This window comes from Streptomyces mangrovi (genome assembly GCF_900114215.1).
Lineage (GTDB): Bacteria > Actinomycetota > Actinomycetes > Streptomycetales > Streptomycetaceae > Streptomyces > Streptomyces barkulensis.
Genome location: NZ_FOSG01000015.1, coordinates 1 through 57671, shown reverse-complemented (window position 1 = coordinate 57671; position 57671 = coordinate 1). Strand labels below are relative to the sequence as shown.

Here is a 57671-nt window from a genome sequence, read left to right as displayed (position 1 = left end):
GCGACGCCATGGTCTCCCGGCGCGGCCACGACTCGGTCGAGGACACCGAACAGAGCCTGGGCGGCGAGGACTTCTCCTGGTACCTGGAGCACGTCCCCGGCGCGATGGCCCGCCTCGGAGTGCGCCCGCCGGGCGACCGCTCGCCGCGCGACCTGCACCAGGGCGACTTCGACGTCGACGAGAGCGCCATCGAGGCGGGCGTCGAGCTGTTCACGGCCGCCGCCCTGCTGGACGCCGAGCGCGAATAGGGCGCGAGCGCCCGGGCGCCGCCGCCCCGCGGCCACCGCCCGGCGCCGGTGCGCCGGGGGCGCGTGACCAGTCTCACGCCGCGGCCCGGCCGCCGGCCGGCGAGGCGTTCCCGCTCTCCGGCCCTCGCGCTCCCGGGCTCGCCGCGTCCGCCGTCCGGCCTCCGCGGCAGGTGGGAAAGCGCAGGTGGGAGACGGCGGGGGCGGAAGGGCGCGGGCCCGGCGCCACCGCCTGCGACCCCGTCCGGCGTCCGGCGCCCGCGGTGCCCGGCGCCCCGCGGGACGCCTCCGCGTCACCCTCCACAAGGGTGCGGGCACCACCCGTTAACACCGAACTGATAACGGCTCCGCAAGAGCCCTTTTCCTGGCATCTACGCGCGTTACGATGCGGCGGAAGCCAGCGCCAACGGAGGCGCTTCGAGCGAAGGGAAGTCCTCTTGCGCCGGGTAAGCAAGCTCGCTGCCGCGGTCGGCACCGCCGCGGCCCTCGCCCTCAGCGCCACCGCGTGTGGCAGCACATCCACCGAGTCCGGCTCCTCGGACTCCTCCGACTCCGCCAAGAAGGGCAAGGGCATAGCCCTCGCCTACGACGTCGGAGGCCGTGGCGACCAGTCGTTCAACGACGCCGCCTACGCCGGCTTCGAGAAGGCGAAGAAGGAGTTCGGCATCGGCGGCGAGGACGTCGAGCCCTCCGACGGCGAGTCGGACGCCGACAAGGTCCAGCGCCTCACCGACCTGGCCCGCCAGGGCTACAACCCCGTGATCGGTGTGGGCTTCGCCTACGCCAAGCCGATCGAGGAGGTCGCCGAGAAGTTCCCGAAGACCACCTTCGGCCTGATCGACGACAACACCGTCCAGGCGGACAACGTCGCCAACCTCGTCTTCAGCGAGGAGGAGGGCTCCTACCTGGCGGGTGTGGCCGCGGCCAAGGCCACCGAGTCCAAGGTCGTCGGCTTCGTCGGCGGCGTCGAGGTCCCGCTGATCAAGAAGTTCGAGGCGGGCTTCGTCCAGGGCGTGAAGGACACCGACAAGTCCATCGAGGTCAAGACCCAGTACCTGACCCAGCCGCCGAACATGGACGGCTTCTCCAAGCCGGACCTCGGCAAGGAGGCCGCCCGCGGCCAGCTCGACGCCAAGGCCGACGTGATCTACCACGCCGCCGGCCTCGCGGGCCAGGGCGTCATCGAGGCGGTCGCCGCCAAGGACAAGTGGGTCATCGGCGTCGACTCCGACCAGTACGAGCAGAAGACGCTGGCCAAGTACAAGGACAACATCCTGACCTCCATGACCAAGGATGTCTCCGGCGCGGTCTACAACCTGGTCGAGTCCGTCCAGAACGGCGAGCCGATGAGCGGTGAGAGCCGCTTCGACCTGGAGTCCGGCGGCGTCGGCCTGTCCGACTCCAACCCGGCCTTCACCGAGATGACCGAACTCCAGGAGGCCGTGAAGAAGGCCAGGGAGGGCATCATCGGCGGCGAGATCAAGGTCAGCACCGAGTCCTGACCCCTCCCGCCCGACCGATCCGTCCCGGCGCCGGAGCGGAGAGCGGGGCCGGACGTCCGCGCGGCCCGCACGCAAGGCCCCCGGCACGGGCCCGGCCGGAAGAGGACCGCACCGCTCGCGGCGGCGGACCCCTTCCGGCCGGGCCCACCGCACGGAAAACGCTCTACGCGCGTAGTCAACCGTCGAGGCGGTAGCGTCGCCCTCACCCGCACGGCCCGGCGGCCCACCTCCCGGCCACTTCCCCGGTCATCGGCCTCCACCGTGCTCCCTACGAGCCACTCCTTAGCCCGAGGAGAGTGCACCATCAACGCGTCCAGCAGTCCTCCCGCCGTCGAACTGACCGGGATCACCAAGCGCTTCCCCGGTGTCGTCGCCAACCACGACATCCACATGTCCGTCCGCAAGGGGACCGTGCACGCCATCGTCGGCGAGAACGGCGCGGGCAAGTCGACCCTGATGAAGATCCTCTACGGCATGCAGAAGCCGGACGAGGGCACCATCGCCGTCGACGGCCAGGAGGTCGCCTTCTCCGACCCCGGCGACGCCATCGCCCGCGGCATCGGCATGGTCCACCAGCACTTCATGCTGGCCGACAACCTCACCGTCGCGGAGAACACCGTCCTGGGCAGCGAGAAGCTGTACGGGATCGGTGCGAAGGCCCGTGCCCGGATCAGGGAGATCTCCGAGGCCTACGGCCTGGGCATCCGCCCCGACGCCATGGTGGAGGACCTCGGGGTCGCCGACCGGCAGCGCGTGGAGATCCTCAAGGTCCTCTACCGCGGCGCCCGCATCCTCATCCTCGACGAGCCGACCGCCGTGCTCGTGCCGCAGGAGGTGGACGCGCTCTTCGCCAACCTCCGCGAGCTGAAGGCGGAGGGGCTGACCGTCATCTTCATCTCGCACAAGCTGGGCGAGGTGCTCTCGGTCGCCGACGACATCACCGTCATCCGGCGCGGCACCACCGTCGCCTCCGTCACCCCCGGCGACGTCACCGTCAAGCAGCTCGCCGAGCTGATGGTCGGCGCCGAGCTGCCCTCCCCGGAGACCCGCGAGTCCACCGTCACCGACACTCCCATGCTGAGGGTGAACGACCTCACCCTCACCGGCTACGACCCGGTCGACGGCGCCCGCACCATCCTGGACGGCGTCTCCCTCACCATCCACAAGGGCGAGGTGCTGGGCCTGGCCGGTGTGGAGGGCAACGGCCAGACCGAGCTGATCGAGGCGCTGGTCGGCATGCGCCAGGCCGACGGCGGGACCATCGTCCTCGGCGAGCAGGACGTCACCGGCTGGCCCACCCGACGCCGCCGCGAGGGCGGCGTCGGCTACATCCCCGAGGACCGCCACCGCCACGGGCTGCTGCTGGAATCCCCCCTGTGGGAGAACCGCATACTCGGGCACGTCACCGAACCCCCCAACAGCAAGGGGCCCTGGCTGGACATCAAGGCCGCCCGCGCCGACACCGAGCGGATCGTCGCCGAGTACGACGTGCGCACCCCCGGCATCGACGTCACCGCGGCCTCCCTGTCCGGCGGCAACCAGCAGAAGCTGATCGTGGGCCGCGAGATGAGCCACGAACCCCGGCTCCTGATCGCCGCCCACCCCACGCGCGGCGTGGACGTCGGAGCCCAGGCGCAGATCTGGGACCAGATCCGCACCGCGCGCCGCGCCGGCCTGGCCGTCCTGCTGATCTCCGCCGACCTCGACGAGCTGATCGGCCTGTCCGACACCCTGCGCGTGATGTACCGCGGCCGACTGGTCGCCGAAGCCGACCCCGCCACGATCACCCCTGAGGCCCTGGGCTCCGCCATGACCGGCGCGGCCTCCGGCCGTCTCGACGACGGGGCGGCGCCCGAAACCGCCGCGGCCGCCGACGGGACCGCCGCCACGGGCCGGGACGGGGGAGAGGACCGATGAAGAAGTTCGACAAGGACCGGATGGTCCTGGCCGTCGGCGGGCCGGTGCTGGCCATCGTCGTCGCCGTGCTGCTGACCTCGGTGGTGCTGGTCGCCTCCGGTCTGAACCCCGTCCAGCCGTACGTGCTGATGGCCGAGTACGCGGTGCACGCCGACATCCAGGTGCTCATCGTCAACCAGGCCGCCACGTACTACCTGGCGGCGCTCGCGGTGGCCGTCGGCTTCCGCATGAACCTGTTCAACATCGGGGTCGACGGGCAGTACCGGCTCGCCGCGATGGCCGCCGCCGTCGTCGGCGCCTCGGTCGCCCTGCCCGGCCCCCTGCACATCGTGCTGATCATGGTCGTCGCGATGCTGGTGGGCGGCTTCTGGGCCGGCATCGCCGGCCTTTTGAAGACCACCCGCGGGGTGAGCGAGGTCGTCTCGACGATCATGCTCAACTCCATCGCCACCAGCATCATCGCCTACCTCGTCCTGCCCGCCCAGTTCGGCGAGCAGCGCGGCAACAACCTCACCACCGGGCAGATCCCGGAATCGGGCTGGTTCCCCGGCATCGACCTGGGCGCGGCCGGCGAGATCTACGGCTTCACCGCCGTCGCCGCCCTGTGCGGCCTGCTGTACTGGCTGGTTTTGAACCGCACCCGATTCGGCTTCGACCTGCGCGCCACCGGCGCCAGCCCCAGCGCCGCCTCCGCCAGCGGCGTCGACGCCAGGCGCATGGTGCTCACCAGCATGCTGATCTCCGGCGCGGTCGCCGGTCTGGCCGGCATGCCCGTCCTGCTCGGCGACGCCCACACCTACAGCCTGGACTTCCCCGCGGGCGTGGGCTTCACCGGCATCACCATCGCCCTGCTCGGCCGCAACCACCCCCTCGGCATAGCCTTCGGAGCGCTGCTCATCGCCTTCCTCGACAAGGCGTCGCCGACGCTCGACTACAACGGCTACGAGAAGGAGATCGCCACGATCATGCAGGGCCTGATCGTGATGGCGGTCGTCATCAGCTACGAGTCCGTGCGCCGTTACGGCCTGCGCCGCCAGCAGCAGAAGGTCGGCGAGGAACTCGCCGCCGAGGCCGCCGCCGCGGGCGAGGGCGACGGCACCGGTCCGAAGAACCGCAAGGAGGTGTCGGCATGAGCACCGTCCTCGACAGGCGGCCGGCCGCACAGCAGCCGAAGAAGTCCGCCCGCCGCCGGCTGACCCTGGCCGAGTGGATGCTCGTGATCGCGGGCCTGCTGGTGCTCGTCTCCGCCGTGCGGCTGATCACCGGGGCCCACGGCATCACCTCCGTCGGACAGACCTCCGCCGCCCTGCGGCTGGCCGTCCCCATCGGACTGGCCGGACTGGGCGGCCTGTGGGCCGAGCGGGCCGGTGTGATCAACATCGGTCTGGAGGGCATGCTGATCCTGGGCACCTGGTTCGGCGCCTGGGCCGGCGTCCAGTGGGGCCCGTGGGCGGGCGTGGTCATGGGCATCGTCGGCGGCGCGCTGGGCGGTCTGCTGCACGCGATCGCCACCGTCACCTTCGGCGTCAACCACATCGTCTCCGGTGTGGCCATCAACATCCTCGCCGTCGGCGCCACCCGCTACCTGTCCAGCTTCACCTTCGCCGAGATGGAGAGCGGCACCAGCAAGCAGTCCCCGCCCATCGAGTCGATAGGACAGATCACCGTCCCCGGGCTGTCCGACGCGATGGCGACGCTCAACGCCAAGCACTGGTTCGTCGTCTCCGACGTCGCCGGGCTCGTGGGCGGACTGGTCACCAACCTCTCCCTGCTGACGATCGTGGCCGTCGCCATGATCCCGCTCAGCCGGTGGGTGCTGTGGAACACCGGCTTCGGCCTGCGGCTGCGCTCCTGCGGCGAGAACCCGATCGCGGCCGAGAGCCTGGGCGTCAACGTCTACAAGTACAAGTACATCGCCGTGATGATCTCCGGCGGCTTCGCCGGCATGGGCGGCGCGTTCCTCGCCGAGGTCGCCTCCAACATCTACCTGGAGGGCCAGACCGGCGGACGCGGCTACATCGGCCTCGCAGCGATGATCTTCGGCAACTGGATGCCGGGCGGACTCGCCCTGGGCGCCGGCCTGTTCGGCTACACCGACAGCCTCAACCTGCGCGGCGGCGGCCAGAACGTCCACGCCCTGCTCCTGCTGCTGGCGATCCTGCTGGTCCTGGCCACCGCCTGGGCGATCTACCGGAAGAAGTACCTGACCGGCGCGGTCGCGGCGGTCTGCGGCCTGGTGCTGTTCGTCTGGTACTCCTCGGTGGACCAGGTGCCCAGCCAGTTCGTCAGCGCCGCCCCGTACGTCGCCACGCTGCTGGTGCTGGCCATGTCCGCGCAGCGGCTGCGGATGCCCAAGGCCAACGGGCACGCCTACCGGAAGGGCGAGGGCAAGTAGTGAGCGACTCCCCCGCGACCGGCGCCGGCCGGGCCGACTGGCCGGCGCTGCGGGAGCGGGCCCGGGAGCTGATGTCCCGGGCCTACGTCCCGTACTCCAAATACCCGGTCGGCGCCGCCGCGCTGGTGGACGACGGCCGGATCGTCGGCGGCTGCAACGTGGAGAACGCCTCCTACGGAATCGGGCTGTGCGCCGAGTGCGGCCTGGTCTCGGAGCTGGCCGCCACCGGCGGCGGCCGACTGGTGGCCTTCACCTGCTGCGACGGCCGCGGCGAGATCCTCATGCCGTGCGGCCGCTGCCGCCAGCTGCTGTGGGAGCACGGCGGCCCGAACCTGGCGGTCGACACCGCCTCCGGCGTCCGGCCGCTGTCCGACCTCCTGCCGGACGCCTTCGGCCCCGAGCACCTCGCCGGCGCGGACGGCCCCACCGGCTCCACCGGCCCCTGACCCGCGCCCGGCGCACCCGACCCCCAAGGAGCGACACCCCCCGATGGACGCCATCTCCGTCATCCGCACCAAGCGCGACCGGGGCCGCCTCGGCGACGCCCAGATCGACTGGGTCATCGACGCCTACACCCGCGGCGAGGTCGCCGACGAGCAGATGTCGGCCCTGGCCATGGCGATCCTGCTCAACGGCATGGAGCGCGAGGAGATCGCCCGCTGGACCGCCGCGATGATCCACAGCGGCGAGCGGATGGACTTCTCCACCCTGCCCCGCCCCACCGCCGACAAGCACTCCACCGGCGGCGTCGGCGACAAGATCACCCTGCCGCTCGCCCCGCTGGTCGCCGCCTGCGGCGCCGCCGTCCCCCAGCTCTCCGGCCGCGGCCTGGGCCACACCGGCGGAACGCTGGACAAGCTGGAGTCCGTTCCCGGCTGGCGGGCGCTGCTGAGCAACGACGAGATGATGGACGTCCTGCGCTCGGTCGGCGCGGTGATCTGCGCGGCCGGCGACGGACTGGCCCCGGCCGACAAGAAGCTCTATGCCCTGCGCGACGTCACCGGCACCGTCGAGGCGATCCCCCTGATCGCCTCCTCGATCATGTCCAAGAAGATCGCCGAGGGCACCGGCTCGCTCATCCTGGACGTCAAGGTCGGCTCCGGCGCGTTCATGAAGAACCTGGGCGACGCCCGCGAACTGGCCTCCACCATGGTCGGGCTCGGCACCGACCACGGGGTGCGCACCGTCGCCCTGCTCACCGACATGTCCACCCCGCTCGGCCTGACCGCGGGCAACGCCCTGGAGGTCCGCGAGTCGGTCGAGGTCCTGGCCGGCGGCGGCCCGGCCGACGTCGTCGAGCTGACCCTGGCGCTGGCCCGCGAGATGCTCACCGCCGCCGGACTGCCGGACGCCGACCCCGCCAGGGCGCTCGCCGACGGCTCGGCCATGGACCACTGGCGCCGCATGATCGCCGCCCAGGGCGGCGACCCGGACGCGCCCCTGCCCACCGCCCGCGAACGGCACACCGTGACCGCCCCCGCCTCCGGCGCCCTCACCAAGCTGGACGCGTACGCCGTCGGCGTCGCCGCCTGGCGCCTGGGCGCGGGCCGCGCCCGCAAGGAGGACCCGGTGCAGGCCGGGGCCGGCGTGGAACTGCACGCCAAGCCCGGCGACCGGGTCACCGCCGGCGCCCCGCTGCTGACCCTCCACACCGACACCCCCGAGCGCTTCGACTACGCCCTCGAAGCGCTCACCGGCGACGCGATCGGGATCGCCGGGGACGCCGAGGGCGCCGCCTTCGCCCCGACCCCCCTGATCCTCGACCGCATCGCCTGACACCCGCCCGTCCCCGCCACCCGCCCCACCGCACACCGTGCCGGGGGCGGGTGGCATCCTTCTGCGGGTGGAAAACCGCTCCCGCGCCCGGGTCCGGCGGCGGCTGCGGTCGCTGGCCGCCCTGGAACTGCTCAACGTCCCGCTCCAGGCCTTCCTCTGGTTCGGAATGCTCTTCCTGCCGGTGACGGCCGCGAACACCGTGGGCTTCGGACTGTTCGTCCTCCTCCTTCTGGAAGGCGCCGGATACTGGCTGGCCAAGCTCCGCCAGATCGAGGCTCCGGGAGCACCGCTTCCCGCCGCCGGGGTCTTCGCCGCGGCCCGCACGGCCAACGCCGTACTGCTGGCGGCCGGAGTGCTGTTCACCGCCCGGGCGGTGGCGGACGACCCCGGAAGCGGCACCTGGCCGGGGCTGGGATTCGCGCTGTTCGCGGTCCTGGAGCACGTGAACTACTTCCATCTCCAGCTCATGTACGACACCGCAGCGGATCTGCGCATGCTGCGCCGGCACGGCCCGCGCCGCTCCCACCTCTCACGCGACCTGGCCGCAGCCCGGGACCGCCGCTCGCGGAAACCGTCCCCGGCGAGCCCGGAACCGTAGGCCCGACGCCGGTGGCGCGACGTGGTCACGAATGCGGACCGGGACCGCCCGCGTCCGCCGAGGGCACCTGTCCTCACGGAGGCGCCCGTACCCCCGGGACGTGGGGTACGGGCGCTTTCCGTCCGTCCGGCCGGGGCTCAGGCACCCAGGTCGTAGAGGACGAACTCCTCCCAGGAACCGCCGATCTCGGCGGAACGGGCGCGCAGGGCGTACTGGAGCGAGCCGGTGTAGCCGTTCTCCATGGCGACGAACAGGCCGTTCAGCGTGGACTGGAGCGCCCAGCGGTCCAGCTCCGCGTTGTAGTACACGACGAACCGCTCCCAGCCGCCCACACCGGTGGAGCGGGCGCGCAGCAGGTTCTGGGAGCTGCCGGTGAAGTTCTTCTCCACCGCCACATACAGGTCGTTGGCCAGCGACCTCAGGGCGTAGGTCTCGGTGGTCTCGTCCCACTCGAAGGCGAAGCCCTCCCAGGAGCCGCCGTACTCGGCGGAACGGGCCCGCAGCGCACCGGTGTTCGGAGCCGGGTAGTTCTTCTCGGTCGCGACGAACCGCTCGTTGCGGACCGACTGCATCGCGATGAGGGAGAGTTCGTCCGCTTCCGAGCCCTGCTCGGTGAGGTCCTGCGCGGCGGCCTGGGGGGCGGAGGAGCGCTTGCCGTCCGCCCCGCCGTTCAGGGCGGCCACCTCGTCACCCTCGACCACCTCCCAGCCGGCCGGTACGGCGGTCCGCACGGTGGCCGGGCGGCCGGTCTGCGCGGCGGCCGCGGCCGCCGGGGCGGTCAGCGCGGAGGCCCCCACCAGAGCGCTCAGGGCCAGAAGAACGGAGGTCATGCGTCGCACGGGTCGTCCTCACCTTCGGTGAATCGGTGGTGATTCCGGGGCGGCGGAGAAGCGAAATCGGCGCCTTCGGGCGCCTGCGTGTGCCGGAACGCGCGATTTCCCGCGCGGCGATTTCCCCCCGGCTCCACTGCCCCCCGGAACCGCGATCGGAACGCCCTCCCCTCGGACGCTCCCGCGGTTGCCCCGCGCTGATCCACGAGGCGGCGCCAGACTATCGGCGGACGCCACTCTTCAGCGGGCTCATTCCGTTCGATTTTCGAATCGGAAAGGAATTCTCTCGGTGAGACCGGTTCCGCAACCTCGGGTTAACGCGGAGGGGGGCGTTTGTTTTCCGGGTGCGGGTGCGGGTGCGGTGGGGCCGGGTGCGCGTGGGGGTCGGGGCCGGTCCGGGGCGAACATTCCGGACGGTATTATTTACGGCCGTTGCCGTGCACCGTTCCGCGAAGCGCCTATTGGCCGCAAATAATACTTGAGTGTCCGGAACGTCCGCCCCTCCCCGTCCCCTCCCGCCGTCGCCCGGTTGCGGGCGCGGGGTGGCGCGCGCACTGGCCACGGACGCGAGGTGGTACGGACCTGTCGCCCGGCTGCGGGCGTGAGGCGAAGACGCTTGCCGCTTCCGTCGGCACCGCTTCCCGGCGGTCTCGTCTCCTGCTTCGCGCGATACAGTCGGCCCTCGGTCCATTGGCCTCCCGGATGCTCCGACCTCGACCTAGGACACCTGTTACCAGTGCGACGCAAGCGCGGCATGCCGGGGGCGCGTAACCCCGGCCGCGCCACGGCCGTCCGCTGGTTCGCCGGCGTGGCGGCCCTGGCCGCCGTCGTCCTCGCCGGCCTGCATCTGTACCGGGCTGACGAGCGCGGGCAGTCGACAGCTCCCAAGCCTCAGCCGTGTGCCGAAGAGAGCGTCCGCTGTCACCTGCTCTCCACGGGAGTGTGGACGGTGATCTACACGCCCCCCGGCGAGGAGGGCGCGCCGGTCATTCGCACATCCGGGGAACGAGGCGGACTGGTCCTCTGGGACCCGGGGAGGCCCGGACTGCGTCCACTGGACGCCGTGTCCGCCCGATCGCTTCTTCCTTCCTGGCTGCGCCACCGGGCGGTGGCCACATTCATCGAGCCCTGGGCTGTTCACGGGGTCAGCGCCGAATGCCTCGAAACCGTCACGGACGTATCGACGGGCGGCGAACTCTCGGAATGGCAGACGAAGAACTGGTCCGACGATTTCCGGAACTCCTGCGACATGGACCTCTACAGCCTCGACCGTGCGGAATACCAGGAGTCGTTCAAGGAGCTCGTCGAGAAGGAGGGGGAGATATCGGGGGTGTACGCGCAGTCGTTCGGGGCGGTCCGGGCAACGGCCGTGATGCCCGAGCTGGAGCGCGCCGGCGGCTGGGTGGTGATGGACGCTCCCGCGCCTCCGCCGGGCACGTCCGCGACCACGCTCATGGTCGAGCGGAGCCTGGCGGTGGAGGCGGGCTTGCAGGACGTCATGGAATGCGATGAAAGCGATGCGGCCTCCGACTGCCGGAAGGAGCTTCACCGGACGCTCCGGGACATGGGCTACGACGGCACGCAGACCGGTCTCGCCGACGGCGCCGAGGAGTACGAGCGGATGACCGCTCTCTTCTCTCTCTCCCGCGACCTCGGAAAAAACGCTGAACCACTGCGCGAGATCCTGATCAGTTGGCCGGATATCGGCAAGGCGGGCAAAGGGGTCGTAGAGTCCAGCAGCCGTAGCTACACCCGCCGTGACCGTGACGGCCAGGTGCTCCCGGAGTTTGTGGGGTACCTCGCCAATGTCTGCACGGCGTACCGGGGGTGGGGGGTGGGCGCGGGGTCGCCGGAGAGGAATCCCCTCGGAGCCGCGCTCTCGGGCATGCACCGTCCGTGCTCGGTGATGCCTGCCGGTGCGGACTCCACATGGACGATGCCCGATAAGAAGGAAACACCGAGACTGCTTCTCCTCGTGAACCCCCTGGACCCGGTCAACCCGCCTCATGCGGCGGAAGCATGGGCCGAGAAATACCCTGACGCCGACCGTCTGGATTACAGGTATCCAGGCCACACGAAGGCGCCCGAGGAACTCGACGGAGAGGTTTCCGCCTGGGGCACCGGATCGGTCGGCTGACGGGCCGCAGCGGCGGCCGTAAGCCATGCCGTCCGGCGCGCTGCGGGGTGCGGGTCGGCTTCCCGCATGCCGTACCGCATCTTCCGTGCACATGCCCCTGCTACCGCGGCGAATGTCGGACTCTCGTACCGCGGGCGATCCGGTACAGCACGTTCGGGCGCAGTGGTCCTTCGGGTGCGGCGGGGTCGTCGAAGTCGTCGGCCGGGTCCCGGGTCATACCGATCCGGCGCATGACCGCCTGTGAACGAAGGTTGGTGGCTGTGGTCACGGCGAGGACTTCGGGAAGCTCGAGCGTGTCGAAGCCGTAGGCCAGTACCGTCAGTGCGGCCTCGGTGGCGTAGCCCCGGCCCCAGGCCGACCGGGCGAGCCTCCAGCCGATCTCCACTCCGGTGAACGGCATGCCGTCATCCACTTCGTCCAGGCCCGCAAAGCCGATGAACTCGCCTGTGGCCTGCACCTCGACCGCCCACCACCCGTAGCCTCGCCGGTCGAAATCGGCCTGGAACAGTGCCACAGAGGCATCGCTCTGTTCACGGTTGAGTACATCGCCCAAGTGCTCGCGGACCTCGGGATCGGCGTTCATCGCCGCCCATGGTCCGAGGTCGCAGTCACGCCATCGACGAAGGAGGAGGCGATCGGTATGCAGTTCGGCCATGCTGCCCAGCCAACGTGAGCTCTCCCTCCGGGGCAATCCCTTTTCCAGGGCGACACGGCTGCGCGGACAGGGCATCCGCGGCTCGCCTCCAGGCTGAACGAAGCGCCCTGACCCGGACTGCGCTTCGGACCGGGCCTGATCTGCCGATGCCGCCCGCGCTCATTCCGATGGTGCATGCGGTGCCGGTAAGTCGGCGGCAACGAGGCGATTGAGCGTCTCTGCGACGGTGAAGCTCCACCCCACAAGACGAGGACCTGACCAGTTGATCCCGATCAGCAACCCGTCCTCGGCGGCAGAGGGCAATTCGCCCTCCCGCCACTGCTCCAGGGGCATCGACGTCATCCACAGCCCGTGACCCCACACACGTGCCGCCCGGGTGGCACGCGCGGAGGTGGACCAGAACGGCAGGCTCCGTGTGCCGTCGGAATCCCGAGGCGCCGGGCTCCCCTGCTCGTCCTGCACGAACCAGACCGTCCGGTTGCGGGGGACGTCCCGGAAGAAGGCTGCGGCCTGCGCACCACTCTGGCTCATAGCCACCGCAGCGTAGCGGCGACCGCTGGCCAACCGACCTGTAGGGGCGAGCGCTGAGCGTTGCGGTACCGCGCGACGGACAGCCGGGAACCAGCCGCACCCGGGCGACGGCGGGAGGGGACGGGGAGGGGCGGACGTTCCGGACACTAAAGCGTGATTTGTGGCCAATCGCCGGTCCAGGCAACGGTGCACGGCAAGGGCCGTAAATCATGCCGTCCGGAATGTTCGCCCCGGACCGGCCCCGACCCCCGCACGCACCCGGTCCCCGCCGCACCCCGGTCCAGGTCAGGAACCGGTGAAGCGGTCGAGCTCGCCGGCCTTCACGCTGCGTATGAAGGTTCTCAGGCTCTCGGGCGTGGTGGTGAGGATGCTGCCGGGGTGATCGCTTTCGCGCAGCTTGATGGTGCCGTCGTCGCTTGCGGTGACGTAGACGCAGTTGGCGGCCTCAGCGCTGTAGGTGGACTTCTGCCAGTAGAGGTCGGGCATGCTCGCTCCTCAGGTCTCCTGGGAGGTTCGGTGAGCACCGTGCCGATGCAGAACGACGACTCCGGAGCCGCAGGCTCGGGGCGCTTCGAGGAGGAGTTGCGGGCGATGGTCGTGGAGCTCGCGCCGCGGCAGTTCGCCGTGGTCCAGGTGTGGGAGGCGGGCGACGGGGAGCTGGACGGGTGCGTCGCCGCGTGGGGCACGGTGTACGAGGACGGGCGTACGCAGGTGAGCGGCGCCGACGGCGCCTCGCGGCTCGTGCTCGGCTCGCCGGAGCGGGCCGTGTGGTGGTTCGGGCGGGAGACGGGCGTCACGGCCCGGCTCGTCTGGCTCGCCGCGCCCGAGCGAACCGCCGCTGCCTGACCTGCGAGGTTTCCCGTTCGGGTGAATGGGGAGAGGTAGACCCGCGCGGGGTGCGTTGGGCATGCTGGGATCGGTGACGCACCGATAGAGGAGACCGTCATCAGGGTCCAGCCGGGAGAAGCCTCACTTCAGCGCGGTGGGGAGGACTTCTCCGCCGATGTGTACGACCTCGGGCTCCACGTGGTGTGGTGCCCGAAGTACCGCCGCCCGGTCCCGGAGGGCCGGGTTGTGGCACGCCTGGAGGAACTGATCCGGGCCAGGGCCGATGAACAGGGGTGGCGGATCGTGGCGCTCGAGGTCATGCCCGACCACGTCCATTTGTTCGTCCAGCACGATCCGAAGTCCTCGGCCTCGTACGTAGCCAACCAGTTCAAGGGCTTCACCTCCCGTGTACTGCGCGAGGAGTTCCCGCACCTGAGGTCGCGGATGCCCACGCTGTGGTCGTCGTCGTACTTCGCGGCATCGGCCGGCGCCGTATCGGTGAACACCGTGCGCCGATACATCGACACCCAGTGGAAACGTCCCGGAAAGCGGCCGGGGGACGGCTCGTGATCCGCGCGTACAAGTTCCTGCTGCGCCCCACCGCCGGCCAGGAGCAGGCCCTGGCCGAGATGCTGGCCGACCACCGCTCCCTGTACAACGGCGCGCTGCAGGAGCGGCGGGACGCCTGGCGGCACGCTTCGAAGACCACCGTCCGGTACGGCGACCAGTCCGCGCAGCTCAAGGAGATCCGGGCGTTCGACCCGGAGTGGCAGGGGCGCTGGTCGTTCTCCTCGCAGCAGGCGACCCTGCGCCGTCTGGACCAGGCGTTCGCCGCGTTCTTCCGGCGAGTCAGGGCCGGGCAGGCCCCGGGGTATCCGCGCTTCAAGGGGGCCGGGCACTTCGACACCGTCACTTTCCCCCGTGACGGCGACGGCTGCCGCTGGAACTCCACCCCGCACGATGCGCAGACCCGCCTCCGCCTCCAGGGTGTCGGGCATGTGCGCGTGCACCAGCACCGGCCCGTGCAGGGACGGGTCAAGACGATCAGTATGAAGCGCGAGGGGAGGCGCTGGTACGCCGTCCTGGTCTGCGACCAGGTGCCCGCCGAGCCGTTGCCGTCCACCGGGAGAAGCGTCGGTATCGACCTGGGCGTCACGCACTTCCTGACCACCTCCGGCGGCGAACACGTCGCCAACCCACGTTTCCTCCAAGCAATGGCCGAGGAGCTGGTCGCAGCTCAGCGGCACCTCGCGACGTTCCCCAGGCGCACCCGGCAGCGCACCAAGCGCCACCGCGCCGCCGCACGGAAGGTCGCCAAGCTGCACGCCAAGATCCGCAGGCAGCGCGCCGACTTCCATCACAAGGCCGCTCGCGCGCTCGTCACCGGGAACGACGTGATCGCGCACGAGCGGCTGAACACCGCCGGGATGACCAGAAGCCCGGCACCCCGGCCCGACCCCGACAAAGACGGCGCGTTCCTGCTGAACGGCGCCGCCGCCAAGGCCGGACTCATCCGCGGCATCCTCGACGCGGGCTGGGGGCAGTTCCTGGGAATCCTGGCGAACAAGGCTGAGAGCGCCGGTCGCCGCGTGATCCCGGTGGACCCCCGCAACACCTCGATCACCTGCCCCCCGAGCCGCGGCGGCTGCGGGCACGTGGACAAGAGCAACCATGTCACTCAGGCGGCGTTCCGGTGCACGGCGTGCGGTTTCGCCGCCAACGCGGATCACGTCGGCGCGGCGAACGTCCTCGACAGGGCCGGGCTGGTCCTCTGCGGTGTGGTCTAGGCCCTGTCTGACAAATCCCGCCTGCTCCGCGGCGTCCGGCACGCCCGCTCGCTGCGTTGTCGATCGTCGGCGCAGCACGCTGCGCTCTCCTCCTCCGCCTTGCGATCGCACGCACCGGACGCCGCGGAGCCCGCCCTTCGGGCGGACAGCGCTATTTGTCAGACAGGGCCTAGCCGCGACCGCAGGAAGCCCGCGCGGTCACGCGCGGGTGGAGTCACGAGCGCACTCACCGTCGATCCAGGACCAGGGCACGCCTGCGACTGGGACGACCTGGTCCGCCTCTGGGAGGAGACGGACTGGCCCGAGGGCTGCAGGGTGGAGATCATTGATGGGGTCATCACCGTGTCACCACCGCCCGCCGGTAACCACAACGTCATCGCCGCCAGGCTGCAGCGGCTGCTGGACAGGGCGATTCCCGAGGATTGGTACGTCTACCGGACGCAGGGCGTCTCGATCCCCTTCCGCAGCGGTATCCATGTTCCCGACCTGCTGGTCATGCCGGAGGCTGTGGTCGAGGAGGCCGAGGGCAGCTCCGTCCCGGCGGACGATGCGGAACTCGTCGTGGAGATCACCTCGTCATCCAACGCCCGGCACGACCGGATCAGCAAGCCCGCCGGTTACGCCCAGGCCGGGGTGCCGCTGTATCTGCTGGTCGACCGCTGGGCGCCCGGCGGCCCGACCGTGACGTTGTACGGAGAGCCCAAGGGGGATACCTACCGGGTGCTGCACGCGGGGAAGTTCGGGGACAAGGTCTTCCTCCCCGATCCCTTCGGTCTCACCATCGACACGGGCGTCTTCCCCGTCGGCTGAGCCGGCCGGAAAGACGCCCGCGGGAGGGTGGAGCTCAGCAGGTCCGTGCGACCGCCAGGCGGCGCTGGACCACCGCGCGGCGCGTGGCGTAGAGGGTGACGCCCGCGGCGAGGACCAGGGCGGTCAGGGAGAAGGCGACTGTCGCGCTCCAGCCGGCCGCGTGGTAGGCGATCGCGCCCAGCGTGCCGCCCAGGGAGCTGCCGACGTAGTACGCCATCTGGTAGAGCGCCGAGGCCTGGGCCCGGCCCGTCTTCGCCGTGCGGCCCACCGAGCCGGAGGCGACCGCGTGGCCCGCGAAGAAGCCCGCCGTGACCAGGACCAGGCCCAGCAGTACGGCCGCGAGGCTGTCGCCGAGGGTCAGCAGCAGGCCGGTGGCGGTGGCGCCGATGGCCAGGTAGAGCGCGCCGCGGCGGCCGAGCCGTCCGGTCAGGCGCCCGGCGGCGGCCGAGGAGACGGTGCCGACGAGGTAGATGGCGAAGACCGAGCCGGCCAGGCCCTGGGAGAGGCCGAAGGGCTCGGAGGTCAGCCGGTAGCCGACCACCGTGTAGACCGCGCCGAAGACGGTCATGAACAGCAGGCCGAGGGTGTACAGCCGCACCAGCAGCCCGTCGGACAGATGGCCGCGCACGGTGCTCAGCACCTCGGCGGGGCGCAGTGAGGCCGGGGTGAAGTTGTGCGCCCGGGGGATCAGCAGCCGGTAGGCGAGGGCGCACAGCAGGGAGAGCGCGCCGACCGCCGCGAGCCCGGTGCGCCAGCCCCAGCCCTCGGCGACCCAGCCGGTGAGGACGCGGCCGGTCATCCCGCCGACGCTGTTGCCCGCCACGAACAGGCCGATCGCCCCGACCAGCGCGGCGGGCCGTACCTCCTCCGCCAGGTACGCCGTCGCCGAGGCCGGGATGCCCGCGATCGCCGCGCCCTGCAGGGCGCGCAGCGCGATCAGGACCTCCATGTCGGGGGCGAAGGGCAGCGCGAGCGCGACGGCGACCGCGACCGCCAGGGAGCCCGTCATCAGGGCGCGCCTTCCGAAGCGCTCGGAGAGGGCGGACAGCGGCAGCACGGCCACCGCGAGCGCGATGGTGGCGGCCGAGACGGTCCAGCTCGCCTGCCCCGGCGTCACGCCGAAGTCGGCCGTCAGGGCGGGCAGCAGGGGCTGGGTGGAGAACAGCAGGGCGAAGGTCGCCAGGCCCACGGCGAAGAGGGCGAGGCTGATGCGCCGGGGGGAGGAGGGGAAACGCTCGGGAGAGGCACCTGCGCGGACAGGCGCCCCGGTATCGACGGAAGGCATGTCTCGAACGTACGATCAGGGATCTGATGCGTCCAATGCACAAAGGTGCTGTTCTTTATGCAGGGGTGCATAAGGTGAGCTGGGAGGGTGCTGTGTCACCGGTCGGCAACAGAAAAGACATCTCGGTTACATCCGGCACATCCGGTGACGCACCCCACATCGACCCCGGTTCCTGGGCCGCCGTGCTCACCCCGCGGCTGGCGCAGTTCGTCGCCGTGGCCCGGCACGAGCACGTCACGCGGGCGGCCGGCGAGCTGGGGGTGCCGCAGTCCACGCTCAGCCGGGCGATGGCGCGGCTGGAGGACGATCTGGGGGTCGCGCTGTTCGCGCGGCGGGGGCGGACGGTCGCGCTGACGCCGGCCGGGCGTACGTTCCTGGCCTCGGTGGAGCGGGCGCTGGGCTCGGTGGAGCAGGCGGCGGAGGCGGTGCGGGCGGACGCCGACCCGGCGGCGGGGAAGGTGGCGTTCGGCTTCCTGCACACGCTGGGGTCGGAGACCGTGCCGGGGCTGATCCGCTCCTTCCGCGCCGACCATCCCAGGGTGCGCTTCTCGCTGGTGCAGACGTACGGCGAGGCGATGATCGAACGGCTGCGCGCCGGGGATCTGGACCTGTGCCTGACCTCCCCGGTGCCGGACGCCCCGGATCTGGTCGCGCGGCGGCTGGACGAGCAGCGGCTGCGGCTGGTGGTGCCCGAGGAGCACCCGCTGGCGCGGCGCAGGCGGGTGCGGCTGGCGGAGGCCGCGCAGGAGGCGTTCATCACCCTGGAGCCGGGCTACGGGATGCGGCGGATCTTCGACGCGCTGTGCGCCGAGGCGGGTTTCAAGCCGAGGATCGCGTTCGAGGGGGAGGAGGCCGAGACGCTGCGCGGGCTGGTCGCCGCCGGGCTGGGGGTGGCTCTGCTGCCGCCTCCGGCCGTGCCCCGGCCGGGGGTGCGGGAGCTGGCGGTCAGTCAGCCGCGGGCGGTGCGGGAGATCGGGGTGGCCTGGGTGGACGGCCGCCCGGAGACCCCGCCGGTGGCGGCGTTCCGGGCATTCCTGCTGAGCCGCCGGGGGCGGCTGCTGGCGTAGGGGCGGGGAAGGGGCGCGCAGGGGCGGCCGTGCACGCCGGAGGGCGCGCTCAGTGGCGCAGGGAGCGGCCGAAGCCGGCCGCCAGCGGCATCCGCAGGCCCAGCGGCGGCGGGGCCGCCAGCGCGTCGGCCACCGGGCGGGCGAGGTCCCGGTCGCACAGCGAGCCCAGGGCGAAGTCCTCGGCCAGGGCGAGGACTTCCGAGCGGTGCTGGCGCAGCGCGTGGCCGTCGGTGTGGACCTCGAAGCGGCAGACGTCCGGGTTGATCTTCTTGGCACGTATGGCCAGCCGGTAGGAGCGGTCCGGGCCGGTGTGCTCGTCGTCCGTGCCGTGCACGATCAGCACCCGCCGGCCGGCGAGCTGCCGCACCGGTTCCTCGCCGCCGTCCTCGGACACCTCCGGCAGCCAGGGGGCCAGGGCCAGGACGGAGACCACCGAGGGGTGGCCCGCGGCCCGCAGCGCCGCCCGGGCTCCGATGTCCCGGCCCACCAGGCACACGGGGACGTCGCCGTAGCGGCGCAGGACCTCCTCCAGAGCCCACTCGGTGTCCCGCACCGGGTGGGCGTCCGCGCCGTTCCAGCCGCGGTGGCGGTAGTGGAGGAGGTGCGCGACCACCTCGTGTCCCGTCCCCGCCCGTGCCAGCCGCCGCGCCAGCGGCAGCATCGCCGCCGCGGCCCGGCGGGAGCGACCGCGCGTGCCCGCGGCCGTCCCTCCCGGGAGCAGCAAGGCCACACCCTGTACCGCGTGGTCGTCACCGAACGCCCGCCCCAGCCGCGCATCCCGGCGCGGCAACGCCTGCTGAGTCACGGCGAAAACGATCGCAGAAGCGGGGGTGTACGGGCGGTGCCGGGCGGTCACCATTGGGTATCGAAAGCCGCAGGGTCGCGTCCGGGCGGCGTCCGGGCCGTGTGCGGGCGGGTGCGAGACCCGCCCAAGGGTGATATCTACGCGCGTAGGCGCTAGAGTGCGGCAATGACGAGCGAGACTGTCACCACCGTCCCCACCCCGGACCAGATCCGCCGCGCCCCCAAGGTGCTGCTCCACGACCACCTCGACGGCGGCCTCCGTCCGGCCACCGTCGCCGAGCTCGCCCGCGAGTGCGGCTACGACGGTCTGCCCGAGACCGACCCCGAGGCGCTGGGCACCTGGTTCCGCGAGGCGGCCGACTCCGGTTCGCTGGAGCGCTACCTGGAGACCTTCGCCCACACCTGCGCGGTGATGCAGACGCGCGAGGCGCTGGTGAGGGTCGCGGCCGAGTGCGCCGAGGACCTGGCCGCCGACGGCGTGGTCTACGCCGAGGTGCGCTACGCCCCCGAGCAGCACCTGGAGGCGGGGCTGACGCTGGAGGAGGTCGTCGAGGCCGTCAACGAGGGCTTCCGGGAGGGCGAGCGCCGGGCCCGCGAGTCCGGGTACCGCATCCGCGTCGGCGTCCTGCTCACCGCCATGCGGCACGCCGCCCGCTCGCTGGAGATCGCCGAACTGGCCAACCGGTACCGGGACTCCGGCGTCGTCGGCTTCGACATCGCGGGCGCCGAGGCGGGCCACCCGCCCACCCGCCACCTGGACGCCTTCGAGTACCTCAAGCGCGAGAACAACCACTTCACCATCCACGCCGGCGAGGCGTTCGGCCTGCCGTCCATCTGGCAGGCCCTCCAGTGGTGCGGCGCCGACCGGCTCGGCCACGGGGTGCGCATCATCGACGACATCCACGTCGCCGGCGACGGCACGGTGAAGCTGGGCCGGCTGGCGGCGTACGTGCGCGACAAGCGGATCCCGCTGGAGCTGTGCCCCACCTCCAACATCCAGACCGGAGCGGCCTCCTCGTACGCCGAGCACCCCATCGGGCTGCTGCGGCGGCTGCGCTTCCGCGCCACCGTCAACACCGACAACCGGCTGATGAGCGGTACCAGCATGAGCCGGGAGTTCGGGCACCTGGTGGAGACGTTCGGCTACACGCTGGACGACATGCAGTGGTTCACCGTCAACGCCATGAAGTCAGCGTTCATCCCTTTCGATGAACGTCTGGCCATGATCAACGACGTGATCAAGCCCGGATACGCCGAGCTGAAGGCCGAGTGGCTGTTCCGGGAGGCCGCAGCCAAGGGCCTGTGACCAGCACTTCCCCGGCCGGAGACGGTCGGGGGAGGGCGCGGGAGGCGGCCGGGCGCGACGGCGGACGCGGGCGCCCGGCCGTTTCGGGGTGTTTGCGGCGGGTGCGGTGCCCTGGCTACGTTCGCGAGGCCGCTCAAGCCATCCACACGAGGACGTACCAGCTGATGAAGCAGCGAACGATGAAGACGATCGGTGTCGCCGTGCTCGGCGCCGCCTTCGCCGCCACCGGCGCCGGGGCCGCCTCCGCGGCGGACACCCTGGGGCTCGGCAAGGCCGCCGGGGGTGCGGTGAAGAGCCTGCCCGTGCAGGAGGTCGCCAGGACGCTGCCCGCCCCCGACGCGCCCCAGCAGGCCAGGACGCTGCCCGCTCCCGCCGAGGGCAGGTCGGGGCAGCAGCCCAACACCAAGCAGCACGACCCGGTGCGGGACCTGCTCGGCGGCCTGCCGCTGGGCAGCCCCGAGAAGCCGACGATGCTCAACCTGCCGACGGGCCAGCTCACCGGCGCCCTGCAGACCGGCAAGCTGCTGGGCTGACGCACCTTCCCCCTTCTCCCCTTCCCGCGCCTCCCCTCCCTCCACCCCACCCACGGGAGGCGCCACGGGCCGCGCACCGGGCAGTTCCCGGCGAGCGGCCCGTTCCCCTGTGCGCGGAGTGTGCGCCGGCGAGCGCGTCACCAGCCGGTGCGCTGCACCTTGCGCTCGTCCGGCAACAGAATCCACAGGGCGATGTAGAGCAGAAACTGCGGCCCCGGCAGCAGACAGGAGACCAGGAAGATCGCGCGCATCGTGTTCGGGGTGGTGCCGAAGCGGCGGGCCAGCCCGGCGCACACACCGGCGATCATCCGGTCGTCGCCGGGACGGACTATTGCGGCCATGTCGGGACTCCTTCGCTCTGACGGAACGCCGTCGTTCGGCGGGGACAGATCCACCGTAGGCGAGCGTTGCGGGCGAAAGCGTCCCTCTAGGGTGCGATTCCGACCCTGGGAGGCCTCGGGGGCGCACCCTGATCCCCTTTCCCCGGGGATCCCGGCCGCCGGGCGCCGGGGCCGCCCTGCCGGGCCGCCGCGCGCAGCCGGGCGCGCAGCGCCGGGTAGCACAGCAGATGGACCAGGGCCACCCCCGTGGTGTTGAGCAGCAGCGTGTCCACGTCCGCCACCTGCCCCGGCACCGCGGGCTGCACCAGCTCGATGCCGAGCGAGATCATCGCCGCGGCGAAGACCGTACGCGCCCACGAGCCCAGCCGCGACGCCGCCCGGCCCGCCGCCATCGGCAGCAGCACCCCCAGCGGGGCCAGCAGGGCCAGCCCGCCGCCGATGCCCTCCAGCGCGGCCCGGGGGCCGTCCGCCAGATCGGCGTGGATCGAGGCGAAGGGCCGCAGGTTGGCGGGGGAGACCCAGGGTACGGACAGGGGCCGCAGCGTCAGCCAGCCGACGAACAGCAGGTGGCAGCCGAGGAGTACGAGCCCCGCTGCACGGATGCGGTGGGCGGCGGAGCCGCCGGGGTGATGACGCTGCACGGCGGCGAAGACGCACACGGCGCGCGCCGCGGTTCCGCCCCTTCGGGCGCACCGGTGCGCGGCGCGGACACCGGGCGCGGGCGCGGGTACGGCGGGCGCCCGGCGCCCGGCGCCTACGGGAGCGGGGTGCCCGCCGTCTTCGCCGCCTCGGGGCTGCCGCGCAGCGCGTCGGTGCAGGAGTAGCGCAGCGGCGGCTCCCCGCCGTCGTCCCGTACCGGGCCGCCGAGCACCACCGAGCCGTCCCGGCCGGCGGCGGCCGTGCCCGTGAGAGTGCAGACGATCTGGGCCAGCGCGAAGGACGGCAGCCCGCCGGGATCCCGGCTCAGCCGCAGCGTCCCCCCGGGGTCGCCGTCCCCGGGGCCGGTGACCTCCAGATCCCCGGGGACGGAGCTGCCGAAGCCCGCCTCCCGCTCGGCCCGGGAAGGGTTTCTGCGCAACTCCTCCAGCAGCTCGCGGGCCGTCTCCAGCCGGGCGTCCGGGCCGGATTCCGAGCCCGACTCCGAGCCGCCCGGAGCCACGGTGCGCTCCACCGCCGAGACGGTGCCGCCGCAGACCAGGAAGACGTCCGCCCGGACGCTCCCGTCGCCGGGACCGCGCCCCTCCTCGGCGGCGGGGGCCGCGCACGAGGCCCGCGACGGCGCCGGACCGGCGTCCACCGGCACCGGCGTGGAGCGTATGCCGCATCCGCCGAGCGCGAGCGCGGCCAGGACCGCGGCGCTCGCGCGGAGGCCGGGGGCCGTACGGCGTGTGGTGCTCATCGTCCGTCCTCCCGGTGCGCCCCGCCGCCGTCCGTGCCCGGGGCGGCGCCCGCGCCCCGGTCCTGCTCCGGCGCGAGGCGGCTGGCGTCGCGCGGCAGCCGCAGGGTGAAGACCGCGCCCCCTTCGGGCGCGTTCTCGGCGGTGATGGAACCGCCGTGGATGTGGGCGTTCTCCATGGCGATCGACAGCCCCAGCCCGCTGCCCTCGGAACGGGGCCGGGAGGCGCTGGCCTTGTAGAAGCGGTCGAAGACGTGCGGCAGCACCTCCTGGGGAATGCCGGGGCCGCGGTCGGCGACCCGGATGACCAGCTCGTCCTCGCCCGGTCCTCCGCCCGGTCCCTCGTTCCTCGCCGCGCCCTCGCGGGTGTGCACCGACACCCGGACCGGGGAGCCGCCGTGCTTGAGCGCGTTGCCGATCAGGTTGGCCAGGATCACGTCCAGACGGCGCGGGTCGAGCCGTGCGGTGATGCCGCGGTCGGCGTCCAGCTCGACCGCGTCCAGCCAGGCCCGGGCGTCGATGCAGGCGGTCACCTGGTCCGCGACGTCGACGTCGTCGAGCACCAGGCGGGCCGTCCCCGCGTCGAAGCGGGTGACCTCCATCAGGTTCTCCACCAGGTCGTTCAGCCGCCGGGTCTCGCTGACGACCAGGGTGACCGCGGGCGCGATCATCGGGTCGAGCGAGTCGATCTCGTCCTCCAGGACCTCGGTGACGGCGGTGATCGCGGTCAGCGGCGTGCGCAGCTCGTGCGACATGTCCGCCACGAAGCGGCGGCTGGACTCCTCGCGGGCGCTCAGTTCGGCAACCCGGTGCTCCAGCGCCTCGGCGGTGCGGTTGAACGTCCTGGACAGCTCGGCCAGTTCGTCCTTCCCCGACACCCTCAGCCGGGTCTCCAGCCGCCCCTCGCCCAGCCTCCGCGCCGCCTCGCCCAGCCGCTGCACGGGCCGCAGCACCGTGGTGGCGGCGGCCTGCGCCAGCAGGGCGGAGCCGACCAGGGCCAGCGCGGTGGCGATCCCCAGTGACCAGGCCAGGGAGCTGAGGTCGTCCCGCTCGGGGGCGAGCGACTTGAACATGTAGCCCGTCGGCCCGCCGCCGATCACGGTCGCGCCGCCCACCAGATACGGTTCGCCGTCCACCGTGATCCGCTGCCAGTACAGGTGGTACGGGGCCTTGTTGACGGCGTCGAGCGGACGCTTCTCGGCGACCGCCGAGCGCAGCGTCCCGGGCACGTCCTCCAGGGTGAACCGCGGGTCGGAGGCGGCCTCGCAGCGCGAGCCGTCGGCCTGCTCCCCGATCAGCACCACCTCGTACCGCTGGGTGCTGTTGGCCATGGTGCCGGCCGTCTCCCGCAGCGCGTCGCAGGCCGGCCGGCGGGGGAGGGATCCGGCGTTGTCGCCCAGCGACTCGCGGAAGTCGTTGAGCGCGGCGTTCTGCGCCCGGGTCAGGACGGCGTCGCGGTTGATCCAGTACGCGATGCCGGAGACGGCCACCGCGGCGGTCAGCGCGACCAGCGCGAAGACCACCACCAGCCGCAGCCGCAGACTCGTCAGCCGCAGCGACCCGGTGATCCTGCCCAGGGAGCCGCTCACGGCGCCTCCCGGCGGGTCCGGCCGTGCCGGGGGGCGGGCGCGGGGACGGGGATGAGTGCGGGTATCGGCGCCGGGCCCCCGCCGGCCTCGCGGGTCCCCGTCACGCCGGGGGGTCCAGCCGGTAGCCGACGCCGCGCACCGTGCGGATCAGCGTCGGCGAGGAGGGGACGTCCTCGACCTTGGCGCGCAGCCGCTGGACGCACGCGTCGACCAGCCGGGAGTCGCCGAGGTAGTCGTGCTCCCACACCAGCCGCAGCAGCTGCTGCCGGGACAGCGCCTGCCCGGGGCGGCGGCTCAGCTCCAGCAGCAGCCGCAGCTCGGTCGGGGTGAGCTGGAGGTCCCTGCCGTTCTTGGTCACCGTCATCGCCGAGCGGTCGATGACCAGCGCGCCGAAGGTCGCCGAGTCGTTCGCCTCCCGCTCGCCGCGCCGCATCACCGCGCGGATGCGGGCGTCCAGCACCCGTCCCTGCACCGGCTTGACCACGTAGTCGTCCGCGCCGGACTCCAGGCCGACCACGACGTCGATGTCGTCGCTGCGCGCGGTCAGCAGGATGATCGGCAGCTGGTCGGTGCGCCGGATGCGGCGGCACACCTCGAAACCGTCGATGCCGGGCAGCATGACGTCCAGCACGATCAGGTCGGGCCTCTGTTCGCGCAGCAGCTTGAGGCCGTCCTCGCCCGAGGCAGCGGTCACCACGCGGTGGCCCTGCCGGGTCAGCCCCATCTCCAGGGCCGTACGGACGGCCTCGTCGTCCTCGATCAGCAACAGGAAAGGCACGCGCGCCATTCTGGCCCATCCGGCGCCCGCACTTCGACCGGCCGGTGAACGGAGCGCGAACACGGGCGGGTCACGGCCCGCCCCGCCTCTGTGACACCCCTGTGACAGACGGCGGACCCGGCGATGAAACTGCCCCGGCAGTGTATTCGGCGTATTCGGTGTACACGGCGTACTCGGCACGGACCGAGGACACGGACCGGTTCCACAAAGGGGGGCGCGAGATGAACACACTGCACCGCAACATCACCAGCGCGGTTATCCACACGCGTCTGCACACTCCCGTGGTTCCGGCGCAGACCGGGGGGAAGTCCGGCGCCGCGGGGGGAGGGTGCGACCGCGGCGCCGGCCGGCGGCGGCCGGCGCACATCGCCGCCGCGCCCGAGCCGGCCGCGGGGGAGCCGGCCGGGGCGGACCGGGGGGAGGGAACGCACGGGGAGGCTTCGGGGGAGCGGCGCCGGGGGGGTGTGACGGAGGCGGAGTTCACCGCCTACGTCCGCGAGCGCCGCGCCTCCCTGTACGCCACCGCGTACCACCTCACGGGGGACCGCCACGAGGCCGAGGACCTGCTGCAGAGCGCGCTGTTCTCCACCTACCGCGCCTGGGACCGGATCACCGACAAGGCCGCGGTCGGCGGATATCTGCGCCGCACCATGACGAACCTGCACATCAGCGCCTGGCGCCGCCGCAAGCTCAACGAGTACCCGACCGAGGAGCTGCCCGAGTCGGCCGGCGAGAGCGACGCGATGCGCGGCACCGAACTGCGCGCGGTGCTGTGGCAGGCGCTGGCGCGGCTGCCCGAACTCCAGCGCACGATGCTGGTCCTGCGCTACTACGAGGGCCGCACCGACCCGGAGATCGCGGACATCCTGAACATCAGTGTCGGCACGGTCAAGAGCAGCATCTGGCGCTCCCTGCGCCGGCTGCGCGGCGACGAGACGCTGAGCTTCGGGCGCGATCTGGAGGAGAGCTTCGGCGAGCTGGTCGCCTGACGCACCGGAGCCGGGGGAGACGGGGGAACGGGGGGAAGACGGGGGGAGAGCACGGGGGTGCTCCGGGAGCGGGCCGGGTCGGCCGGGGGTCCGGCCGGGCCCGCTCTCATGCGCGTACGGCCCCCGGGCGCCCGCTTCCGTGCGTACGCCCCTGACGCGCGCCGAGCGCCTCGATCCGCGCCAGTGCCTCGTCCCGGCCGCAGGCGTGGGCGCCCAGGGCGACATGGCGCGCGACGATCGCGCCCTCGGCGCGCATCAGCGCCCAGCCGCGGCGCACCAGGACGGGCAGCGACTTGCGGCCCTCGCGCACATCGCGCAGCAGCCGCCGCCGGAAGGTGGTGGAGGGGCGCCCGCGCAGGCACAACGCGTCGGCCAGCAGGCCCAGTTCGAGACAGCGCGCGGCGATCTCGGCGGCGAATATCCCCTCGGCGACGAACAGGCGCGCCCCGCGCAGGTCCAGCGTGTCCTCGCCGGTCCTGGAGCTCGTGGAGATGTCGTACACCGGGACGGTGGTCCGGCCGCTCCCGCACAGGGCCGCGATCGCCGCCACCGCCGCGTCGGCGTCCCAGGAGGCGGGGTGGTCCCAGTCCACCCGGTCGCCGCCGGAGAGCCGGGGCAGGGACGGGTCGCCGGCCTCCTTGTAGAAGTCGTCCAGGCGCAGTACGGGCAGCCCGGTGCGGGCGGCGAGCGAGGACTTGCCGGAGCCCGAGGGACCGGTCAGCAGGATCACGCGGGCGGTGTCGTGGGAGCTCACGGAAGACCATTGTCGGCCATCCACAGGGAGCTCGGTACGCGTGTGCGTGTGACGCCCGGCTCGTATACGCTGCGTGACCGTACGGACACAGTCTTCGAGTTCTCTTGGTAGGTGTACCGATGACCGCTCAGCGCCGCCGTCACGCACGGGAGAGGCAAGCGGGGAGCAGCGGCGTCCAGCGTGCCCTGCTGCGGGCCGGGTTGGCCGTCTCCGCGGTCGGGGCCGCGGTGGCTTCGGGCGCGGGAACGGCGGCCGCGGCCCCCGGACAGGGCGCCGGGGCGCCCGTACAGCTGTCGGGCCTGACGTCGGCGCTCTCGCCGGACTCGCTCGGGTCGAGCCTGAACGGTCTGGCCGAGGGCGTGGGAGCCACCGAGCACGCGACGGCCGGTGCGGTGCGCCCGGTCAAGGACGCGCGGATCGATCCGCTGGCGGGCACGGGCGTCGATCCGCTGGGCAACACGGTCGGCACCCAGATCGCCGACTTCAAGCCGGTGAGCAGCGGGGCCGTCACGGGACCGGTCAGTGAAGGGGGCACGATCCGCACCCTGCCGGTGACGGGCGCGGTGGCGGGGCTGCTGCCCGGCTGAGCGGGAGCCCGGCCGTGAAGGCGTCCGCCCGGGGCGGCTCCCCCTCGGAGGAGCCGCCCCGGGCGGACGGTCCGTCAGACGCCGACGGGGTGCCAGACGGTCTTGGTCTCGACGAAGGACAGCATCCGCCTGGTGCCGGGGTCGGCGGACCAGTCGGAGGTCGCGTCCGCCGGGCGCAGCACCCGCTTGAGGTTGTCCGCGGCGGCCGTCTCCAGCTCCTTCGCCAGCTCCGTGTCCGCGCCCGTCAGGTCGATGGCGTTGACGTCGCTGTGGGCGGCGAGCGGGGTGGTGTTTCCGGTGATGATCGCGTAGGCGAGGAAGAACCTGAGGCGGAGAGACGACTCCTGCCATGCCGGCATGGCTACCGCACCGGCCAGTTGACTGCACTAACTCAGGGCACGGCTCGACGCAGTCCAGAATCAGGGCATGGATGTCCCCAAGCTACTGGAAGCCGCCTTCCTGCTGGTTCCCGAAGAAACCGTCACCGAGAACGACATCACGATCAACGACGTCTGGGGATACCTCACCCACGACGAGTGGGAAGTGGCTCTCGAGCTCCTGGAGGAACTCGGCGGCGTCCACCCGCTCCCACTCAGCTTCTGGGAGACCCTGGCCACTGCCGCAGAGCAAATGCGGTTGGAGAAGAGCGCGGCCTGGTGCCACTGGCGCTGCTACGAAACCCGCAACGGCATCATCCGGGCCGACCTCACCCTCCGACCGGCCAGCGAGAGCCGCAGACAGACACCCTTCTCCGGAGCCGGCGTCCTGCGACCGATGTGGGACATCGGAAACCGAACCCCGACTGGCGAACCGGCCCTCAACATTGCCGCACTCTGGGTGGAGTTCACGCCCTCTCTGGGCCCCGGCGAGCGATCCGCGGTGCGACTCGCACCGCTCGACCCCTCGCAGTGGCAGCATCTCCAGCCCGGCCAAGTGATCGCCATGCACGAAGACCGAACTGTTGCTGGAACGGCTGTCGTCCTTGAGGTTCTGCCCCCGGTGGCCGCGTCCACCGCATAGAAGCCAGCTTCCCGTACTCCTGCCGTTGGTGCAGAGAAGGTCGGCCGGGGGTACCGCCTTCGCCCTGCAGTATCCAGATCAGGCCACAGTGCCCTACCGGGACATTAGGCTGGGCTCTTCGTGTTGAGCCGTACTCGTTGAGTCCGGCCCGTGAGAGGCAGCCGAGTGGCACGACACGTGAACGGCAACGGGAGTGGATCTAGGGGGGCGACCAGCCGTGGATGTCTTCGGAGTCCATCACGATCTCGTCACCGAGTACGAGGCGTTCACCAGTTCTCTCGTCGCTGTCCGGGACCCCAGGGTCGAGACGCACCTCGCCGAGGAGAGGCGGCGCAAGACCCGCTGGCCCGACCCCAGGCTCGCGCTGAATCCCGGTTTCCGCCCCGGCGGCACCGTGGCCGAGCTGTGCGGCGACGGCCTTCTCCACCCGCTGTGCCGGAAATACTTCAAGCACAAGGAGCACCCGGGCGATCCGGGCAGCCGCACCCTCGCCCTCCACCAGCACCAGCGGGAGGCCATCGAGGCGGCGGACAAGGGCGACTCGTACGTGCTGACCACGGGGACGGGCTCGGGCAAGAGCCTGACCTACATCGTGCCGATCGTGAACCAGGTGCTCCGCCACCCGAACCCCGACGGGATCTCGGCGATCGTCGTCTATCCCATGAACGCGCTGGCCAACAGCCAGGTCCACGAGCTGGAGCGCTACCTCCGGTGGGGCGTGCCCGAGGAGGACCGCAAGGTGACCTTCGCCCGTTACACCGGACAGGAGGACACCGAGAAGAAGCTCCAGGTGCTGCGGGACAAGCCGGACATCCTGCTCACCAACTATGTGATGCTGGAGTACATCCTCACCCGTCCCGACGAGCGGCGGGAGCTGATCGGCGCGGCCCGGGGCCTGCGTTTCCTCGCCCTGGACGAACTGCACACCTACCGGGGCCGGCAGGGAGCCGACGTCGCCCTCCTCGTGCGGAGGCTGCGCGACGCCTGCGAGGCGCCGGACCTCCAGTGCGTCGGCACCTCGGCGACGATGGCCACGGCCAGTACCTTCGACAAGGCGCGGGAGGAGATCGCCGGCATCGCCACGCGGCTGTTCGGCACCGAGATCCGCCCGGGCCGCGTCATCGGCGAGACCCTGGAGCGCTCGACCGACCCCGGCCGCGATGCCGTGCCCGGCGTCCACCCCCGCGGACCGCTCGCCGACGCCGTACGCCGGGCCGCCGCGGATCCCGCCGATCTGCCCGCGGACTACGACGCCCTGCGCGGCGACCCCCTCGCCGTCTGGATCGAGGACACCGTGGGACTGACCGTCGAACCGTCCACCGGACGGCTCGTCCGCCGCTCCCCGCTCACCATCCCGGAGGCCGCCGGCCGCCTGGCCGACGCGAGCGGGGAACCGGCCGACGTCTGCCACCGGGCCATCGAGACGATGCTCCGGGCCGGGGCCGGGGTGCGGCACCCGAAGCTCGGCAGACCTCTTTTCGCCTTCCGGCTGCACCAGTTCCTCTCCAAGGGCGACACCGTCTACACCAGCTTCGAGCCGCCGGGCCGCCGCCACCTCACCAGCCAGTACCAGGTCTCCGTCCCCGGCCACCCGGGCAGACCGCTCGTCCCGCTGCACTTCTGCCGCGACTGCGGCAAGGAGTACCTGGTGGCCACCCGTCCCGCCGAGCACGGCGGCGACCGTTTCGAAGCCCGGGAGGACCCGGACGCACCGGCCGCCGAGGGCGACGGCTTCCTGTACGTCAGCGAGGACCGGCCCTGGCCCGACGCGCACGACCAGGAGGCGGTGTTCCGGCGCCTGCCGACGAGCTGGGTCGAGACGGACGACGACGGCCACCCGTCGGTCACGAAGACCCGGGCCGGGGACCTCCCCCAGGAGGTGTGGATCGCTCCCGACGGCCGCCGCACCGAGCCCGGCACCGGCCTGCGCGCCTGGTGGATCGGCGCCCCCTTCCGCTTCTGCCTGCACTGCCGCGCCTCCTACGAGCAGTTGCGCCTGAAGGACCTGGCCAAGCTGGGCACCTTCTCGGCCGAGGGCCGCAGCTCCGCCGTCTCGCTGATCAGCTCCCGCGTGGTGCGCTCCCTGCGGGCACAGCAGGGGCTGAAGAAGGCGGGACGCAAACTGCTCACCTTCGTGGACAACCGGCAGGACGCCAGCCTCCAGGCCGGCCACTTCAACGACTTCGCCCTCGTCACCCAGATCCGCGGCGCTCTGTACCGCGCCCTGGCCCGGGCGGGGAAGAGCGGGCTGACCCACGACCGTCTGCCCCAGGCCGTCTTCGACGCCCTGGACTTGCCGATGGACGCCTACGCCAAGGTGCCGACCGCCAGGTTCCGCCAGCGCGACCTGGCCCACTCCGCCCTGCGCGAGGTGCTCGCCTACCGCGTCTACGCCGATCTGGAGCGCGGCTGGCGCGTCACCATGCCCAACCTCTCCCAGACGGGCCTGCTGCGCTTCGACTACACCGATCTGGCCGAGATCGCCGCCGAGCCCGAGTGCTGGGAGGGCTGCCACCGGCTGCTCACCGAGGACACGCCCGCTCACCGCGAGCAGCTCGCCCGAGTCCTCCTTGACGAACTGCGCCGCTCCCTCGCCGTCGAGGTGGACTGCCTCACTCAGGAGGGCTTCGACCGGCTCGGCAGCGTCAGCGAGGCGCATCTCGTCAGCCCGTGGGCACTGTCCCCGCGCGAGCCGCGGGTCCGCGAGCGCCTGGCCTACGCGGGTCCCGGCCGCGCGGGTTCGGTGGCCGACACCGTGCACTTCAGCGGCCGCGGCGGTTACGGCCGCTATCTGCGCCGCACCGGCCGGTTCGGCGCGGTGCCGGGCCGGGCGGGCAAGCGCATCTCGGTGGCGGAGGCCGACGCGGTCATCCGCGACCTGATGCGCGTGCTGCGCGAGTGCGGCCTGCTCGACGCCGTCGAGGACGAGCGCGACGGCTCCCTCGGCCACCAACTGCGCTCCTCCGCCCTGCGCTGGCTCCCCGGCGACGGCACCCGGCCGGAGCCCGATCCGGTCCGCAAGACGACCGACGCGGAGGCCGACGTACGGGTCAACACGTACTTCCGCGACCTGTACCGCGACGGCGCCGCCGGTCTCACCGGCATCCGGGCGCACGAGCACACCGCGCAGGTCGACGCCAAGGTCCGGCGCGACCGCGAGGAGGCGTTCCGCGAGGGCGCCCTGGACATCCTCTACTGCTCCCCGACGATGGAGCTGGGCGTCGACATCGCCCGGCTGAACGCGGTCGGCATGCGCAACGTGCCGCCGACGCCCGCCAACTACGCCCAGCGCTCCGGCCGCGCGGGCCGCGGCGGCGAGCCCGCGCTGGTGACGACCTACTGCTCGACGGGCTCTCCGCACGACCAGTACTACTTCCGCCGCCCCGGCCTCATGGTCTCCGGCAGCGTCACCCCGCCCCGCCTCGACCTCGCCAACGAGGAGCTGATCCGCTCCCACGTGCACTCCGTCTGGCTCGCGGAGACCGGCGAGTACCTGGGCAGCCGCCTCACCGACATCCTGGACGCCGACGAACCGGACGAGGACGGCCGGTGGTCCCTGGACCTGCTGCCCAAGGTGCGTCGGGCGCTGGACAGCGAGCCCGCCCGGCTGCGCGCGATCAGCCGTGCGGAGGAGATCCTCGCCCCCCTCCACGGCGAGCTGTCCGAGTCCTCCTGGTGGTACGACGGCTGGACCGAGCACACCGTGCGCCGGGCCCTGGACAGCCTGGACGCGGCGTGCGAGCGCTGGCGCCGCCTCTACCGCACCGCCCGCACCGAGGTCGACCAGCAGCACCGCCGCGCCAACGACCTCTCTCTCAACCGCCGGGACCGCGACCGGGCGGCGGCCCGCCGAGCCGAGGCCGAGAACCAGCTCAAGCTGCTGCGCAACGAAGCGGACAGCGAGTCGTACAGCGACTTCTACACCTACCGCTACCTCGCCTCCGAGGGCTTCCTGCCCGGATACTCCTTCCCGCGCCTGCCGATCGCCGCCTACGTGCCCGGCGAGCGCTCGGCCGGGCGGTACGGGCAGCGCAACGGCGCCTACATCCAGCGCCCCCGCTTCATCGCCGTCGGCGAGTTCGGCCCCGGCGCGCTCATCTACCACGAGGGCAACCGCTACGCCATCGACCGCGTGACCGTCCCCATGGGCGACCGGCCGGGGCAGGTGGCGACCAGCGACATACGGCTGTGCGACGCCTGCGGCTACTGGCACGACCGGGCCGAGGGCGCCGACCGCTGCGAGAACTGCGACACCCCGCTGTACCGCACCCTGCCGAAACTGATGCAGCTCACCCAGGTGCACGCCGAGCCCAGGCGCCGCATCTCCTCGGACGAGGAGGAGCGCCTCAAGCGCGGCTTCCGCCTGCGGACCGTCTACCGGTACGCCCCGGGCGGCGCGTACGAGACCCGGGTGCGCGACAGGCACGACGGCACGCCGCTGGCCGAGGTCTCCTACGGGGACTCGGCCACCGTCCGCGTCCTCAACCTCGGCTACCGGGGACGCGACGGGAAGGACGGCCCGGCCCACGGCTTCTGGCTGGACCCGGCCAGCGGCAGGTGGCTGTCGGAGAGCCGCGCGACACGGCTGCGGGAGGAGTCGGCGGAGGAGGAGTCCCTGGCCTCCTTCGACCGCGCGCAGCGCACCCTCCAGGTCATCCCCTACGCCCAGGACACCAAGAACATCGCCGTGCTGCGGCTGGCCGAGCCGGTCGACGAGATCACCGCCGTCTCCCTGCGCTACGCCCTGGAGCGGGGCATCGAGGCGCACTTCCAGCTCGAGGACTCCGAGCTGGAGAGCGAGGGCCTGCCGGACGCGGAACAGCGCGGCCGGACGCTCTTCGTGGAGAGCGCGGAGGGCGGCGCGGGCGTCCTGCGCCGCCTCCACGACGACGAGCACGCCCTGGCGGAGGTGGCCGAGGAGGCCCTGCGGATCATCCACTACGACAGGGACGGCAAGGACCTCGACCGGGCCGAGGGCGCCGCCGAGCGCTGCGAGCTGGGCTGCTACGACTGCCTGCTCTCCTACTCCAACCAGGGCTTCCACAAGCGCATCGACCGGCACCGCGCGGCCCCCTGGCTGCTTCGGCTCCTCCGCTCCCGCACCGGGGACGGATCCCGCCCGCGCCCGTCGGCGGCGCCCGCCGCGTCCGCCGTCCCGGCCGCTTCCGCCGGGGCCGCGGATGAGGAGCGGCCGACCACCCCTGTCGAGGCGTTCCTGCGCCTCCTCGCCGACGGCGGCCACCGCCTTCCCGACGAGACGGCCACCGAGGTCGCGGACGCCGTCTACCATCTCCCCGGCGGCGACGTCGCCGTCTTCCTGGAGCACGGTGAGCACGGCGGGCACGGCGGGACCGGCGGCGCCCGCCGCCTCACCGAGCAGGACGAGTACCGCATGATGGACGACGGCTGGCTGGTGATCAGGGCCGGAGCCGAACCCGACTGGAAGGACACCGTGCGCGCATACCCGGACGTCTTCGGCACCGGCCGCGACCACCGGGGAGGCGCCCGATGACCACCGCCGCCCGCCACCCCGGCACGCTCGTCCACGCCCGGGGCCGCGACTGGGTCGTCCTGCCCGGCACCACCGAGGACTTGGTCCTCGCCCAGCCGCTGGACGGCGACCGGGAGTTCGTCACCGCCCTCTTCCCCGGCGAGGTGTGCGAGCCGGGCTTCGGCCGCCCGGAGCCCCGCCCCGGCGAGGCCGGCGACTTCGCCTCCGCCTCGCTGCTGCGCACCGCCCTGCGCGTCGCCTCCACCGCGGGCGCGGGCCCGTTCCGCTCCCTGGCCTCCGTCGCCGTACAGCCCCGCCAGTACCAGCTCGTGCCGCTGATGATGGCACTGCGCATGGACCCGGTGCGCCTGCTCATCGGCGACGACGTCGGCATCGGCAAGACGGTGGAGTCCGCGCTGATCGCCAGGGAGCTCATGGAGCAGGGCTCCGCGCGGACCATGGCCGTGCTGTGCTCGCCCGCGCTCGCCGAGCAGTGGCAGCGCGAACTCCACGACAAGTTCGGCATGGAGGCGGAGCTGGTGCTGCCGTCCACGGCCGCGCGTCTGCAGAAGGCGATCGACGACCCCAACCGGTCGGTCTTCGACCACTACCCGGTCACGATCGTCTCCACCGACTTCATCAAGCAGGACGAGCGCCGCGACGCGTTCCGCCGCCACTGCCCCGACCTGCTCATCGTCGACGAGGCGCACACCTGTGTCGGCACCGGCGGCAACGAGCAGCAGAAGCGGTACGAGCTGCTGTCCGCCGTCGCCGACCGCACCGAGCGCGACCGCCATCTCATCCTCGTCACCGCCACCCCCCACAGCGGCGACCCGCAGGCGTTCTCCAAGCTCACCGGGCTCCTCGACCCCTCGCTGCGCGACCTGGACACCACCCGGTCCGCCGACCGCGACAAGCTGGCCCGCCACTTCGTGCAGCGCCGCCGCCACGACATCAAGCGGTACATCCTCCGGGACCGGGTCATCGAGGAGACCCCCTTCCCCGAGGACCGCGACCTCCAGGACGCCCTCTACCGGCTCGACCCGGACTACGCGCGCTTCGTCGCCGACATCCTGGCCCACACCCGCGAGCAGGTGCGCGGCCCCTCCGGGGAGCGGTCCCGCATGTCCTGGTGGACGGCGCTGACCCTGCTGCGCTGCGTGCTGTCCTCACCGGCCGCCGCCGCCGCGACCCTGCGCACCCGCTCGCTGATCGCCGCCGGCCTCAGCAGGGCCGAGGCCGAGAAGCTGGCCCGCGCCGCGGCCCTGGAGCTCGCCGACGAGGAGACCACCGAAGGCACGGACACCGTCCCCGGCACCCTCCCGGCCGACCTCGACGCCATGGGGGAGGCACTGGGCGGCCGGACCGCCGAGGCCAGGTCCCTGGCCGCCTTCGCCGAGCGCGCGGACCGCCTCGCCGCGGCCGGCCCCGCGGCCGACGCTAAGCTGCGCCTGGTCATCGACAAGGTCAAACGGCAACTGGTCGACGGCTACGACCCGATCGTCTTCTGCCACTACATCCCCACCGCCGAGTACGTCGCCCGGCACCTCAAGGAGGAACTGGGCCGCAGCGCCACCGTGGCGGCGGTCACCGGCGCCCTCCACCCCGACGCCCGCCAGGCCCGGGTCGACGAGCTCACCGCCAGGCGCGGCCGGCACGTCCTGGTCGCCACCGACTGCCTCTCCGAGGGCGTCAACCTCCAGGACCACTTCGGCGCCGTCATCCACTACGACCTGTCCTGGAACCCGACCCGCCACCTCCAGCGCGCGGGCCGTGTGGACCGCTTCGGCCAGAAGCGCCGCCGCGTCCGGGAGATCACCGTCTACGACACCGACACCGGCATCGACGGCCACGTCCTGAAGGTCCTCATCCAGAAGCACAAGGACATCGCCGACCAGACCGGCGTGGCCGTCCTCGTCCCCGACCAGGGCCGGGGCGTCCTGGAGGCCCTGGCCAGCGCGGTACTTCTGCGCGGCAGGCAGCCCGAGGGGCAGCTCGCCTTCGAGTTCGAGGACGACCCCGAGCTCGGCCGCGCCCGCGAGGCCCTGCACAAGGAGTGGGAGTCGGCCGCCGAACGCGAGTCGAAGGTGCTCACCAAGTTCTCCCACACCGGGCTGCGCCCGGAGGAGGTGGAGGCCGAACTCGACGCGCTGCGCCAGGCGTTGGGCACCCCCGGGGACATCGCCGCCTTCGCTCGCGAGGCCCTCGCCCAGCTCGGCGCCCAGCCCATCGGCGAACCCCGCGACCGCGGCTTCCGGGCCCCGGTCGACCCGCTGCCGACGGGCCTGAAACACGCTCTCGGCTTCTACGAGGACATCGACCAGGCCGCCGCCCCCGGCGCCCCCACGGCGCGGACCGGAACCAAGACCGGTGCGCGGACCGGCGCGAAGGCCAGGAGCCGCTCCCGGTCAGCCGCCCGCGAGCTCGTCTTCCGCGAGGACCTGCCCGTCGCCCGCGGCGAGCACGCCCTGTTCCGCACCGACCCCGCCGTGCGCGCCCTGGCCCGCTACCTCCTCGACACGGCCGTCGACACCGGCCTGCCGCCCGAGGAGCGCCCGGCCCGCCGCCTCGGCGTGACCCGCACCGCCGCCGTGGACCGCCGCACCGTCCTGCTGCTCGCCCGCTACCGCTTCCGCCTCACGCTGCCGCCCCGCACCCCCGGTGACGAGCCGCGCGTCCTGGTCGCCGACGACGCCCAGGTCCTGGCCTGGCGCGCCGCCGACGACGGCCGCCGCGTGTGGCTGCCCGACGAGGAGACCGCCGCCCTGCTCACCGCCACGCCCGACAGCAACACCCTTCCCGCCCTGCGCGACCAGCAGGCCGCCCGCGCGGTCGCCGAACTCGACGAGGAGGAGGTCCGCACCCACCTGGAAGAGCGCGGCCGGCTCCTGGCCGACCGGCTGCGGGAGGCCCACGTGCGGGTGCGCGAGGCCGCCGGCCAGCGCGGCCGCGAGCGCGGCGCCGCCGCCGTACGCCGCATCGGCGTCGAGCCGTCCGGCGAGCCGGACCTGCTCGGCGTGTACGTCTACCTGAAGGCCCCGGCCGCACCGGCCGCCGGGCAGCCCACCCCCGGAGGTGACCGGTGACCGCCCTCGCACCCGAACGCCTTCCCGCCTCAGCCGCCGTGCGGGTGGAGGGCGGCCTGCTCTCCGCAGACCTTCTCACCAAGATCCGCTCAGGCGACCCGGAACTGCCCGGCAGCGCGCCCGCCGACTACGGACTCGGGCGCAACCTGCGCATCGAGGACGCCGCGAGCCGCAAGTGGAACACGCTGCGGGCCGCGTACGCCGCCTTCCAGGAGGAGTTGGAGGAACTCGGCAAGGAGGGCGACCCCACGGGGGCGACCCGCGTCTGGCTCCTGACCGTCCTGGAAGAGCTGGGGTACGGCCGCCTCGCCCCGCGCCGCCGCCCCGTCGAGGTGGCCGGCCACGACCCGTTCCGGATCAGCCACCAGTGGCAGGAGCACGTCCCCGTCCACCTGCTGGGCTGGAACACCGCCCTCGACCGCTGGTCGGCGAACAGCTCCCGCGTCCCCCAGTCGATGATGCAGGAACTGCTCAACGCCTCCCCGGACCACCTGTGGGGCGTCCTCTCCAACGGCCGGGTGCTGCGCCTGCTGCGCGACTCGACCGCGCTCGTCGGCTCGGCGTACGTCGAGTTCGACCTCGAAGCGATCTTCGGCGGCGGGGACTTCTCCGACTTCCTGCTGATGTACGCGGTGCTGCACGCCTCCCGCCTGGAACTGGTGCCCAAGCCGGAGAAGCGGCGCCGGGGCGCGGCCGGTGCGGCACCGGACGAGGCGGGAGACGAGCCTGGGGCCGAAGCGGAGGAGGGCGCCGAGGAGGCCGAGGGGGAGGGGGGCGCGGAGGCCGCGGCACCCGACGACCTTCCGCTCACCCCCGCCGACTGCCGTCTGGAGTGGTGGCGCGACTACGCCGTCGAGACGGGCATCCGCTCCCGCAACCTGCTGCGCGACCAGGTCAAGCAGGCCCTGTCGATCCTCGGCACGGGCTTCCTCCGGAACAACCCCGCCCTGGCCGACGCGATCACGGCCGGCGGGCGCCGGGCACTGGACGACTTCCACCACGAACTGCTGCGCCTCGCCTACCAGTTGATCTTCCTCTTCGTCGCCGAGGACCGCGACGCGCTGCTGGTGCGCCCCGGCCGCCGGGCCACCAAGGCGCAGAAGAAGGCCAACCAGCAGGCCCGCGAGCGCTACACGCTGTACTTCTCCGCCGCCCGCCTGCGCCGCATCGCCGCGCGCCGCAAGGGCGACCACCACACCGACCTGTGGCAGGGCCTGTGCCGTGTCCTGAACGCACTGGGGAGGGAGGGCGGCGAACCGCTGCTGGCCCTGCCCGGACTGGGCGGCCTGTTCTACGTCCCCGAGCCCGACGAGATCGACCGGGACGCGCCGCACACCCTCCTGCCCGGCAGCCCCGAACCGCTGCGTGCGGCCAGGCTGCCCAACGAGCGGCTGCTGGAGGCCGTACGGCTGCTCTCCCGGGTCAGGGACAAGGGCCGCACGACCCGGGTCGACTACCGCCACCTGGGTGCGGAGGAACTGGGCAGCGTGTACGAGTCGCTGCTGGAACTGGTCCCGGTGCGGGAGCCGGACAACGAGCTCTTCGAGCTGAAGGACCTCGTCGCGGGCAACAAGCGCAAGCTGACCGGCTCGTACTACACCCCGGCCTCCCTGATCGAGAAGCTGCTGGACAACGCCCTCGACCCGGTCATAGACCGGTACGCGGCGGAGGGCGTCCCGGACCGCCTGCTGGAGATCGACTTCGTGGACCCATCCTGTGGGTCGGGGCACATGCTCGTCGCGGCGGCCCGGCGCATCGCGGTGCGGTACGCGCGGATGGTCCACGGGGAGTCCCAGCCCGCCCCCGAACTGGTTCGCGAGGCGATGGCCAGGGTCGTACGGAACTGCGTCCACGGCGTGGACATCAACCCGCTGGCCGCCGAACTGGCCAAGGTCTCCCTATGGCTGGAGTCCCTCACCCCGGGCGAGCCGCTGGCCTACCTGGACGACCGCATCAAAACCGGCAACGCCCTGCTGGGGGCGACCCCGGCCGCACTGGAGAAGGGCATCCCGGACGGGGCGTTCGAGAAGCTGGAGGGCGACGAGCAGAAGATCGCCACCTCTCTGCGGCAGCAGAACGAGAAGGAGCGCGGCCGGCAGGAGGCGCTGGAGCTGGGCAGGGCGCCCATCGTCCGCACGAGCACGGCGACGGTGCGCGTCGAGGCCGAGAAGGTCGCCAAGGTGGGGGACCACACCCTGGCCGAGGTGCGCGAACACGGCCGTCTGCACCGGGAGTTCGAGAAGCGGCCCGAACTGCGGCGCATGAAGCGGGTCGCGGACGCCTGGTGCGCGGCCTTCCTGTGGCCCAAGCGCGCGGACGCGCCATCGGCGATCACGACGAGCGCGTTGCGCAAGGTGGAGGCGGACGGGGAGCTGGCGGACGAGTCCGCCGAGCGGATGTTCCGGGACATCGTCCGCCGCAACCGCTTCTTCCACTGGCACCTGGAGTTCCCGCGTGTCTTCCGCGTGGAGGACCCGGAGGTGTCCGACGCCAACCCGGAAACGGGCTGGCAGGGCGGCTTCGACGCGGTGCTCGGCAACCCGCCGTGGGAGCGGGTCAAGATCCAGAAGAAGGAGTGGTTCGCGGCCCGCGACGAGCGGATCGCGGCGGCTGCCACGGCCAGCATCCGTGACCGCATGATCGAGGATCTGGCCCGCAGCGTGAACGAGGACGGCACCCCGAACGAGGGCGACCGCGCGCTGTACGCGGAGTACCAGTTCGCCCAGCGGGAGTCCAAGGGCCAGGTCACCATGTACCGGAAGTCGGGGCTGTTCCCGAAGACCGGGGCCGGTGACGTGAACACGTACGCGGTGTTCGCGGAGAAGGCCCGCCAGTTGATCGGCCCGGAGGGCATGGCCGGGCTGGTCCTGCCGACGGGTATCGCCACGGACAAGACGACGGCGCCGTTCTTCGCTGACCTGGTGGAGAAACAGCAGTTGGTGACGGTGCTGGACATGGAGAACGAGGAGAAGCTGTTTCCGGCGGTCCATAATCAGTATCGGTTCAGTCTTTTCACGACAGCGGGCTGCGCCCTCGCTGAGAAATACCCTTATGTACGCTTGTCTTTTCGGGCTCGTCGTCCAGACCAGCTAGATGCACGGGAATTCGTATTGGATGCAGAGGGGTTCGCTAGAGTTAACCCCAATACGCGGACTGCTCCAATCTGTGAGAGTCCAGAACATCTCCGGGTGCTGGAGAAGATTCATGAGAGAGTGCCGCTGCTGCGTCGGCATGTCGGTGGTGGGCCAGCCGACCCTTGGGGGCTTGGTGAAACTCCTTTCTTGCGCATGTTCGACATGGCTACGGCCTCCAAGCGGTTTAAGTCGGGTGATGTTCTATTGGCGCAAGGTGGAACACGCGAAGGAACGCTCATCTTCCTAAACGACGGAGAGCGATATCTCCCTCTCTATGAGGGAAAGTTTCTGCATCATTTCGACAGTCGTTTCGCAACGTATGAGAATGCCACTCAGGCGCAGATCAACAAGGGTACTCTGCCTAGATTCGACAAAGAAAAGCATCAAGACCCGCACGCTCTTCCTCTGCCGCGCTACTGGGTGACGGAAAGCGAGACCGAGGAGCGACTGGCTGAGGTTAGGTCCGTCATGGGGAAGGCGTGGTCACATGGGTGGTTCATGGGTTGGCGAGATGTTTGCCGAGCATCAGATGAACGCACGGTGATTTCGTCGATTTTGCCCAGGACAGCGGTGGGGCATACTCAACCGTTGATGCTTTCAGCGAGTGTAGACCAGCCTCTATGTGCGCTGCTGGCTAATCTGTCTGCGTTTATTTTGGACTTCGCGGCTCGTCAGAAGGTTCAGGGAGCTCACCTGACATATACGTACGTAGATCAGTTTCCTGTCCTACCGCCTTCCGTCTACGACCTCTCCGCTCCCTGGACGCAAGGCGTCCCTCTCGCTGACTGGGTTCGCCCCCGAGTTCTTGAACTCACCTACACCTCCTACGAGATGGCCCCGTGGGCGAAGTACCTTGGCGACGAAGGTCCGCCCTTCGTCTGGGATGAAGAACGTCGCTTCCTGATTCGCGCGGAGTTGGACGCCGCGTACTTTCACCTCTACGGCATCGAGCGCGCGGACGTGGATCTCGTCATGGATAGCTTTCGGGCTTTCAAGAACAAGAAGCCCGCACTCTTCGAGGACACCAAAAAAGGGATCATCCGTGTCTACGAGGCGATGGCCGAGGGGCGGCCGTACATGCATCCGTCCCTCAACCCGCCCCCCGCGCAGGGGCCGCGCCACCCTCCGGGGACGAGCCCGCTGACCCGTGTCCGCCCGGTCGGCGGTCCACCGAGGCGCCCGGCGGCACCGGCCAAGAAGCGGCGGCGCGGCAAGGCCGCTCCCGCCCAGTTGAGCGGCGGACTGTTCGGCCTGGAGGAGGTCGAAGGCATGGACGTGCAACTCGACTTCCTCAACACGTTCGACGAGGACGAGAAGGACTGAAAGCGCGACAAGGAAGGAACGCGTAGACGGCCGGTCGGACACGGGAGTTGTCCCATGCCCGCCCGGCCGTTTGCGCTGATCCTCAGAGTTCTCCGGCTATGACCCCGGCCCGGAACGCCGCCCACTCCGACGCCGTGAACCGCAGCGGTTCCCGCTGGGGGTTCTTGGAGTCGCGCACGGCCCGCCCGCCGCCGGGCAGTTCGGCGACCTCGACGCATTCGTGCTCGCCCGCGCTCGCACTCGACTTGCGCCAGGTGACACAGGTGAGGTCTATGTCGTACAGGTCTGCCTTGCGGTCGTTCACTCGCGGCTTCTCTCTTCCAACTGGGCGATCAGTGCCAACGTATCGTCCATCGGAAGTGCCGTGGCGACAATGCGTTCGAAGGCGTCCGCGAAGACACGGACGTCGTTCACTCCCTCCACGTAGGTCGCGCCGATCAGGTTCTCCAACGTCACGACGTCAGGCATGGGTCCCGGGAACGAAGCCAGGGTGAAGCCTCCTGCGCCTCCAGGGTGCGGAGTGGCGGCCAGTGGCATGACCTGGAGGGTGACGTCGGGGAGTTCGGCCGTGTCCAGCAGTCGCCGCAACTGGTCGCGCATGACTGCCGGCCGTGTGGCGAACCGCTGGTGCAGAACGGCTTCATGGATGATTGCCCAGAGCTTGAGCGGGTTGCCGGGCCGGGTCAGGACGGACTGGCGGGCCAGTCTCACCTCGGCCAGTGCGGCGACTTCGTCCGGGCTTCGGGTAGTGGCGTTCGCCGCGATGGTCTCGCGGGCGTAGGCAGCGGTCTGGAGCAGGCCGGGAATGACCAACGGCGCGTAGGCGCGGATGCTCTCGGCGTCCGACTCCAACGAGATGTAGTCGGCGTAGGCGGGGGAGACCACGCCGCTGTACGTCTGCCACCAGCCCTGCTTCCGCGCGTCGCGGGCCAGCCCTTCCAACGCTGCGACGACCTCCGGGTCGGCCACCCCGTACGCCTTGAGTAGCGGGGCCACTTCGTTGGGGCGGATGTATCCGTTGGCTGTCTCGATGCGGGACAACTTCGGGCCGATCCAGCCCATGGTCGCTGCCGCCTTGTCGAGGCTCAACCCGGCCTCGTTGCGGTATCGGCGCAGCGCTTCACCGAGGCGACGGCGGCGAACAGTAGGGACAGGGCGTGCGTTCGGCATAGGGGCAGCATGACATCGCCTTGTGTTGCAAGTCGATGGGAACAAGATGTCGATCGTGCCTTTTGGGTGACAAGTTTGCATTTTGGCTGTCGCTTCCAACACTCTTGGCTCAAGCTGCTCTAGCCATATGGCAATTGGCCGCTGTACGTGATGCCTGCGTGAAGGAGCCCCATGCCTCCCACCCTCGGCTGGTACCCCACCCCCACCCCCACCGGCTTCGTCCTCCACCTCTCCGCGACTCCCGAACACCTGCGAGCCGTCCGCAGCCTGGTCGAGAAGACCCTCTGCGGCGCCGGGGTCGACGACGACCTCACGCACGCCGTGCAGCTCGTCCTGTCGGAGCTGTGCGGCAACGCGGTCCGGGCCTGCGGCGACTACGTGCCACTCGTGGCGGAGGTGGAGCTGGAGACGGCGGAGCCGGAAGGTGTCCGCCGCACCACCGCCGCCGCAGCCACCGCCCCTGCCGCCGCACCGACCGCCGCCCGGGTCCGGCTGCACGACCCGTGCCGCGCCGCCCTTCCCCGCCGGACCGGCGTACGGCTCGACGACCCGCACGCCGAGTGCGGGCGCGGCATGGCGATCGTCGACATGCTCGCGCCGGGCTGGGAGGTGGCCGCGACCCCCGTCGGCAAGCAGGTCCGCTGCCGAGTCCCCATGCCGGGGAAGTGAGGCGGCATGTGCTCCCGGTGCGTCCAACAGCCCTTTCCCGGCAGGCGAGTTGCAAGAGCCGGGCACACCCCGGAGGAGCGGGGTAGGGTGGCCGCGTCACGCGGCGTCGACAGGGGCAGACTCCCTGTCACCGCCGTGACGCCGGCCGGTCCCGGCCGCCTCGCCGGGCCGCGCCGTGGCCGCCCGTCCCCGCACTCGTACGGGCGGCGCCGCCCTGCCCGTACGCTGCGAGAAATGGACGCCGTGGCCAGTCCCACCACCGTTGTAGCCCGTGCCCTGTACTCCGCCGCCGGGATTCTGGAACGTGAAGCCCTCCAGGACGGTCTCACCTTCGGTGAGCTGTGGGAGCGGGTGCTCCGCCAGGACCCCCGGCTGGAGGCGGACTGGGCACAGGCGACCGAGGAGTCCGGGCAGGAGATCAGGACGCCTTTCAGCCGCCATGCGAACTGGCTCGCCACCAGACTGAGCAAGGCGGGCTGGATGTACCGGGGCGCGCGCCGCTGGCAACTCACCGGGATCGGACACGACGCCCTGGAGCACTGGCCGGATCCGGTGGACTTCTACGGCGAGGCCAGTCGTCGCTACCGGGCCTGGGACCGGGACAAGCAGCGCTACACCGAAGTGGTGACGGCGCTGGAGCAGCTTCCCGGTGAAGGGCACTGGATCGAACTGGGCGAGCTGGCGCACGAGTTCCATCTCCCTCCGGAGATCCTCGGCGGTCTACTGCGCGGCGACCGGCCGACCGGCTGGCACCTGGTGCTCGGCCCGGGCGGGGAGGCCGGGGCGGGACTGCCCTTGCTGCCCCACGAGCGCGACACCTGGCGCATTCTGCTCGCCGACGAGGGCCTGCTGGACGAGGGCCGCAGCAGCGCGGACACCGTACGTGCGCTGCCCGACCGGCGGGCACCGGTGCACGAGGTGCTGGTGCCGGACGGGCAGTCGCTCGGCGACGAGCTGGACGAGCCCGGCGGGGAGCGTCCCCGTCACCTGTGGATCGTCCGCGGCGTGGCCCCCGACACCGGCGTCCCCCTGGTCCGCGGCCCGTGGCGGGAGCAGTCGGTGATCACCCTCACCGTCCACGGACTCCAGCCCTCGATCCTGGCCGCGCGCGGTCCCGAGGCCGTCCGCCGCGCCGTCGACGAGGCCCAGCCCTCCACCCCGTCCGCCCGCCGCGAGACCGTCGCCCGTGAGCTGGACGCCTTCCTCAACCGGATGCGCGAGGGCGACATCGTGCTGTCGACCGACGGCTACGACACCTACGTGGGAGTCGTGCGCGGCCCCGCCGCGCACGGCACGAACCGGCTGGAGCGGCCCGTCGACTGGCGGAACCTGCACAGGCCGCTGGACTTCCTCAAGGACCTGCCCTCCGAGCTCTCCTCGGTGGTGCAGGACGCGGACGCCGCCGTTCTGGAGGCCACCGAGCACACGGACACAGTGCTCGCCCTCATCGGGGACCTGCCGTCCGGCTCCGCCGCGCCCCAGGGGCCCGCGCGGCTCCCCGACGCCACCGACGAACTGGCCGACCGGCTCCATCTGCCCGGCCACCGGGCCTGGCTCCAGGACTGCGTCGAACTCCTCCGCGTCAAACCGCAGTTGATCTTCCACGGCCCGCCGGGCACCGGGAAGACGCACATCGCCCTCGCGTTCGCCCGGCATCTGGCGGGCGCCTCCAGCGCCACCAACGTACGGCTCGTCCAGTTCCACCCCGCCTACTCCTACGAGGACTTCTTCGAGGGCATCCGCCCGCGGCTGGCCAGACCCGGCGGCAAGCAGGGCGGCGGACCGGGCGAGGGACCGGGCGGCGGGGCGGCCGACGGGGGCGGCGGGCTCGGCTACGAGCTGCACCGGGGGCCGCTGCGCAGGCTCGCCGACGAGGCGGAGCGGCGTCCGGCCGAGGTCTTCGTGCTGGTCGTCGACGAGATCAACCGGGGCCATCTGGCCAAGATCTTCGGCGAGCTGTACTTCCTCTTGGAGTACCGCGAGGAGCGCGCCCACCTGCTGTACGGCTCCGACGAGGGCCGGGGCTTCCGCCTCCCGCCCAACCTCTACATCCTCGGCACCATGAACACCGTCGACCGCTCGGTTGCCTATCTGGACGCGGCCATGCGCCGCCGCTTTTCCTTCGTGGAACTCCATCCCGACACGCCTCCGGTGTCCGGAGTGCTGGAGTCATGGCTGCGCAGGCGGGCCGAGGAGGAGTCGGCCGAATACGACGACACCCATGTCAGTCTCCTGAACGAGGTCAACCGGCTGCTCGCGGAGAGCAACCCCGGCGACCGCTCCTTCCGCCTCGGGCCGTCGTACTTCATGCAGGACCTGGCCCACGGCGGCGACGGCGCCCTCGAACGCCTGTGGCGCACCCAGCTCATCCCGCTCCTCACCGAGCACCACTGGGGCGACGGCACCGACGTGGAAGCGGTGTACGGGCTGGAGACCCTGCGCGACCGGCTGGGCATCACACCGCTCCCGGACGCTGACACCGGCACCGGAACCGACGCCGACACCGGTTCTGAGCCGGAGCCCGAGTCCGGCCCGGCCGCCGCGGGCTCGTGAGCCTCGGGCACACCCGGTCGCGCCACTGCGGGGACGCCGCCCTGCCCATCCCGCTCAAGGAGGGCGCCGACTGGACCACCTGGGAACTCACCCAGGCGCAGCTCGCCACCCTCATGGACCGCGACGACCTGCTCGCCCTGCGCCCGGGGAGCGCCGGCCGCTGGAAGCTGAAGGCCAAGGACAAGGTGGGCTCCGTACGCCTGGGCACGGGCGCCGGAGCGGTCCAGCTCACCATCACGCCCAAGGTGCCCGTTGACCGCCTCCTCCACCTCGTCGCGTACGCCCCCGACCGCGTCCACATTGATCCGCGTCCCGTCACCGCCGAGCCCCGCGAGGACTTGCTGCCCGCCCTCGCCCGCGCCTTCTCCTCCGCCGCCGAGCGGGCCCTGGAGCGGGGTGTGCTGCACGACTACCGGGAGACGTACGACACACTGCCCGTCGTCCGCGGCCGCATCCGCCACGCCGACCAGCTCCGCCGTAGGCCCGGCGTCCCCGTGCCACTGGAGGTCGTCTACGACGACCACACCCCGGACATAGCGGAGAACCGCCTGCTGCTGGCCGCCGCCCGCCGTCTGCTGCGCGTCCCCGGCCTCGGCCCGGAGCCGCGCGCCGCCCTGCGACGGCTCGCCGCCCGCCTGGACGGCGTCCGCTTCCTGCCCGCCGGCGCGCCGGTGCCGCACTGGGAGCCGGACCGCCGCAACGCCCGCTACGCCCACGCCCTCGTCCTGGCCGAACTCGTCCTGCGCGGCGGCTCGTACGAGTTCGGCGACGACCGCCGGCTCGCCGTCGACGGGATGCTCGTCGTCATGTGGAGACTCTTCGAGGCGTACCTCGCCCGGGCGGTCGGCGAGGAGCTGCGCCACCGCGTGGGAGGCCGTCCCGAAGCGCAGGACACCAGCCACTTCCTCGATGTGGCGCGTCGACATCAGCTCAAGCCGGACCTCGTGCACTACCTGCCGTTGCCGCCCGACGGGGTCCAGCGCCCGGCCGCCGTCCTCGATGCCAAGTTCAAGACCAGACCGCAGCGGGACGACCTGTACCAGATGACGGCGTACTGCATGCGCCTCGGCATCACCGAGGGACACCTCGTGTACGCCTCCGGCCGGGACACGCCGGGGAAGCTGGGAGCCGTGGAGGTGCCGGTGGGGGATGGGCGGCTGCGTATCCGGCGGCATGTCATCGACCTCGCGCGCCCCTGGCGGGACCTGGCGGCCGACATCGCGGACCTCGCGGCGGAGATCGATGCTGCACGTCGGCCGACGGCCGTCTGACCGGATCCAGGTAGTGGAGGTCCGTCACCGGATGCGGTACGCCCCGCACGTGCCGTGGCTCCCGGCGGCACAGCCGCCGGGAGCCACGGGTTGCGGTCCGTCAGACGCCGACGGGGTGCCAGACGGTCTTGGTCTCGACGAAGGACAGCATCCGCTTCACACCCGGGTCGGCGGACCAGTCGGAGGTCGCGTCCGCCGGACGCAGCACCCGCTTGAGGTTGTCCGCGGCGGCCGTCTCCAGCTCCCTGGCCAGATCCGCGTCCGCGCCCGTCAGATCGATGGCGTTGACGTCCGCATGGGCGGCGAGCGGCGTCGCGATCTCGGCCGTCCGCCCGGACAGCACGTTGACCACCCCGCCGGGCAGATCGGAGGTGGCCAGCACCTCGGCCAGCGACAGGGCCGGCAGCGGCGCCCGCTCGCTCGCCACGACGACGGCCGTGTTGCCGCTGACGATCACCGGGGCGAGCACCGAGACCAGGCCCAGGAGGGAGGACTCCTGCGGGGCCAGTACGGCGACCACACCGGTCGGCTCCGGGGTGGAGAGGTTGAAGTACGGGCCGGCGACGGGGTTCGCCCCGCCCGCGACCTGGGTGATCTTGTCGGACCAGCCCGCGTACCACACCCAGCGGTCGATCGCGGCGTCCACCCGGGCCGCGGCCTTCGCCTTCGACAGCCCCTCGGCGGCGGCCACCTCGGCGGTGAACTGCTCGCGGCGGCCCTCCAGCATCTCGGCGATCCGGTACAGGATCTGGCCGCGGTTGTAGGCGGTCGCCCCCGACCAGCCGCCGAACGCCTTGCGGGCCGCGACCACCGCGTCCCGGGCGTCCTTGCGGGAGGCGAGCGGGGCGTTGGCCAGCCGGTTGCCGCGTGTGTCGGTCACCTCGTACACCCGTCCGCTCTCGGACCGGGGGAACTTGCCCCCGACGAACAGCTTGTAGGTCTTCGCCACGCCCAGGCGCGTGCGCGCGGCGCCCCCGGTGTTGCCGGACTGCTCAGACATCGAGGTACGCCTCCAGACCGTGACGGCCGCCCTCGCGGCCGAAGCCCGACTCCTTGTAACCGCCGAACGGCGAGGTCGGGTCGAACTTGTTGAATGTGTTGGCCCACACCACGCCGGCCCGGAGCCTGCCCGCCATCGCCAGGATGCGCGAGCCCTTCTCCGTCCACACGCCCGCGGACAGGCCGTACTGCGAGTTGTTCGCCTTGGCCACCGCCTCGTCGGGGGTGCGGAAGGAAAGCACCGACAGCACGGGGCCGAAGATCTCCTCGCGGGCGATCCGGTGGGCCTGGGTGACGCCTGTGAAGACCGTCGGCGCGAACCAGAAGCCCCGCTCGGGCAGTTCGCACGCCGGGGACCAGCGCTCGGCGCCCTCGGCCTCGCCGCTGTCGGCGAGTTCGGTGATGCGGGCGAGCTGCTCGGCGGAGTTGATCGCGCCGACGTCGGTGTTCTTGTCCAGCGGGTCGCCCACCCGCAGGGTGGACAGCCGGCGCCGCAGCGCGTCCAGCAGCTCGTCCTGCACCGACTCCTGGACCAGCAGGCGCGAGCCCGCGCAGCACACCTGGCCCTGGTTGAAGTAGATGCCGTTCACGATGCCCTCGACGGCCTGGTCGATCGGCGCGTCGTCGAAGACGATGTTGGCGCCCTTGCCGCCCAGCTCCAGGGTGAGCTTCTTGGAGCTTCCGGCGACCGTGCGCGCGATCTGCTTGCCGACGGCCGTGGAGCCGGTGAAGGCGACCTTGTCGACACCCTCGTGCGCCACCAGCGCCGCTCCCGTGGAGCCGTCGCCGGTGAGGATGTTGACGACCCCCTTGGGCAGCCCCGCCTGGCGGCAGACGTCCGCGAAGAACAGCGCCGACAGCGGGGTGGTCTCGGCGGGCTTGAGGACCACGGTGTTGCCGCAGGCCAGTGCCGGGGCGACCTTCCACGCCAGCATCAGCAGCGGGAAGTTCCACGGGATGACCTGGGCGGCCACGCCCAGGGGCCTCGGGTCCGGCCCGTAGCCGGCGTGGGCCAGCTTGTCGGCCCAGCCCGCGTGGTAGAAGAAGTGCGCGGCGACCAGCGGCAGGTCCGCGTCGCGGGTCTCGCGGATCGGCTTGCCGTTGTCCAGGGTCTCCAGGACGGCCAGCTCGCGCGAGCGCTCCTGGATGATCCGGGCGATGCGGAACAGGTATTTGGCGCGCTCGGCGCCGGGCAGCGCCGACCAGGAGGCGAAGGCACGGCGGGCGGCGGCCACGGCGGTGTCCACGTCCTCGGCGCCGGCGTGGGCGACCTCCGTCAGGACCTCCTCGGTGGACGGCGAGACGGTCTTGAAGGTCCTGCCGCCCGCGGCCTCGCGGAACTCGCCGTCGACGAACAGCCCGTAGGAGGGCGCGATGTCCACCACGGCGCGGGACTCGGGCGCGGGTGCGTACTCGAACATGGGGCTCATCGTGATCAGTCCACCGTCACGTAGTCGGGGCCGGAGTAGCGCCCGGTGGTCAGCTTCTGGCGCTGCATCAGCAGGTCGTTGAGGAGACTGGAGGCGCCGAAGCGGAACCAGTCGGGGTGCAGCCAGTCGTCGCCGAGGACCTCGTTCACCATCACCAGGTACCGGATCGAGTCCTTGGCGGTGCGGATGCCGCCCGCGGGCTTGACCCCGACCTGGGTTCCGGTGGCGGCGCGGAAGTCGCGGACGGCCTCCAGCATCACCAGGGTGTTCGCCGGGGTGGCGTTGACCGCGACCTTGCCGGTGGAGGTCTTGATGACGTCGGCCCCGGCGAGCATCGCCAGCCAGGAGGCGCGGCGGATGTTGTCGTAGGTGGACAGCTCGCCGTTCTCGAAGATCACCTTCAGGTGCGCGTCCTCGCGGTCGGCGCGGGCGCACGCCTGCTTCACGGCCCGGATCTCCTCGAAGACCTTCATGTAGCGGCCGGAGAGGAAGGCGCCCCGGTCGATCACCATGTCGATCTCGTCGGCGCCGGCCGCCACCGCGTCACGGGTGTCCGCCAGCTTCACGCCCAGCTCGGCGCGGCCGGAGGGGAAGGCGGTGGCCACGGAGGCGACCTTGACGTCCTGTCCGCCGCCGGCGTCCAGGGCCTGCCGGGCGGTGGCCACCATGTCCGGGTAGACGCAGATCGCGGCGACCTTCGGCACGGTGCGGTCGGTGGGATCGGGGTTGACGCCCTTGGCGCACAGCGCCCGGACCTTGCCCGGGGTGTCGGCGCCCTCCAGGGTCGTCAGGTCGATCATCGAGATGGCGAGGTCGATGGCGTACGCCTTCGCCGTGGTCTTGATCGAACGGGTGCCGAGCTGGGCCGCGCGGGCTTCGAGGCCGACCGCGTCGACCCCGGGCAGGCCGTGCAGGAAGCGGCGCAGCGCGGCGTCGGAGGCGGTCGCGTCCGCCAGTGCGGGGGGCGCGGCGGGAGGCGGTGCGGCGGGTGCGGTGGGAGACGAGGCAGGCATGGTCACCAGAGGAGCATATCTACGCGCGTAGCAAACTGTCATCCCCCTCCCCGTATCCCGGCCGGCCGCCCGCGCGGCGCGGTCGGGCAGAATCGGAGGCATGAGTGAGCAGACCGGGTACGCGGACCACACCTACCGCTCGACCATGGGAATGGTGGGGGGCACGCTGCTGCTGGCGCTCGTCGTGCTGCTCTCCGCCGACGGGATCGTCAGCGGAGAGGGCCGCACCCGGTGGCTCTCGCTGGCCGCGCTGGTGGCCCTCGTGCCGCTGATCTTCGCCTTCTCCCTGCGGCCCGCCGTGTACGCGGGGCGCGAGCGGCTGCGGGTGCGCAATCCCTTCCGCACGATCACGCTGCCGTGGGCGTCGGTCGAGGGCGTACGGGCCGCGTACTCCGCCGAGGTCTTCGCGGGCGACGGCAAGTACCAGATGTGGGCGATCCCGGTCTCGCTGCGCCAGCGCAAGAAGGCGCTGCGGCAGAGCCAGGGCGGCGGCGGCGAGTCCTCGGTGAACCTGTCGGGTCACGGCTCGGTGTTCGCCCCGGAGCTGTCCGGCACCGGCGGCTACCGGGCCCAGGCGGACCAGGCGATCGACGAGATCCGCACCCTGGCCGAGCGCCACTCCTCGGAGGAGGGGGCGCAGGGCGCCCCGAGCGTCCGCTGGGCCTACGAGGTCCTCGTCCCGGCGGTGGCCGGCGGGGCGGCCGTGCTGCTCCTGCTGTTCCTGGGCTGACGTCTCCCTCCCCGGGCCGGGGCGCACCCGGCCCGGGGACGGAGACGTGTCAGATCCCCGCGGCGGCGGCGAGATCCGTCCTGAGGGCGCCCAGCACCTCCCGCGACGTGGCGCGGGCCGCGGCCAGGTCCGAGGCGTCCGCCACGGAGACGACCACCTCCAGGTAGCACTTCAGCTTCGGCTCCGTGCCGCTGGGGCGGACGACGATCCGGGCGCCGGCCACCCGCTGCCGGGGGTCGCCCGCCAGCCGGTAGCGCAGGCCGTCGGTCGGCGGCAGGGCCTCGCTCCCCCGGCTCAGGTCCTCGGCCGAGGTCACCGTCAGACCGGCCAGCAGGGCCGGCGGCGTCTGGCGCAGCCGGCGCATCGCACCGGCGATCACGGACAGGTCCTCCACCCGCACCGAGAGCTGGTCGGTGGCGTGCAGCCCGTACTCCACCGCGATGTCGTCCAGCAGCTCGGTCAGGGAGCGCCCGCTCTCCTTCAGCTCGGCGGCCAGCTCCGCCACGAGCAGCGCCGCCGTGACGCCGTCCTTGTCGCGCACGCCCTCGGGGTCGACGCAGTAGCCCAGCGCCTCCTCGTAGGCGTAGCGCAGCCCGTCCACGCGGGCCAGCCACTTGAAGCCGGTCAGCGTCTCGGTGTACGGCAGGCCCGCCGCCTGCGCGATGCGCGACAGCAGGGAGGAGGAGACGATCGTGGTGGCGAAGGCCCCCCGCGCCCGCTTGTGCACCAGATGGGTGGCCAGCAGCGCCCCCACCTCGTCGCCGCGCAGCATCCGCCAGCCCGCGTCCGCCTCCGGGTCGGGGACGGCCACCGCGCAGCGGTCGGCGTCGGGGTCGTTGGCGATCACCAGATCCGGCCGGTGCTCGCGGGCCGCGGCGAAGGCCAGGTCCATCGCCCCGGGCTCCTCCGGGTTGGGGAAGGCGACGGTGGGGAAGTCCGGGTCGGGCTCGGCCTGCTCGGCCACCGGCACCGGGGTGGGGAAGCCCGCGCGCTCGAAGGCGGCGGCGACCGTGGCGCCGCCCACGCCGTGCAGCGAGGTGTGGACCACCTTCACGTTCCGGGGCCCGCCGGGGGTGAGGATGCCGGCCGCGCGCTCCAGATAGGCGTCCACGACCTCCTCGCCGAGCACCTCCCAGCCGGACTCGGCGCGCGGGACGTCCGCGAGGGAGCCGATGGAGGCGATCTCGTCGGCGATCTCCCCGTCGGCGGGCGGCACGATCTGGGCGCCCCCGCCGAGGTAGACCTTGTAGCCGTTGTCGCGCGGCGGGTTGTGGCTGGCGGTGACGGTGACGCCCGCGACGGCGCCCAGGTGCCGGACGGCGAAGGCCAGTACGGGCGTGGGCAGGGGGCGGGGCAGCAGGGCCGCCCGCAGGCCGGCGCCGGTCATCACGGCGGCGGTGTCGCGCGCGAAGTCCTCGCTGCGGTGGCGGGCGTCGTAGCCGATGACCACCAGGCCGCCGTCGTGTCCGCGGCCGCGCAGATGGGCCGCGAGCCCGGCGGCCGCGCGGATGACGACCGCGCGGTTCATCCGCATCGGACCGGCGCCCAGTTCCCCGCGCAGCCCGGCGGTGCCGAACCGGAGGGTGCCCGAGAAACGGTCCTCCAGTTCTTCCAGGTCGCCGGCCTCGATGAGGGCGGCCAGTTCCGCACGGGTCTGCGGGTCGGGGTCCTCGGCCAGCCAGGACCGCGCCTGCGCGGTCAGGTCCTCGTGCACGGTTGCCACGGTCTCTCCGCCTCTCGCGTGTCGCCTGTGGGGCGGCGCCGTACGCCGCTCCCGCTTCGCTGCGCTCTCGCGCCGGTGGGCGCGGGCTCGGTGTCCACCGGTACCCGGAACCCCGCGGAACCCCCGCGCGACCCGCCCGGGGGTGGGCCGTCCGGGGGTGGGCCGCCCGAGGAGCCGGGAAAGGAGCCCGGGACCCGGAGGTCCGGGGGTCCGTGCCGCCGGGCGGCGCCGGATCAGATGCGCCGCAGGACGCTGTCCAGCAGCGAGCCCATCCGGGCGGCCGAGTCGCGGCCCGCCTGGAGGACCTCCTCGTGGTTGAGCGGCTCGCCGGTCATGCCCGCGGCGAGGTTGGTGACCAGGGAGACGCCCAACACCTCGGCGCCCGCCTCACGGGCGGCGATCGCCTCCAGGACGGTGGACATGCCCACCAGGTCTCCGCCGATCGCCCGGACCATGCCGATCTCGGCGGGCGTCTCGTAGTGCGGGCCGGGGAACTGGACGTAGACGCCTTCCTCCAGGGTGGCGTCCACCTCCTGGCACAGCGCGCGCAGCCGCGGCGAGTACAGGTCGGTGAGGTCGACGAAGTTGGCGCCGACGATCGGCGAGACGCCGGTGAGGTTGATGTGGTCCCGGATGAGGACCGGCTGGCCGGGGCGCATTCCGGGGCGCAGCCCGCCGCAGCCGTTGGTCAGCACGACGGTCCCGCAGCCCGCGGCCACGGCCGAGCGGATCCCGTGGACGACGGACGCGACGCCACGGCCCTCGTAGTAGTGGGTGCGGCCCAGGAAGACCAGCGCCCGCTTGTCGCCGAGACGGTGCGAGCGGACCTTTCCGGCGTGGCCCTCGACCGCCGGCGGCGGGAAGCCGGGCAGGTCGGTGACCGGGAACTCGTGTTCCGGCTCCCCGAGCGCGTCGGCGGCCGGCACCCAGCCCGAGCCCATGACCAGGGCGACGTCGTGGGTCTCCGCGCCGGTCAGCTCGCGCAGGCGCGCCGCCGCGGTGCGGGCGGCGGCGTACGGGGCGCCGGAGTGGTCGGTGGTGGCAGAAGCGTTCACGCCGATGAGGGTAGCCGGTAATCGCCTACGCGCGTAGACGGGCGTCCGGGGAGTGGTCACCGAAGCGGTCGAAAGCGGACCCGGGAGTGATCGAATGTCCGAAAGTGGGTGAAAATGGCCGGAAATCGCCCACGGGGAGACATCCGGCGAGGGCCCGCCCGGCGGGCCTCAGCAGGGGCGCTTGCGCAGCTCCGTCACATAGTCGTGGGGCGCCCCGGCCGACTCCGCCGCGTCGGCGATCTCCCCCAGGTAGCGGGCCGAGGGCAGCCCGCCCTCGTAGCCGTTGAGGACGTAGCACCAGGCCGGCTCGTCGCCGTCCAGGGTGTGCACCCGCACCCGCATACGGCGGTAGACGTCCATGCCGACGCCCTCCCAGCGGTCCATGGAGTCCTCGTCCATGGGCGCGATGTCGTACAGCGCGACGAAGACGGTCGCCTTCGGGGCCTCGACGATGGTCGCCAGCGAGCCCTCCCACCCCATGTGCTCGCCGCCGAAGGTCAGCCGCCAGTCGCTGAGCCACCCGGTGCCGCGCAGCGGCGAGTGCGGGGCGCGGCGGGACATCAGCCGGGCGTCGAGGTTTCCGGCGTATGCGGCGTAGAGCGACATGCGACGAGGGTATAGGCAGCCGCCCCCGCCGCCCGTGCGGACCGCCCGGACGCGCACCGCCGTGCCCCCGCGGCGGTCGCCACCACCCGCCGCCGCCATGCCCGCGGCGGGTGGTGGCGGCCGCCGCGGAGGCGCGTGCGAGACTGGGGTACGTGACTCGGATCGTGATCATCGGTGGTGGACCCGGCGGCTACGAGGCGGCGCTGGTGGCCGCGCAACTCGGAGCGGAAGTGACCGTCGTCGACCGCGACGGTCTGGGCGGCGCCTCGGTGCTGACCGACTGCGTCCCCTCCAAGACGCTCATCGCGACCGCCGAGGTGATGACGAGCTTCGGCTCCTCCTACGAGGAGCTCGGCATCATCGTCGAGGACGGCACCCCCGACCCCGACAACCCCGCCCGGGTCGTCGGCGTGGACCTGGGGAAGGTCAACCGGCGTGTGAAGCGCCTGGCGCTGGCCCAGTCGCACGACATCACCGCCGCCGTCACCCGCGCCGGCGCCCGCGTGCTGCGCGGCCGCGGCAGGCTGGAGCCCGGCCAGGCGTCCGACGGCACGCGGCAGGTCGTGGTGGAGACGGCCGGGGGCGAGGAGGAGCGGCTGACGGCCGACGCCGTGCTCATCGCCACCGGCGGCAAGCCGCGCGAGCTGCCCGACGCCCGGCCCGACGGCGAGCGCATCCTGAACTGGACGCAGGTCTACGACCTGGAGGAGCAGCCCGAGGAGCTGATCGTGGTCGGCTCCGGCGTCACCGGCGCCGAGTTCGCGGGCGCCTACCAGGCGCTCGGCTCCCGGGTGACGCTGGTCTCCTCGCGTGAACGCGTGCTGCCGGGCGAGGACCCGGACGCCGCGGTCGTACTGGAGGACGTCTTCCGCCGCCGCGGCATGAACGTGATGTCGCGCTCCCGGGCCGCCTCCGCCAAGCGCGTCGGGGACCGGGTGGAGGTCACCCTCTCCGACGGCCGGGTCATCACCGGAAGCCACTGCCTGATGGCCGTCGGCGCCGTCCCCAACACCTCGGGCATCGGCCTGGAGGAGGCCGGGGTGACGCTGAAGGACTCCGGCCACATCCGCACCGACCGGGTCTCGCGCACCTCCGCGCCCGGCGTCTACGCGGCCGGCGACTGCACGGGCGTGTTCGCGCTCGCCTCGGTCGCGGCCATGCAGGGCCGGATCGCGATGTACCACTTCCTGGGCGAGACGGTGGCCCCGCTGGATCTGAAGACGGTCTCGGCGAACGTCTTCACCGACCCGGAGATCGCCACCGTCGGCTACACCCAGGCCGACGTGGACGCCGGCCGGATCGACGCCCGCGCCGTCAAGCTGCCGCTGCTGCGCAACGCGCGGGCGAAGATGCAGGGCGTGCGGGACGGTTTCGTGAAGCTGTTCTGCCGCCCGGGCACGGGGATCGTGGTCGGCGGCGTGGTGGTCGCGCCGCGCGCCAGCGAGCTGATCCACCCGATCTCGATCGCGGTCGACAACAACCTGACGGTCGAACAGATCGCGAACACCTTCACGGTCTATCCCTCCCTGTCGGGTTCGATCGGCGAGGTGGCGCGGCAGCTCCAGACGCGGAAGGCGGCCGAGGGCGGCTGACCGGCGGCCCGGGTTCCGCCGGGCCGTCCGCGTATACCACGGCAGGGTCCTGCCTACGAACAATTTCCGTTATTCAGCGGAAACAGCTGAAAGCAGACGGTCGCCCGGGTTACCGTCTGTTCTGTGTTCGCTGCAGAACGTCGTCAACTGATCCTCGAAATGGTGCGGGCCAACGGAGCGGTGTCGCTCCGTGAGCTCGCACGTGTCGTCCAGACCTCCGAAGTGACCGTGCGTCGTGATGTCCGGGCGCTGGAGGCGGAAGGACTGCTGGACCGCCGGCACGGCGGCGCGGTGCTGCCCGGCGGCTTCTCACGGGAGTCCGGCTTCCCGCACAAGGCACATCTGGCGACGGCGGAGAAGAGCGCGATCGCCGACGCCGCCGCGGGCCTCGTGGAGGAGGGCGAGGCCGTCGTCGTCGGAGCCGGGACGACCACGCAGGAACTGGCCCGCCGCCTGGCGCGCGTTCCCGGCCTGACCGTGGTCACCAACTCCCTGCTGGTGGCGCAGGCGCTGGCGCACGCCAACCGCGTCGAGGTCGTGATGACCGGCGGTACGCTGCGCGGCGCCGACTACGCGCTGGTCGGCAGCGGCGCCGAGCAGTCCCTGCAGGGGCTGCGGGTCTCGCGCGCCTTCCTGTCCGGCAGCGGGCTGACGGCCGAGCGCGGCCTGTCGACCTCCAACATGCTGTCGGCGAGCGTGGACCGGGCGCTGGTGCAGGCCGCCGCGGAGGTGGTCGTCCTGGCGGACCACACCAAGCTGGGCGTCGACACCATGTTCCAGACCGTCCCCGCGGAGGCCATCACCCGCCTGGTGACCGACGAGCCACCGCCGCACGAGGACCGGGCGGCGGCCGAGCTCCAGGCACTGGCGGACCGGGGCGTCCGGATCACGGTGGCCGGCGCGGCCGGTACACCGTCCGGCGCGGTGGGCGCGGCGCCCGTGGCACACCCCGGTCAGGGCGGGCCGGCCGGGGCGGAGGACGAGGGCCGGACCGGCGGCCCGGGCGGCCGGCCGCGGCGCGAGGTGCCGCTGCCGGGTCAGCGCGGCCGGCACCATCCGCCGGGCGGCGGGGGCGGCGCCCAGTTGCGGGCGGCCCCGCCGATCGCTCCCGGCGAGAGCCAGGGGCTGGGCCGGGTCGCGGACCTGGCGCCCCGCCGCCACTGAGACCGGTCGCCCGAAGGCGGCGCGCACCGCGCATACGGCGTGCACGGCGGAAGGGGGGTGGTCCGGCCGCGGCCGGACCACCCCCCTTCCGTGCGCCGGGGTGGTGTGGGTTCAGTCCTTGATCTCGCAGATGACGGCGCCGGCGCTGACGCCGGTGCCGACGGCGGCGGTCAGGCCCTTGACGGTGCCGGCGCGGTGGGCG

The 57671-nt window shown here is 72.2% G+C and carries 48 protein-coding genes and 1 pseudogene (1 of these 49 running past the window's edge); 28 read left to right on the top strand and 21 right to left on the bottom strand.

Going from position 1 to position 57671, the window contains the following annotated elements; all coding sequences use genetic code 11:
- The 8 genes from BM237_RS20075 to BM237_RS20040 form a co-directional block, all read left to right on the top strand.
- On the top strand, nucleotides 1-248 hold the 3' end of the coding sequence (locus tag BM237_RS20075) for a M20 family metallopeptidase (RefSeq protein WP_093851098.1). Its footprint begins 1000 nt before the window's first position; only the last 248 of its 1248 coding nucleotides appear in the window; the start codon falls outside the window, past its left edge; the stop codon is at nucleotides 246-248.
- A 434-nt stretch (nucleotides 249-682) separates the two neighbouring features.
- Nucleotides 683-1747 carry a BMP family lipoprotein gene (locus tag BM237_RS20070; RefSeq protein WP_093851097.1) on the top strand — a complete coding sequence of 355 codons (1065 nt, stop codon included), beginning with the start codon at nucleotides 683-685 and terminating at the stop codon, nucleotides 1745-1747.
- Between the two features lie 390 nt (nucleotides 1748-2137).
- Complete coding sequence (locus BM237_RS20065; protein ID WP_245793838.1) at nucleotides 2138-3664, top strand: ABC transporter ATP-binding protein; 1527 nt, start codon at nucleotides 2138-2140, stop codon at nucleotides 3662-3664.
- Nucleotides 3661-4797, top strand: coding sequence for an ABC transporter permease (locus BM237_RS20060; RefSeq protein WP_093851095.1), 1137 nt, complete (start codon nucleotides 3661-3663; stop codon nucleotides 4795-4797). Before BM237_RS20065 ends, BM237_RS20060 begins: the two co-directional genes overlap by 4 nt.
- The gene (locus tag BM237_RS30055; protein ID WP_093851094.1) at nucleotides 4794-6059 is read left to right on the top strand and encodes an ABC transporter permease; all 1266 of its coding nucleotides are present in this window, start codon (nucleotides 4794-4796) and stop codon (nucleotides 6057-6059) included. The genes BM237_RS20060 and BM237_RS30055 overlap by 4 nt, the downstream gene beginning before the upstream one ends.
- On the top strand, nucleotides 6059-6505 hold the full coding sequence (locus tag BM237_RS30050; RefSeq protein WP_093851093.1) for a cytidine deaminase: 447 nt from the start codon (nucleotides 6059-6061) through the stop codon (nucleotides 6503-6505). Before BM237_RS30055 ends, BM237_RS30050 begins: the two co-directional genes overlap by 1 nt.
- A 43-nt stretch (nucleotides 6506-6548) precedes the next feature.
- Complete coding sequence (locus BM237_RS20045; RefSeq protein ID WP_093851092.1) at nucleotides 6549-7835, top strand: thymidine phosphorylase; 1287 nt, start codon at nucleotides 6549-6551, stop codon at nucleotides 7833-7835.
- 67 nt (nucleotides 7836-7902) lie between these two features.
- Nucleotides 7903-8433 (top strand): hypothetical protein, encoded by a 531-nt coding sequence (locus BM237_RS20040; RefSeq protein ID WP_245793806.1) that lies wholly within the window; start codon nucleotides 7903-7905, stop codon nucleotides 8431-8433.
- A gap of 137 nt (nucleotides 8434-8570) precedes the next feature.
- Here BM237_RS20040 and BM237_RS20035 read toward each other — a convergent pair whose 3' ends face one another.
- Complete coding sequence (locus BM237_RS20035; RefSeq protein WP_093851091.1) at nucleotides 8571-9263, bottom strand: fascin domain-containing protein; 693 nt, start codon at nucleotides 9261-9263, stop codon at nucleotides 8571-8573.
- Nucleotides 9264-9999: 736 nt separating this feature from the next.
- Here BM237_RS20035 and BM237_RS20030 point away from each other — a divergent pair.
- Nucleotides 10000-11400 (top strand): alpha/beta hydrolase, encoded by a 1401-nt coding sequence (locus BM237_RS20030; RefSeq protein ID WP_139238134.1) that lies wholly within the window; start codon nucleotides 10000-10002, stop codon nucleotides 11398-11400.
- A 100-nt stretch (nucleotides 11401-11500) separates the two neighbouring features.
- Here BM237_RS20030 and BM237_RS20025 read toward each other — a convergent pair whose 3' ends face one another.
- The 3 genes from BM237_RS20025 to BM237_RS20015 form a co-directional block, all read right to left on the bottom strand.
- Nucleotides 11501-12055: a GNAT family N-acetyltransferase gene (locus BM237_RS20025; RefSeq protein ID WP_093851089.1), complete on the bottom strand. Its 555-nt coding sequence runs from the start codon at nucleotides 12053-12055 to the stop codon at nucleotides 11501-11503.
- A gap of 159 nt (nucleotides 12056-12214) precedes the next feature.
- Nucleotides 12215-12586 carry a DUF2750 domain-containing protein gene (locus tag BM237_RS20020; RefSeq protein WP_093851088.1) on the bottom strand — a complete coding sequence of 124 codons (372 nt, stop codon included), beginning with the start codon at nucleotides 12584-12586 and terminating at the stop codon, nucleotides 12215-12217.
- 285 nt (nucleotides 12587-12871) lie between these two features.
- The gene (locus BM237_RS20015) at nucleotides 12872-13072 is read right to left on the bottom strand and encodes a DUF397 domain-containing protein (RefSeq protein ID WP_093851087.1); all 201 of its coding nucleotides are present in this window, start codon (nucleotides 13070-13072) and stop codon (nucleotides 12872-12874) included.
- A gap of 30 nt (nucleotides 13073-13102) precedes the next feature.
- Here BM237_RS20015 and BM237_RS20010 point away from each other — a divergent pair, with 30 nt between their 5' ends.
- The 4 genes from BM237_RS20010 (at nucleotide 13103) to BM237_RS19995 (ending at nucleotide 16011) form a co-directional block, all read left to right on the top strand.
- Complete coding sequence (locus BM237_RS20010) at nucleotides 13103-13432, top strand: hypothetical protein (protein WP_245793804.1); 330 nt, start codon at nucleotides 13103-13105, stop codon at nucleotides 13430-13432.
- A 159-nt stretch (nucleotides 13433-13591) separates the two neighbouring features.
- Complete coding sequence (tnpA, locus tag BM237_RS20005) at nucleotides 13592-13984, top strand: IS200/IS605 family transposase (protein WP_107415244.1); 393 nt, start codon at nucleotides 13592-13594, stop codon at nucleotides 13982-13984.
- Nucleotides 13981-15201, top strand: a complete 1221-nt coding sequence (locus tag BM237_RS20000) for an RNA-guided endonuclease InsQ/TnpB family protein (protein ID WP_093851085.1) — start codon at nucleotides 13981-13983, stop codon at nucleotides 15199-15201. The genes tnpA and BM237_RS20000 overlap by 4 nt, the downstream gene beginning before the upstream one ends.
- A gap of 270 nt (nucleotides 15202-15471) precedes the next feature.
- A complete protein-coding gene (locus BM237_RS19995) occupies nucleotides 15472-16011 on the top strand; it encodes a Uma2 family endonuclease (protein WP_245793834.1) in 540 nt (179 codons plus the stop codon).
- Nucleotides 16012-16045: 34 nt separating this feature from the next.
- Here BM237_RS19995 and BM237_RS19990 read toward each other — a convergent pair whose 3' ends face one another.
- The gene (locus BM237_RS19990) at nucleotides 16046-17296 is read right to left on the bottom strand and encodes an MFS transporter (RefSeq protein ID WP_093851084.1); all 1251 of its coding nucleotides are present in this window, start codon (nucleotides 17294-17296) and stop codon (nucleotides 16046-16048) included.
- Between the two features lie 35 nt (nucleotides 17297-17331).
- On the opposite strand from BM237_RS19990, the gene BM237_RS19985 reads away from it, so the two are divergent.
- Nucleotides 17332-18363 carry a LysR family transcriptional regulator gene (locus tag BM237_RS19985; RefSeq protein ID WP_093851083.1) on the top strand — a complete coding sequence of 344 codons (1032 nt, stop codon included), beginning with the start codon at nucleotides 17332-17334 and terminating at the stop codon, nucleotides 18361-18363.
- Nucleotides 18364-18412: 49 nt separating this feature from the next.
- Here the strand turns inward: BM237_RS19985 and BM237_RS19980 are convergent, their stop codons facing one another.
- The gene (locus tag BM237_RS19980) at nucleotides 18413-19168 is read right to left on the bottom strand and encodes an alpha/beta hydrolase (RefSeq protein ID WP_093851178.1); all 756 of its coding nucleotides are present in this window, start codon (nucleotides 19166-19168) and stop codon (nucleotides 18413-18415) included.
- Between the two features lie 165 nt (nucleotides 19169-19333).
- Here BM237_RS19980 and BM237_RS19975 point away from each other — a divergent pair, with 165 nt between their 5' ends.
- Together BM237_RS19975 and BM237_RS30045 are read left to right on the top strand one after the other, a co-directional pair.
- Nucleotides 19334-20473, top strand: coding sequence for an adenosine deaminase (locus tag BM237_RS19975; RefSeq protein ID WP_093851082.1), 1140 nt, complete (start codon nucleotides 19334-19336; stop codon nucleotides 20471-20473).
- Between the two features lie 164 nt (nucleotides 20474-20637).
- On the top strand, nucleotides 20638-21006 hold the full coding sequence (locus BM237_RS30045; protein ID WP_245793802.1) for an ATP-binding protein: 369 nt from the start codon (nucleotides 20638-20640) through the stop codon (nucleotides 21004-21006).
- A 137-nt stretch (nucleotides 21007-21143) separates the two neighbouring features.
- Here BM237_RS30045 and BM237_RS19965 read toward each other — a convergent pair whose 3' ends face one another.
- The 5 genes from BM237_RS19965 to afsQ1 form a co-directional block, all read right to left on the bottom strand.
- On the bottom strand, nucleotides 21144-21347 hold the full coding sequence (locus BM237_RS19965; RefSeq protein ID WP_093851081.1) for a PspC domain-containing protein: 204 nt from the start codon (nucleotides 21345-21347) through the stop codon (nucleotides 21144-21146).
- Nucleotides 21348-21433: 86 nt separating this feature from the next.
- On the bottom strand, nucleotides 21434-21988 hold the full coding sequence (locus BM237_RS19960; RefSeq protein ID WP_093851177.1) for a VanZ family protein: 555 nt from the start codon (nucleotides 21986-21988) through the stop codon (nucleotides 21434-21436).
- Between the two features lie 113 nt (nucleotides 21989-22101).
- Entirely contained in the window at nucleotides 22102-22746 is a 645-nt protein-coding gene (locus BM237_RS19955; RefSeq protein WP_093851080.1) for a hypothetical protein, read from the bottom strand.
- Entirely contained in the window at nucleotides 22743-24332 is a 1590-nt protein-coding gene (locus BM237_RS19950; protein WP_093851079.1) for a sensor histidine kinase, read from the bottom strand. Before BM237_RS19950 ends, BM237_RS19955 begins: the two co-directional genes overlap by 4 nt.
- A gap of 100 nt (nucleotides 24333-24432) precedes the next feature.
- On the bottom strand, nucleotides 24433-25110 hold the full coding sequence (gene afsQ1, locus BM237_RS19945; protein ID WP_173915081.1) for a two-component system response regulator AfsQ1: 678 nt from the start codon (nucleotides 25108-25110) through the stop codon (nucleotides 24433-24435).
- Between the two features lie 221 nt (nucleotides 25111-25331).
- Between afsQ1 and BM237_RS19940 the strand changes: the two genes are divergently transcribed.
- Nucleotides 25332-26099 (top strand): SigE family RNA polymerase sigma factor, encoded by a 768-nt coding sequence (locus BM237_RS19940; protein ID WP_093851176.1) that lies wholly within the window; start codon nucleotides 25332-25334, stop codon nucleotides 26097-26099.
- 106 nt (nucleotides 26100-26205) lie between these two features.
- Here the strand turns inward: BM237_RS19940 and BM237_RS19935 are convergent, their stop codons facing one another.
- Nucleotides 26206-26853 (bottom strand): uridine kinase family protein, encoded by a 648-nt coding sequence (locus BM237_RS19935; RefSeq protein WP_093851078.1) that lies wholly within the window; start codon nucleotides 26851-26853, stop codon nucleotides 26206-26208.
- Nucleotides 26854-26972: 119 nt separating this feature from the next.
- On the opposite strand from BM237_RS19935, the gene BM237_RS19930 reads away from it, so the two are divergent.
- The gene (locus tag BM237_RS19930; protein WP_093851077.1) at nucleotides 26973-27440 is read left to right on the top strand and encodes a hypothetical protein; all 468 of its coding nucleotides are present in this window, start codon (nucleotides 26973-26975) and stop codon (nucleotides 27438-27440) included.
- A gap of 74 nt (nucleotides 27441-27514) precedes the next feature.
- On the opposite strand, the pseudogene BM237_RS19925 reads toward BM237_RS19930, so the two are convergent.
- Nucleotides 27515-27727, bottom strand: a pseudogene (locus tag BM237_RS19925) (aldehyde dehydrogenase family protein); the annotation flags it as partial.
- Between the two features lie 139 nt (nucleotides 27728-27866).
- Here BM237_RS19925 and BM237_RS19920 point away from each other — a divergent pair.
- The 4 genes from BM237_RS19920 (at nucleotide 27867) to BM237_RS19905 (ending at nucleotide 41494) form a co-directional block, all read left to right on the top strand.
- Complete coding sequence (locus BM237_RS19920) at nucleotides 27867-28460, top strand: hypothetical protein (RefSeq protein WP_093851076.1); 594 nt, start codon at nucleotides 27867-27869, stop codon at nucleotides 28458-28460.
- Between the two features lie 217 nt (nucleotides 28461-28677).
- Nucleotides 28678-33972, top strand: coding sequence for a DEAD/DEAH box helicase (locus BM237_RS19915; protein ID WP_093851075.1), 5295 nt, complete (start codon nucleotides 28678-28680; stop codon nucleotides 33970-33972).
- Nucleotides 33969-37037, top strand: coding sequence for a DUF8741 domain-containing protein (locus tag BM237_RS19910; protein WP_093851074.1), 3069 nt, complete (start codon nucleotides 33969-33971; stop codon nucleotides 37035-37037). Before BM237_RS19915 ends, BM237_RS19910 begins: the two co-directional genes overlap by 4 nt.
- A complete protein-coding gene (locus BM237_RS19905; protein WP_093851073.1) occupies nucleotides 37034-41494 on the top strand; it encodes an Eco57I restriction-modification methylase domain-containing protein in 4461 nt (1486 codons plus the stop codon). Before BM237_RS19910 ends, BM237_RS19905 begins: the two co-directional genes overlap by 4 nt.
- Nucleotides 41495-41576: 82 nt before the next feature.
- Here BM237_RS19905 and BM237_RS19900 read toward each other — a convergent pair whose 3' ends face one another.
- Together BM237_RS19900 and BM237_RS19895 are read right to left on the bottom strand one after the other, a co-directional pair.
- A complete protein-coding gene (locus BM237_RS19900; RefSeq protein ID WP_093851072.1) occupies nucleotides 41577-41798 on the bottom strand; it encodes a DUF397 domain-containing protein in 222 nt (73 codons plus the stop codon).
- Nucleotides 41795-42664 carry a helix-turn-helix domain-containing protein gene (locus BM237_RS19895; RefSeq protein ID WP_093851071.1) on the bottom strand — a complete coding sequence of 290 codons (870 nt, stop codon included), beginning with the start codon at nucleotides 42662-42664 and terminating at the stop codon, nucleotides 41795-41797. The genes BM237_RS19900 and BM237_RS19895 overlap by 4 nt, the downstream gene beginning before the upstream one ends.
- Nucleotides 42665-42835: 171 nt before the next feature.
- Between BM237_RS19895 and BM237_RS19890 the strand changes: the two genes are divergently transcribed.
- From BM237_RS19890 to BM237_RS19880, 3 genes are all read left to right on the top strand, one after another.
- Nucleotides 42836-43333 (top strand): ATP-binding protein, encoded by a 498-nt coding sequence (locus tag BM237_RS19890; RefSeq protein ID WP_093851070.1) that lies wholly within the window; start codon nucleotides 42836-42838, stop codon nucleotides 43331-43333.
- A 234-nt stretch (nucleotides 43334-43567) separates the two neighbouring features.
- Nucleotides 43568-45886, top strand: a complete 2319-nt coding sequence (locus tag BM237_RS19885) for an McrB family protein (RefSeq protein ID WP_107415243.1) — start codon at nucleotides 43568-43570, stop codon at nucleotides 45884-45886.
- Entirely contained in the window at nucleotides 45883-47157 is a 1275-nt protein-coding gene (locus tag BM237_RS19880; protein WP_093851068.1) for an McrC family protein, read from the top strand. The genes BM237_RS19885 and BM237_RS19880 overlap by 4 nt, the downstream gene beginning before the upstream one ends.
- A gap of 100 nt (nucleotides 47158-47257) precedes the next feature.
- Here the strand turns inward: BM237_RS19880 and BM237_RS19875 are convergent, their stop codons facing one another.
- From BM237_RS19875 to deoC, 3 genes are read right to left on the bottom strand one after another with little or no spacing between them, the layout of a single operon-like run.
- Nucleotides 47258-48157, bottom strand: a complete 900-nt coding sequence (locus BM237_RS19875; RefSeq protein WP_093851067.1) for an aldehyde dehydrogenase family protein — start codon at nucleotides 48155-48157, stop codon at nucleotides 47258-47260.
- Nucleotides 48150-49586, bottom strand: coding sequence for an aldehyde dehydrogenase family protein (locus BM237_RS19870; RefSeq protein WP_093851066.1), 1437 nt, complete (start codon nucleotides 49584-49586; stop codon nucleotides 48150-48152). The genes BM237_RS19875 and BM237_RS19870 overlap by 8 nt, the downstream gene beginning before the upstream one ends.
- A 5-nt stretch (nucleotides 49587-49591) precedes the next feature.
- The gene (deoC, locus tag BM237_RS19865) at nucleotides 49592-50599 is read right to left on the bottom strand and encodes a deoxyribose-phosphate aldolase (RefSeq protein WP_245793829.1); all 1008 of its coding nucleotides are present in this window, start codon (nucleotides 50597-50599) and stop codon (nucleotides 49592-49594) included.
- 100 nt (nucleotides 50600-50699) lie between these two features.
- Here deoC and BM237_RS19860 point away from each other — a divergent pair, with 100 nt between their 5' ends.
- On the top strand, nucleotides 50700-51329 hold the full coding sequence (locus BM237_RS19860; RefSeq protein WP_093851064.1) for a PH domain-containing protein: 630 nt from the start codon (nucleotides 50700-50702) through the stop codon (nucleotides 51327-51329).
- A 49-nt stretch (nucleotides 51330-51378) separates the two neighbouring features.
- On the opposite strand, the gene BM237_RS19855 is transcribed toward BM237_RS19860, so the two are convergent.
- The 3 genes from BM237_RS19855 to BM237_RS19845 all read right to left on the bottom strand — a co-directional run bounded on the left by BM237_RS19855 (nucleotide 51379) and on the right by BM237_RS19845 (nucleotide 54713).
- Nucleotides 51379-53043 carry a phospho-sugar mutase gene (locus BM237_RS19855; protein ID WP_093851063.1) on the bottom strand — a complete coding sequence of 555 codons (1665 nt, stop codon included), beginning with the start codon at nucleotides 53041-53043 and terminating at the stop codon, nucleotides 51379-51381.
- A gap of 242 nt (nucleotides 53044-53285) precedes the next feature.
- The gene (locus BM237_RS19850; protein WP_093851062.1) at nucleotides 53286-54107 is read right to left on the bottom strand and encodes a purine-nucleoside phosphorylase; all 822 of its coding nucleotides are present in this window, start codon (nucleotides 54105-54107) and stop codon (nucleotides 53286-53288) included.
- A gap of 168 nt (nucleotides 54108-54275) precedes the next feature.
- Entirely contained in the window at nucleotides 54276-54713 is a 438-nt protein-coding gene (locus tag BM237_RS19845) for a gamma-glutamylcyclotransferase family protein (RefSeq protein WP_093851061.1), read from the bottom strand.
- A gap of 143 nt (nucleotides 54714-54856) precedes the next feature.
- Here BM237_RS19845 and BM237_RS19840 point away from each other — a divergent pair, with 143 nt between their 5' ends.
- Together BM237_RS19840 and BM237_RS19835 are read left to right on the top strand one after the other, a co-directional pair.
- The gene (locus BM237_RS19840; protein WP_093851175.1) at nucleotides 54857-56305 is read left to right on the top strand and encodes an NAD(P)H-quinone dehydrogenase; all 1449 of its coding nucleotides are present in this window, start codon (nucleotides 54857-54859) and stop codon (nucleotides 56303-56305) included.
- A gap of 159 nt (nucleotides 56306-56464) precedes the next feature.
- Nucleotides 56465-57469 carry a DeoR/GlpR family DNA-binding transcription regulator gene (locus BM237_RS19835; protein ID WP_245793827.1) on the top strand — a complete coding sequence of 335 codons (1005 nt, stop codon included), beginning with the start codon at nucleotides 56465-56467 and terminating at the stop codon, nucleotides 57467-57469.
- Nucleotides 57470-57671: the final 202 nt, after the last annotated feature.

Bases quoted from the DNA above. Each gene is read 5' to 3' on its own strand.
- BM237_RS19870 (WP_093851066.1), bottom strand. From the start codon at position 49,586: ATGAGCCCCATGTTCGAGTACGCACCCGCGCCCGAGTCCCGCGCCGTG.
- BM237_RS19845 (WP_093851061.1), bottom strand. From the start codon at position 54,713: ATGTCGCTCTACGCCGCATACGCCGGAAACCTCGACGCCCGGCTGATG.
- BM237_RS19860 (WP_093851064.1), top strand. From the start codon at position 50,700: ATGAGTGAGCAGACCGGGTACGCGGACCACACCTACCGCTCGACCATG.
- BM237_RS19835 (WP_245793827.1), top strand. From the start codon at position 56,465: ATGGTGCGGGCCAACGGAGCGGTGTCGCTCCGTGAGCTCGCACGTGTC.
- BM237_RS19985 (WP_093851083.1), top strand. From the start codon at position 17,332: ATGCACAAAGGTGCTGTTCTTTATGCAGGGGTGCATAAGGTGAGCTGG.
- BM237_RS19975 (WP_093851082.1), top strand. From the start codon at position 19,334: ATGACGAGCGAGACTGTCACCACCGTCCCCACCCCGGACCAGATCCGC.
- BM237_RS20065 (WP_245793838.1), top strand. From the start codon at position 2,138: ATGTCCGTCCGCAAGGGGACCGTGCACGCCATCGTCGGCGAGAACGGC.
- BM237_RS20035 (WP_093851091.1), bottom strand. From the start codon at position 9,263: ATGACCTCCGTTCTTCTGGCCCTGAGCGCTCTGGTGGGGGCCTCCGCG.
- BM237_RS30055 (WP_093851094.1), top strand. From the start codon at position 4,794: ATGAGCACCGTCCTCGACAGGCGGCCGGCCGCACAGCAGCCGAAGAAG.
- BM237_RS19920 (WP_093851076.1), top strand. From the start codon at position 27,867: ATGGATGTCCCCAAGCTACTGGAAGCCGCCTTCCTGCTGGTTCCCGAA.
- BM237_RS19895 (WP_093851071.1), bottom strand. From the start codon at position 42,664: ATGCCGAACGCACGCCCTGTCCCTACTGTTCGCCGCCGTCGCCTCGGT.
- BM237_RS19955 (WP_093851080.1), bottom strand. From the start codon at position 22,746: ATGAGCACCACACGCCGTACGGCCCCCGGCCTCCGCGCGAGCGCCGCG.
- BM237_RS20015 (WP_093851087.1), bottom strand. From the start codon at position 13,072: ATGCCCGACCTCTACTGGCAGAAGTCCACCTACAGCGCTGAGGCCGCC.
- BM237_RS19930 (WP_093851077.1), top strand. From the start codon at position 26,973: ATGACCGCTCAGCGCCGCCGTCACGCACGGGAGAGGCAAGCGGGGAGC.
- BM237_RS20025 (WP_093851089.1), bottom strand. From the start codon at position 12,055: ATGGCCGAACTGCATACCGATCGCCTCCTCCTTCGTCGATGGCGTGAC.
- BM237_RS20045 (WP_093851092.1), top strand. From the start codon at position 6,549: ATGGACGCCATCTCCGTCATCCGCACCAAGCGCGACCGGGGCCGCCTC.
- BM237_RS19990 (WP_093851084.1), bottom strand. From the start codon at position 17,296: ATGCCTTCCGTCGATACCGGGGCGCCTGTCCGCGCAGGTGCCTCTCCC.
- deoC (WP_245793829.1), bottom strand. From the start codon at position 50,599: ATGCCTGCCTCGTCTCCCACCGCACCCGCCGCACCGCCTCCCGCCGCG.
- BM237_RS19885 (WP_107415243.1), top strand. From the start codon at position 43,568: ATGGACGCCGTGGCCAGTCCCACCACCGTTGTAGCCCGTGCCCTGTAC.
- BM237_RS20020 (WP_093851088.1), bottom strand. From the start codon at position 12,586: ATGAGCCAGAGTGGTGCGCAGGCCGCAGCCTTCTTCCGGGACGTCCCC.
- BM237_RS30045 (WP_245793802.1), top strand. From the start codon at position 20,638: ATGAAGCAGCGAACGATGAAGACGATCGGTGTCGCCGTGCTCGGCGCC.
- BM237_RS20060 (WP_093851095.1), top strand. From the start codon at position 3,661: ATGAAGAAGTTCGACAAGGACCGGATGGTCCTGGCCGTCGGCGGGCCG.
- BM237_RS19965 (WP_093851081.1), bottom strand. From the start codon at position 21,347: ATGGCCGCAATAGTCCGTCCCGGCGACGACCGGATGATCGCCGGTGTG.
- BM237_RS19875 (WP_093851067.1), bottom strand. From the start codon at position 48,157: ATGTCTGAGCAGTCCGGCAACACCGGGGGCGCCGCGCGCACGCGCCTG.
- BM237_RS19940 (WP_093851176.1), top strand. From the start codon at position 25,332: ATGAACACACTGCACCGCAACATCACCAGCGCGGTTATCCACACGCGT.
- BM237_RS19910 (WP_093851074.1), top strand. From the start codon at position 33,969: ATGACCACCGCCGCCCGCCACCCCGGCACGCTCGTCCACGCCCGGGGC.
- BM237_RS19890 (WP_093851070.1), top strand. From the start codon at position 42,836: ATGCCTCCCACCCTCGGCTGGTACCCCACCCCCACCCCCACCGGCTTC.